Below are 54,499 nucleotides of genomic sequence, written 5' to 3'. Positions count from 1 at the left end.
GACTGGCTCTCCAGGCCCGCCGTCGTGGTCCGCGCCTCGTCCGAGGCGCCCGCGACCCGTGTCCGCCGCCAGATCGGCCGCGGCTCATGGATCTGCTCGCCGGCGGGCTTCGGCCGCGGCTCGACCTGCTACGCGAACTGAGGCCCGACCCGCGCCGGGCGCGAAATGACGTAGCGTCCCGCTCGCTTTACAGTCCCGCGGCGGCTGCTCTAACCTCGCCGCCGGGACAGGAGGGGAGGCAGCATGGATTTCGCGCTGAGCGAGGAGCAACAGGCGATCTTCGACATGGCGCGCGAGTTCGGCGCGGCAGAGATCGCGCCCAACGCGCGGGCCTGGGAGGAGGCGGGAACCATCCCGCGGGCGCTCTGGCCAAAGGTGGCCGAGCTTGGGCTCGGCGGGATCTATGTCTCGGAAGAGCATGGCGGATCGGGCCTCGGCCGGCTCGATGCGACGCTCGTCTTCGAGGCGCTGGCGATGGCCTGCCCGTCGGTGGCGGCCTTCCTGTCGATCCACAACATGTGCGGCGGCATGATCGACCGCTACGGCTCGGACGCGCTCAAGGCGCGCTGGCTGCCGGGGATGTGCAACTTGACGACGCTCGTCTCCTACTGCCTGACCGAACCCGGCGCAGGGTCGGACGCCGCCGCCCTGCGCACGCGGGCGGTGGCAGGCCCCGAGGCTTACCGGCTTACAGGGACCAAGGCCTTCATCTCGGGCGGCGGCTATTCGGATGCCTACCTCACCATGTGCCGCACCGGCGCCGACGGGCCCAAGGGCATCTCGACGCTGCTCGTTCCGGCCGGGACACCGGGCCTGAGCTTTGGTGGGCTCGAGGACAAGATGGGCTGGCGCGCGCAGGAGACGCGGCAGGTCCAGTTCGACGACTGCGCCGTGCCGGCGGAAAATCTGGTGGGCGAGGAGGGGCGCGGCTTCAGCTATGCGATGGCCGGCCTCGATGGTGGGCGGCTCAACATCGCGGCCACCGCGCTGGGGGGCGCGCAGGCGGCCTTTGACGCAACCCTCTCCTACATGGGCGAGCGGCGTGCCTTCGGCCGGCGCCTCGACGAGTTCCAGGCGCTGCAGTTCCGCCTCGCCGAGATGGAAGTCAGGCTGCAGCAGGCGCGCATCTTCCTGCGGCAAGCGGCGTGGAAGCTCGATCAGGGCGCGCCGGACGCTACCCGGTTCTGCGCGATGGCGAAGCTGTCGGTGACCGACGCCGCCTTCGAGGTGGCAAACCAGTGCCTCCAGTTGCACGGCGGCTACGGGTACCTCGCCGATTACGGGATCGAGAAGATCGTGCGTGACCTGCGGGTGCACCAGATCCTCGAGGGCACCAACGAGATCATGCGGGTGATCATCGCCCGGTCCCTGGGGGCGGCATGAGCGATGTGCTGATCCGCAAGGCCGGACGGGCGGGCCGCATCACGCTGAACCGTCCGGCGGCGCTGAACGCGCTGAGCTACGACATGTGTCTCGGGATCGACGCGGCGCTGCGCGACTGGGCGCAGGACCCGGAGATCGACCTGGTGGTGATGGACGCCAGCGGTCCGCGCGCCTTCTGCGCGGGGGGCGACATCGCCGAGCTTCACGCCCGTGGCACCGCGGGGGATCATGCCTTCGGGCAGGGCTTCTGGCGCGACGAATACCGGATGAACGCGCGGATTGCGGACTATCCGAAGCCCGTGGTGAGCCTGATGCAGGGCTTCACCATGGGCGGCGGCGTGGGGCTCGGTTGCCATGCAAGCCATCGCATCGTGGGCGAGAGCAGCCAGATCGCGATGCCGGAATGCGCCATCGGCCTCGTGCCGGACGTGGGCGGCACGCATCTTCTGGCCCATGCGCCCGGCCGTGTCGGGGCGTGGCTCGGTCTCACCGGCAGCCGCATGGGGCCGGGCGACGCGATCCGCGCGGGCTTTGCCGACCATTTCGTGCCCGAGGCTGACTGGCCGGCGCTGATCGCCCGTCTCGAAGCCGGAACGGTCGCGATCCCCGCGCAGGAGCCGCCCGCCGGTCGCCTGCCGGAGGCGCAGGAAGAGATCGACCGTCTGTTCGAGGGCTTTGCGCTCACAGATATCATCGGCCGTCTGGAGCAGGCCGGAACCGGCCTTGCGGAGGAGGCGCTGAAGGCGATCCGGCGAAGCTCGCCCTTGGCCATGGCCGCCACGCTCGAGATCCTGCGGCGGTTGGGGCCGCACCCCGAGATCCGGCAGGCGCTGGATCTGGAATATCGTTTCACCTGGCGCGCGCAGGGGCAGGCGGACTTTCTGGAGGGGATCCGCGCGGCGATCATCGACAAGGACCGCTCGCCGCGCTGGCGTCATGACCAAGCGGCGGCCGTGCGCCCGGACGAGGTGGCGGCCCTGCTCGAGCCGCTCGGCCCGCACGCCCTGACCTTCGAGGAGGAGAGAACATGAAAATCGCATTCATCGGGTTGGGCAACATGGGCGCGCCGATGGCCTGCAACCTGGCGGCGGCCGGGCACGAGGTCACGGGATTCGATACGGCGGCGCCTGCGCCCGAGGGCGTGACGATGGCCCCCTCGGCCGCCGAAGCGGCGGCTGGCGCGGAGGTGGTCTTCACCATGCTGCCGAACGGCCAGATCCTGCGCGCCGTCGCCGATGAGCTGGTGCCGGCAATGGCCGCGGGCGCCGTTCTCTGCGACTGCTCGACCGTCGATGTCGAAAGCGCGCGCGCCGTGGCGGCGCAGGCCGAGGCGGCGGGGCTGGGCGCGCTCGATGCGCCGGTCTCGGGCGGCGTCGGCGGGGCTGCGGCGGGCACGCTGACCTTCATGGTGGGCGGCGGCGACGCGGCCTTCGCCACCGTGCGGCCGCTGTTCGAGATCATGGGCCAGAAGGCCGTCCATTGCGGGGGGCCGGGCGCGGGGCAGGCGGCCAAGATCTGCAACAACATGATCCTCGGCGTGACCATGATCGCCACCTGCGAGGCCTTCGCGCTGGCCGACAAGCTGGGGCTCGACCGGCAGAAGATGTTCGATGTGGTCTCGACCTCGTCGGGCTACAGCTGGTCGATGAACGCCTACTGCCCGGCGCCGGGCGTCGGCCCGCAGAGCCCCGCGGACAACGGCTACAAGCCCGGTTTCGCGGCCGAGCTGATGCTGAAGGACCTGCGGCTGTCGCAGCAGGCCGCCGAGGGCGCCGATGCCGACACGCCGATGGGCCACCTCGCGGCCGACCTCTATGCCCGCTTCGTCGAGGAGGAGGACGGGCGAGGGCGGGACTTCTCGGCCATGCTGCCCCGGTTCGAGGGCCGCGGGCGGAGCTGACGCCCGAGCGACCGCAGCCGTCGGGGGCGCGCCGTCGCCCCTGACGGGATCCGGTCACGGGCGCGTGCGCCCGCGCGCGACCGATGATCCAACGTCTGCCGATGCCGTATCAGTGACAGGCTCATCCGACCGCGGCCGGGAACCGCGGGGCCCTGTCAGCATTGAGGGTCAAAGGCAGGTGACACACATGATTTTCGTTCTCGCTCCTTCCACCACCTTCAATCGCAAGACCCTCAAGGCGCGCCGCTTTCCGGGTCGTTTCGCCGAGCCGCAGCGGCCTCTGCCGCGCCGCCTGATGCTCTCGACCGCGTTCTGGCGGATGGCGGCCGAGTCGGCCATGCTGCGCAACGGCGCCGTCGTCGCGCCCATTCCGGCGGCGGTGCTGGTTGCGCCCGATCTCGTCACGGCGTCGCTCGCCCTGTCGCCGATCCTGCTCTTCCTTCTGCTCTTTGCCGAGGGTCATCTCGTGCCTGTCCGCCCCCGGAGCGGCGACGAGGACGAGGTGGCGCGCGTGCTCGATCTGTTGCGGCTCCGGGGCCGTAGCGTGCTTACCCGGATCGCGGCCGAGCGCGGCATCCTGAAGGGCCGGCTCACGCTTGTGATCGAGCAATCCTCGCTCGCCCGTCTTCCGCCGATCACGCTGGTCTCGATCCAGAACTCGGCCGACGGGCGCGTGCTGGATCTGAGCGACGAAGAGCAGCGCATGGTGCGTGAAACGCTTTTCACCGACGGGCTGCGCGAGTCGGCGCTTCTGCGGGTCAACCTGGTCGAAAAGAAGCCCATGCGCGAGGTGTCGCTCGAAGCGCACAGCATCTCGGCCCATGCCCGGCTTGCGGCGATGGCCCGGACGGTCGCCAAAGCCTGACCTTGGCACCACCTGCCTGAACGGCGCCCGATGAACGGGCGCCTTTTTCATGAAAGCATCCAGGACCGGCAAGGGCCGGTCCTGGCATGGGTTGATCGGGGTTGGAGACTGTCAGCGGGCCAGGCTGATCACCCGGCCGAAGGGCGGTCTGGGCGCATCGTCCTGCGGCACGGCCCAGATCACCGGCACCTTCGGGGCGGGCCCGCAGGGGCCGTCGAGGTCCGTCAGCATCACGATCACCGATGGGTCGAGCTCCAGCGCGCTCTGGATCACGGGGCGGAAATCCGTGCCACCCCCACGCGCGAAACTCACCCGCTGGATCTCGCTCTCCCAGGCCATGCCCTGCATCTTCGTGTGGCCGCTCACCACGGTGTCGAAGGCCAGGACATGAACCTCGGCCCCGGTGCGGCGTCCGATCCCGGCCACCTGCGCGGCAAAGAGCGAGAGGCGGGCGTCGTCGATCGAGGTGGAGGTGTCCACGCCGATCGCCACGCGGATGCGGTTGCGGTCGGGGCGGCGCGAGGGCTGGAACGGCGGCTGATACCGGCCCTCGGTGCGGGCGACGCTGTCGGCGGCAAGCCAGCGGCGGGCGGGCACGCCCCAGTCGGGCCGCGGCACCTGCGTCACCGCCTTCGAGATCAGCCGGCGCAGCAGCCGCTCCCAGTGGGGCAGGCCCACCTGCGGCAGGTCGAGCAGCTTGTGGGACAGGGTGCCGATGCCGCGGCCGGCCGAGCGGCCCGCCTCCATCGCGCGCGTGATGCGGTCCTGCCAGTCCGAGGCATCGGGGCATTCGTCCTCGTCGCCCTCGACCGGGCCGGGACAGGGCTCCAGATCGGCGTCGAAGCCCTTCTGGCGGGCAAACTCCTTCGCCGCCTCGGCGGCGTCGGGGCGGGAGGTCTCGCTGTCGTCCGATCCCTTGCCCTTGCCGTCGCCCCCCCCCTTGCCCTTGCCGGCGCGCGAGGAGTCGGACTGCAACCGGATGTAGAGCCCCTCGGCATCCCACTGGCAGGTCCGTGTCTCTTCGGGCAGGGCCGCCTTCAGCAGATCCGGGAGCAGGATGGCCGGACGGGGGATGCAATGGCCAGCCTCGACCAGCGTCTGGTTCAGGATCGCGTCGCAGGCGATGTTGAACAGCTCGTCGTCATAACGATCGCCGAAGCGCGAGCGCATCTCCTGCGCGCGCGGGCCGTGGCGCAGCGCCAGATGCAGCACCTGATGCCCGGCGAGCCCCACCTGTTCGTGCGGCGCCAGATCCTCGAACGCGCGTCCGTAGAAGATCGACCGGCCGTCGGTCCAGGCCGCCTGCGCACGTTCGTCGCTGTCGCGGTGGGGGCACCACAGCGCCAGCGCCCCCAGGGCCGGATCCTCTTCCGACAGCCGTCGCAGCGCCGCCCAGGCGCGCCGGGAATGGCGCGCGCTCATTCCAGACCCATGGCCTGGCGTTCGCTGGCGTAGGCGGCATAGGCCGGATGCCCGAGGAAGTCCTCGGCCAGACCCTGCTCGAGCCCGCGGCGGATCGCCATCTCGAACCCGTGGGTGCACAGTTCGGCCAGCGGCATCCGCGCAAAGCTGCTGTCGGTGCGGTGAACGTCGAGGGTGCGGATGCCGGCCATCACGTCGATCACCGGAGCCGCCGTCTGCGGGCCAAGCGCCCCCACGAGGCCATAGATCAGCGCGTGAAGCCCGTGCATGGAATCGGGATAGAGCATGATCCGCTCGCTCGGCGCGGCGTTCAGCAGCCGTTCGACCGAAACCGAGGCCTCGATGTCGTCGGCCACGAGCATGAACTCGGCCGACACCGCCTCGCCCACGGTGCCCGCCACCATGATGCGGCGAAGCTCGCGGTCGCGCACGGCGGCCATGATCCGGCTCACCCTCTCCCAGCTGCGCGGCGTCGTCGAGATCATCAGCCCGCGATCGAGCGCCTCGGCGGTGGTCTCGAGCAGATCGGGGCGCATGCGGATGAAGGCCAGCACCGCGGGATGGAGCGTGCGGGGAATGGCATAGTTTTCCAGCCAGTCCTTCGCGGTCGCCCGGACCTGCAGATGCACCAGCCGGTCGGAGAGCGCGGTGCCCATCTCGTAGGCCACGGCGCCGTCCTCGATCATGTTGCCGGCCGCCACCACGAAAACGTTGTCGGGCAGGTGATGCGGTCCCACACGCCGTTCCAGCAGCAGGCCATAGACGGCGGGATGAAGGTGCGGCGGCGCCGCCGTCAGCTCGTCGAGAAACAGAAGCGAGGGGCGATTCGGATCATCGGGCAGATCCTCGGGCCGATACCACTGGGTCTTTCGCGTCTCGTGGTCGTAGTAGGGCAGGCCGCGCAGGTCCTGGCTCTCGATGGTGGTGAGTCGCAGGTCGTAGAAATGCGCGTCCTGTTCGGCGGCAAGCTGGCGGACGATCTCGGTCTTCCCCACGCCGGGGCGGCCATGCAGCATCCAGGAGGTGGTGAGGGCGCCGGCCCGCTGGGCGGCCCACCCCTCGCGCAGCACCTGCTGTGCCTGACCTGCCGAGACTTCCATGGTATTGACGGTCATTACTATTCCTTTCACTTCCGAAGCACAGAGACCGCCACGGCAATGCCGGGGGAGCGCGACCCGGCCGTCGGAGCCCTAGGGTCATTCAGATCCACAAGATCAGATGGTGCAAAAGGTTCCCTTGTCATGTGCGCTTTTGACGCATTGACAAGATGTCAGGTTTGTGAGCGGAAAATGGGCCATCGGAGGGCGGGCCGCGCAGAGGACAGGCGCTTCCTGAACGGGATGCATCATCTTCTGCTTCCCCATTGGCAGGACGCGGTTCGGCGCTAGCCTCCTTGCGAACTAGAACAGGGACAGGACCTTTCAATTGACCGCAAGGACAGGACGCGACGGCACCACAACCTGGCTCTTCCTGCTTGGGGCGGTGCTGATCGCGATTTTGGCATCCACGGCCACCTTCATCAGCACCCGCGCCGAGCAGACCTTTCAGAACATCGTCGATGAGCGCGCCATGCGCCGGCATGCGGCGGATCTGCTGTCCGTCCTCCAGGATGTCGAGATCGGCCAGCGCGGCTATCTCATCACGCTCGACCCGACCTTCCTGCAGCCCTACGAGGATGCGCTGGCCCGCGTGCCGGTCGAACTCGAGGCGCTGGCCGAGGATCTTCCGCGCGTCGCCGGAGAGCTGGGCGACGAGCTTCGCACGCTGATCGGCCGCCGCCTCGAGATCGCGGCCGGCACCGTTGCCGCTGCCCGTGCCGGCGACCCCGAGGCGGGGTGGGCCGTGGTTGCGGAGGGCGAAGGTCGCGCGACGATGGACAGGATCCGCGCCATCCTCAGCGAAATGATCCAAGCCTCGGATGCGCGCAACGCCGCGGCCATCGCGGCGCAGCATCGGCTGAACGTGATCCTCCAGATCCTGTCGGTGGCCGGCGGTGTTGCGGCGATCGTGGTGATCGGGGCGGCGGTGCTCGTGCTGCGGCGCCAGATCGCCGCGCTTCGCCGGGCCGACGAGGACATGCGCCGCCTGAACGCCAGCCTCGAGGAACGTGTGCAGCAGCGCACCATCGACCTGATCGCCGCCAACCAGGAGGTGCAACGCTTCGCCTACATCGTCACGCACGACCTGCGCGCGCCGCTCGTGAACATCATGGGCTTCACGAGCGAACTGGAGGCCGCACTCAAGCCGTTGCAGGCCTATGTGCTGGCCGACGGCACCCCCGTCAGCGAAAGCGACATCCGCGATGCGCGCACCGCCGCGGCCGAGGATCTGCCCGAGGCGCTGGAGTTCATCCGCTCGTCCACGCGCAAGATGGACGGGCTGATCAACGCGATCCTGAAGATCTCGCGCGATGGCCGGCGCGAGCTGCGCCCGGTGCCGGTCGATCTCGAGGAGCTGATCCGTCAGTCGCTTGACAGCGTGCAGCACCAGATCGCCGAGACCGGGGGCGAGGCCTCCATGTCGGTGCGCGTGCCCGGCATCGTCTCGGACCGTCTCGCGCTTGAACAGGCGCTCGGCAATCTTTTCGACAATGCCGTGAAATACGCAAGGCCCGCCCAGCCGCTGCGTCTGTCGGTGCGCGTGAGGTCCGAAGGACCCCGGATGATCGCCATCGAGGTCGAGGACAACGGTCGCGGCATCCGGGCCGACGATCATGACCGCGTGTTCGACCTCTTTCGCCGGTCGGGCGCCCAGGACAAGCCCGGAGAGGGAATTGGCCTTGCGCATGTCCGCACACTGATGCGAAATATCGGCGGCGAGATCACGTTGCGGTCGGTCGAGGGTCAGGGAGCGACCTTCACCCTGCATGTTCCCACGGATCTGCGCCGGGTTCTGGATGAGGTGAAGGCATGAAGGCGCTCGGTCGCGAAGTGACCATCGTGATGGTCGAGGATGACGAGGGCCACGCCCGACTGATCGAGAAGAACATCCGCAGGGCGGGGGTGCACAACGAAATCGTGCCGTTCGTCTATGGCGGTGCGGCGCTCGACTACATTCTCGGCCCGGACCACACTGGCGAAGGCATGAGCGACCGCTACCTTCTGGTCCTGCTCGACCTGAACCTGCCGGACATGACCGGCATCGACATCCTCGAGAAGATCAAGACCAACCCGAACGTCAAGCACCTGCCGGTCGTGATCCTCACCACAACCGACGACGAGCGCGAGATCAAGCGATGCTACGATCTGGGAGCCAACGTCTATATCACGAAGCCCGTGGAATACGAGAGCTTCGCCAATGCGATCCGCCAGCTCGGCCTGTTCTTCTCGGTGATCCAGGTCCCATGAACGACGCGCCGGAACGGCCGCGGATCCTCTATATCGACGATGACCCGGTCCTTGCGCGCCTGATCCAGAAGGCGCTGGCCCGTGCGGACATGGAGGTGATCCATGCGCCCGACGCGGACGAGGCCGACCGGCTTCTCGCGGGCGAACCCTTTCAGGCGGTGGTGCTCGACCACTACCTGCCGAGCGGCACGGGCCTCGACATCCTCGGGCGGATGCGCGCGGCGGGAAGCCGGGTTCCCGCGATCTATGTGACGGGCTCGAGCGAGGCCACGATCGCGGTTGCGGCGCTGAAGGCCGGTGCGGACGACTATGTCATCAAGAGCGCGACGGACGAGTTCCTGCCGCTGCTGCAACGCTCGATCCGCCAGGCCATTGCCAAGGTCGAACTGGAGCAGGCCAAGGCGCGCGCCGATGCCGAGACCCGCGCCGCGCGGGCCCGGGCCGAGATGCTGCTCTCGGAGGTGCATCACCGCGTGGCCAACAGCCTCGCCATGGTGCAGTCGCTTCTGCGCCTGCAGGCCCAGGCGTCGGGGTCGGACGAGGTGAAGACCGCACTGGCCGAGGCCCAGGGCCGCATCGGCGCGGTCGCGGCCGTGCACCGCAGCCTCTATCTCGGCCACGAGGGGCGACAGGTCGAGCTGGGCACCTATCTGCGCACGATGCTCGACGACTTCACCGCCACACTGCCGCCGGGCGTGCAGCTCGATGTCTCGACCGAGCCCGTGCATGTCGGCGCGGATCGCGCGGTCTGCCTGGGCGTCGTGGTGTCCGAGCTTGTGACCAACGCGGCCAAATACGCCTGGCCGTCGGGAAGTGGGGGCCGCCTGTCCGTGCGGCTGACGGTTGCCGAGCCGGGCCGCGGGAGGCTCGAGGTTTCCGACGATGGCATCGGATCCTCCCCCCTGACCGAGAGCCGGGGGACGGGCCTCGGCCGGCGCCTGATGCGCGCGATGGTGGAGCAGCTGGGCGGCACGGTGGAGCAGCCGGAAACGGCCGCAGGCACCTGTGTCGTGATCGGGTTCGAGGCCGAATGCGAGACGGCGGACTGACACGCGGTCCGCCGCCCGGGCACCGCATGGACAGCGTCGTTCGCCCGGGTACCGCATGAACAGCGTCGCTGCATGAAAAAGGGCGCCCGGAGGCGCCCTTCCTGTCCCTCGCCGCCTTGATCAGCAGCTGTAGTACATCTGATATTCCACCGGGTGCGGCGTGTGCTCGTAGGCGTAGACCTCTTCCCACTTGAGCGCCATGTAGCCCTCGAGCTGGTCCTTGGTGAAGACGTCGCCGGCGAGCAGGAAGTCGTGGTCCTTCTCCAGTTCCTCGAGCGCCTCGCGGAGCGAGCCGCAGACGGTCGGGATGGCGGCCAGTTCTTCCGGCGGCAGGTCGTAGAGGTCCTTGTCCGAAGCCGGGCCCGGGTCGATCTTGTTCTTGATCCCGTCGAGGCCGGCCATCAGCAGCGCGGCAAAGGCCAGATACGGGTTCGCCGACGGATCGGGGAAGCGGGCTTCGACGCGCTTGGCCTTGGGCGACTCGGTCCACGGAATACGGACGCAGCCCGAGCGGTTGCGGGCCGAGTAGGCGCGCAGAACCGGGGCTTCGAAGCCGGGGATCAGGCGCTTGTAGCTGTTGGTCGCCGGGTTCGTCAGCGCGTTCAGCGCCTTGGCGTGCTTCAGGATGCCGCCGATGAACCACAGGGCTTCCTGCGAGAGGTCGGCGTACTTGTCGCCGGCGAAGAGCGGCTTGCCGTCCTTCCAGATCGACATGTTGACGTGCATCCCCGAGCCGTTGTCGCCCTTCATGGGCTTCGGCATGAAGGTCACGGTCTTGCCATAGGCGGCCGCGACGTTCTGGATGACGTACTTGTATTTCAGGATGTTGTCGGCCTGCTCGGTCAGCCCGCCGAAGATCAGCCCAAGCTCGTGCTGGCAGGTCGCCACTTCGTGGTGGTGCTTGTCGACCTTCATGCCCATGCGCTTCATGGTCGAGAGCATCTCGCCGCGCAGGTCCTGGGCCTCGTCGATCGGGTTCACCGGGAAGTAGCCGCCCTTGTGGCCGGCGCGGTGGGCGAGGTTGCCCATCTCGTATTCCGAGTCGGTGTTCCAGGCCGCCGCGTCGGCGTCGATCTGGTAGGCCACCTTCGCCGGCGTCACCGAGTAGCGCACGTCGTCGAAGATGAAGAATTCGGCTTCCGGCCCGAAGTAGGCCACGTCACCGATGCCCGACGCCTTCAGGTAGGCCTCGGCCTTGACGGCGGTCCCGCGCGGGTCGCGGCTGTAGGCTTCGCCCGTGTCCGGCTCGACGACGTTGCAATGCACGCACATCGTCTTTTCCGCATAGAACGGGTCGATATAGACCGAGCCCGCGTCCGGGATCAGCTTCATGTCCGACTGGTCGATCGACTTCCAGCCGGCGATGGACGAGCCGTCGAACATGAAGCCTTCCTCGAAGAAGTCCTCATCGACGAGGTCGGCCACCAGCGTCACATGCTGGAGCTTGCCGCGCGGATCGGTGAAGCGGATGTCGACATATTCGACCTCCTCGTCTTTCATCAGTTTGAGAGCATCAGCTACTTTGCTCATAGTCTTCCCTTTGCTGAAGGATCGCTGTCGATGGGCCGGTTCTGCCGTGCCGGCCGCTGTTCCTTGGGGCCCCGTTCGGGGTCAGACCGCGTCCTCGCCGGTCTCGCCGGTGCGGATGCGGATGGCCTGCTCGACGGGGCTGATGAAGATCTTGCCGTCACCGATCTTGTCGGTGCGGGCGGCCGAGACGATCGCCTCGACGGCGGTCTCGACCATGTCGTCGGCGAGGACGACCTCGATCTTCACCTTCGGCAGGAAATCGACGACATACTCCGCTCCGCGATAGAGCTCGGTGTGGCCCTTCTGCCGTCCGAAGCCCTTCACCTCGGTGACGGAAAGCCCCTGCACGCCGGCGGCCTGCAGCGCCTCTTTCACTTCGTCGAGCTTGAACGGCTTGATGATCGCCTCGATCTTCTTCACGGCTCGACTCCCCCTTTGCCTAGTCCGAGAGCCACTGACCACTTCTCGCCGACAGGAACAATTGGCTAGGGTCGGGCAGCGACGTGAAGGCCGGGGAATCTGGCGGCAACGCACAAAAATGCAGCAAGGCGATCAGGCGATATGCAGGATAAGAACGCGGCGGAGCGCAAAACGGTTCAAACTGTCACATCTGCCCAAATGCGCGCCATCGAAGCGGCTGCAATGGAGGCAGGGACGGTCACGGGACTGCAACTGATGGAGAGGGCGGGCGAGGGCGTCGTGCAGGCCGTTCTTGCGCAATGGCCGCAACTTGACCGTGCGGCCGAGGCCCTCGTGCTCTGCGGCCCCGGCAACAACGGGGGCGACGGCTTTGTCGTGGCGCGGCTGCTTTGGGCGCGCGGCTGGAAGGTCACCGTCTTTGCCCACGGGTGGGAGGCGCTCTTTCCGCCCGATGGCGTGGCGCGCGAACCGGGGTCCCGCTCCGGCGGCGATGCCTGGACCAACGCGCGGCGCTGGCGCGACCTCGGGGGGGCCTGCCACCCGCTCGGGACGTTGCCCGAATTGGGGCGCGACCCGCCCGAACGGCTTCTGGTCGTCGATGCCCTCCTTGGGATCGGGCAGACCCGCCCGGCGGACGAGCTGCTGCGCCCGTTCTGGACGGCGTGGGATCGATGGAGCGAGAGCGGGCTCGAGATCCGCAAGGTCAGCGTGGATGTGCCGACGGGCTGTGATTGCGACACCGGCGAGCCGCTGGGCCAGCGTCCGTTCGAGCCCGATCTTGTCGTGACGTTCCATGCGGAAAAGCCCGTTCACGCCCGGCTCCGGGCCGAGGGCGTGCGCGTCGTCGTGGCCGACATCGGGCTGCCGGCATGATCCCGCGCGAGATCGGCCCCCCCGATCCGCAGCGCCTCGCCAAGCACGAGGGGCAGCACAAGTATGACCACGGCCATGCGCTGGTGCTGTCCGGCCCGCCCGGTCATGGCGGTGCGGCGCGGCTGGCGGCGCGGGCGGCGCTTCGGGTGGGGGCAGGGCTCGTCACGCTCGGCTGTCCCCGTGCGGCGGTGGCCGAGAATGCGGCGCGGCTCGATGCGGTGATGCTGCGCGCGGTCGATGCGGCCGAGGATCTCGAGCGGCTGCTCGAGGACCGGCGCCTGAACGCGATCTGCCTCGGGCCGGGGCTGGGGCTGGGGCCGATGCGGGCCGAACTGGTGTCGGCAAATCTGGTCTCGGGGCGCCCGACGGTGCTCGATGCCGATGCGCTGACGCTTCTGGCGCGCGACCCGTGTCTTGCCGCCCGCCTTCACCCCGCCTGCGTCCTGACTCCGCACGGGGGCGAGTTTCAGAGGCTCTACCCCGACCTCGTGTCGGTGCCGCGCCCCGATGCCGTGACGGCCGCCGCGGCGCGGTCGGGCTGCGTGGTCCTGCTGAAGGGGGCCGAGACACTGATCGCGGGGCCGGACGGGCTGGCGCTGCACGCAGCCACGGGGGCGGCCTCCGCCCCGTGGCTTGCAACCGCCGGCGCGGGCGACGTGCTCGCGGGCCTCATCGCCGGGTTACTCGCCCGGGGCCTGCCACCGCAGGAGGCGGCCGAGACAGGCGCCTGGCTTCATGCCGAGGCTGCGCGCCGCTTCGGTCCGGGCCTGATCGCAGAGGATCTGCCCGAGGCGCTGCCTGCCGTCTTCCGAAGTCTCGGGCTCTGAGGCGGCGCCGACAGGTCAGCCGTTCGCGGGGGCGACCTCGGGACAGGTCACCGGCTCGAGGGCGCCCGCCTGGATCGCGGCCGGCGCGGCGAAGGCTAGCGTCACCAGCCGCAGATCCGGCACGCGGAGGAGCCGCGTCAGCCGCCCGTCCACGATCCGCCGGGCGGGCACCGTCACCGGGCTGCGGCCATAGACGAGATCCGCCCGCTCGCCCCGCAGAAGCAGCGGCTGGTCCGCCGGTATCCGTTGCGCCCCCTCGGGCCGGCCATGCGCCATCGTGCCGGCGCCCACATGCACCACCTCGACATCCCGAAGCGTCTCCTGCCACACGCGCTCCAGCCGGATGGCGCCCGAGCGCGCGATCACCCGGTCTCCCTCGCGCAGCGTCTCGACCGGCAGGGTGCCGCGCAGCGTGTGCACGGCTGTTCCGGCCGCAAGCCGCACAAGATGCAGAAGCGCGGTCTCGCCTCGAGGAGTGGCGCCCATGGTCGTTCCTTTCCACCGTTTCGGTCGCGTCGGCGATGAATCACGGGGGATGGAGCATTTCTAAGGCAGGGAGGCGGAAGTTTGGGGCGAAGAGAGGGCACCTCGGCCCGCCGACGCTCGCTTTTCCTCTCGCATCGGCGCGGCCCCTTTGCTAGAAGGGCGCGGATTTTCGGGGCGTGCCTCTGGCGCGGCCCCCGAAGGCGGGTGTGGCGAAACTGGTAGACGCACCAGATTTAGGTTCTGGCGCCGAGAGGCGTGGGGGTTCAAATCCCTTCACCCGCACCAGAGGAACAAAGAGGACGGAAAGACATGCAGGTCACCGAGACCCTGAAGGAAGGTCTGAAGCGCGCGTACACCATCACGGTGACCGCCGCCGAACTGGACGCGAAGGTCCAGGAAAAGCTCGTCGAGGCGCAGCCCGACATCGAGATGAAGGGCTTCCGCAAGGGTAAGGTTCCGCTCGCGATGCTCAGGAAGCAGTTCGGGCCGCGCCTTCTCGGCGATGCCATGCAGGACGCGATCGACGGCGCCATGCGCGACCATCTCGAGACCTCGGGCGACCGTCCGGCGATGCAGCCGGAAGTGCGCATGGTCGATGGCGAGACCTGGAAGGAAGGCACCGACGTCGTCGTCGAGATGAAATACGAGGCGCTGCCCGAGATCCCCGAGATCGAGACCTCGAAGGTCACGCTCGAGCGTCTGGTGGTGAAGGCCGACGAGGCCGCCGTTGACGAGGCGCTGAAGAACCTGGCCGAGTCGGCCCAGAACTTCGAGGACCGCCGCAAGGGCTCCAAGGCCAAGGACGGCGACCAGATCGTGATCGACTTCAAGGGCTCGGTCGATGGCGAGCTGTTCGAGGGCGGCTCGGCCGAGGATTATCCGCTGGTGCTGGGCTCGGGCTCGTTCATTCCCGGCTTCGAGGAGCAGCTCGTCGGCGCCAAGGTCGAGGACGAGGTGACGGTGAAGGTGACCTTCCCGACCGAATACGGCGCGAAGCACCTCGCCGGCAAGGAAGCGGAGTTTGCCTGCACCGTGAAGGCGGTCAAGGCGCCGAAGCCCGCCGAGATCGACGACGAGCTGGCGAAGAAATACGGTGCCGAGGATCTCGCCGCGCTCAAGTCGCAGATCTCCGAGCGGCTCGAGGCCGAATACAAGGGCGCCTCGCGCGCCGTGCTCAAGCGCGCGCTGCTTGACCAGCTCGACACGATGGTCAGCTTCGAGCTGCCCTCGAAACTCGTCGAGGCCGAGGCGCATCAGATCGCGCACCAGCTCTGGCACGAGGAGCACCCCGAAGAGCACGGCCACAACCACGGCACCATCGAGCCCACCGACGAGCACAAGGCCCTGGCCGAGCGTCGCGTGCGCCTCGGGCTGCTGCTGGCCGAGATCGGCCGCAAGGCCGAAGTGACCGTGACGGACGCCGAGATGACCCAGGCGGTCCTCGCGCAGGCCCGCCAGTATCCGGGGCAGGAGCGTGCCTATTTCGAGTTCGTCCAGAAGAACCCGCAGATCCAGCAGCAGCTCCGTGCGCCGATCTTCGAGGACAAGGTCGTGGACCTGATCCTCGAGGGTGCAACGGTGACGGAGAAGGAGGTCGGCAAGGACGACCTGCAGAAGGCCATCGAGGCGCTCGACGAGATGTGATCCATTCGCGCTTCGCGAATGACAGGGCCGCCCCTCGGGGCGGCCCTTTGCATTGGAGCGTCCGGTCGCGGCACCGGCCCGCTTCACCCGCGCGGGGGGCCCTGCCCATGAAAAAGCCGCGCCGGAGGTCCGGCGCGGCTTCTCAAGGTGCTGTCGGGGAAGATTACTCTTCGTCCTGGGCGGCCCCGATCTCGTCGAACAGCTCGGCGATCTCGAAGTCGGCGGCGGCTTCCGCCTCGGCCGCCAGCTCCTGGATCGACTTGCCCGAAGCCTGCAGTTCGGCTTCTTCCGGCGAACGCGCCACGTTCAGCGTGATCTTGACCGCGACTTCCGGGTGCAGCGTCACGGTGACGGTGTGCAGGCCCAGTTCCTTGATCGGACGGTCGAGCACGACCTGGCCGCGGTCGACGGTGAAGCCGGCCTCGGTGGCGGCATCGGCCGCGTCACGGGTGGTGACCGAGCCGTAGAGCGCACCGGCGTCCGACGCCGAGCGGATCACGACGAAGCTCTGGCCGTCGAGCTTTTCGGCGACGGCGGCGGCCTCTTTCTTGGTCTCGAGGTTCTGCGCTTCGAGCTGGGCCTTGCGGGCCTCGAACGACTTGATGTTCGACTCGTTGGCGCGCAGCGCCTTGCCCTGCGGCAGCAGGTAGTTGCGGGCGTAACCGTCCTTGACGTTCACGACCTCGCCCATCTGGCCAAGCTTGGCCACGCGCTGGAGAAGGATGACTTGCATGTTCAGCTCCTCACTTCACGGCGTAGGGGAGCAGGGCGAGGAAACGCGCGCGCTTGATGGCGGCGGCGAGTTCACGCTGCTTCTTGGCCGAGACGGCGGTGATGCGCGAGGGCACGATCTTGCCGCGCTCGGAAATGTAGCGCTGCAGCAGACGGGTGTCCTTGTAGTCGATCGCGGGAGCATTGTCGCCCGAGAAGGGGCAGACCTTGCGGCGACGGAAGAAGGGTTTGTTGGCCATGTGATCTCTCCTCTGCCCGATCAGCGACGGAAGCCGCCGCGCTCGCCGCGGTCACCGCGGTCGGGACGGTCGCCCCGGTCGCCGCGCTCGCGCTCGTCGCGCTTCTGCATCTGGATCGAGGGGCCCTCGGCGTGCTTGTCGACCTTGATGGTCAGGACGCGCATCACGTCGTCATGGAGGCGCATCAGGCGCTCCATCTCCTGCACGGCCGCCGAGGGGGCGTCCGACTTCAGGAAGGCATAGTGGCCCTTGCGGTTCTTGTTGATCTTGTAGGCCATCGTCTTGACGCCCCAGTATTCGCGATCCACGACCTTGCCGCCGTTGTCCGCGAGGACCGTCGAGAAATGTTCGATGAGGCCTTCGGCCTGCGCGTTGGAAAGATCCTGACGCGAGATGAAGACATGCTCGTAGAGAGGCATGCGGTCTCCAGTTCTGTGGGGCGCATTTCATAGGTCGGGCCTTGCCTTCCGCGGCCCGTCCACGAGAGTCTGCGCCGGTTCGCATGAGTGCGGAAGGATGCGGCCTTATAGCGGTCTGGGCGCCGGACGCAAGCGCCAAGGCTGCGCAGAGCCCCCTTGACGACCCTCGCGCAAGCCACTACACGATACGCGCTCCGGCGGGTTGGCGGAGAGGTTACGCAGCGGATTGCAAATCCGTGAAGACCGGTTCGATTCCGGTACCCGCCTCCAGCATCTTCCTTGCCTTGAAGTCGTGCGTTTCCAACCGGGTGCATGTGCCGCCCCTCCTTCCGATTCGCGGCCGCCGCCGGGATCGGGCGACAGGGCGGCGCAAACGGGCATACGCGGCCGGAGGTGGTTTCCGGCGGGAATGGGATGCTCGGCCGTCTCTTGCCCACGGTTTCGGGCGGCGCAGCTATCGGCTCAGCGTGGCCTGCGTGAGGCGGGCGAGGGCAGCAAGGATCGGTTCGGGATCGGCCGAGCGTGGCAGGCGGCGGGCGGCCGCGGTCAGGGCCTCCTGCCGCTCCGGCCCCAGGTTTGCGAGCGCCGCTGCAAGCTCGGCCGGACCGGCGACGGGGAGGGCCGCGCCCATCCTGTCGAGGGCCGCGAAGATCTCGGTAAAATTGTGGACGGAGGGGCCGTGGATGAGGGCGGAGCCAGCCTCCATCGGCTCGAAGGGCGTGTGGCCGCCCCGCGGGGCCAGTGTGCCGCCGATGAAGGTCGTCCCACAGAGCCGATACCAGAGCGCCATCTCGCCCAGCGTGTCGGCGACATAGACCGGCGCATCCGGGGTCTCGCCGCGCGAGCGGAGGCTGGCCCGCAAGCCGCGGGCGGAGGCGAGCGCGGCGATCTCGGGGCCTCTCCGGGGGTGCCGGGGCGCGATCACGAGCAGATCGAAGCGGTGGCGGGCGGCAAGAAAGGCGTCGAGCACCGGCTCGTCCTCGCCTTCGTGGGTCGAGGCGGCCAGCAGGCAACGCGCGCGCGGCGGCGCGGCAAAGGGGGGCTCGACCGCGGCAGGCCGCACGCCCGCCTTGAGCACGAGCCGCGGCCCGAGCCGCTCGCGGGGCAGGCCCGCCGCGACGAACCGTCGCTCCGACTCCTCGTCCTGCGCCGAGAGCCAGTCGATCCGGGCGAGCGTCCGCCGCAGGAGGGCAGGGGCCACGCGCCGCCAGTTGCGCGCCGAGCCCTCCGACAGACGCGCCCCGATGGCCAGCACCGGGATGCCACCGGCGGCGCAGCCTGCGATCCGCTCGGGCCAGAGTTCGTTCTCGAGCACGAGGAGCGCGCGTGGCCGCCACCGCGCAAGGAAGCGCCGGGTGGCCCCCGCCGTGTCCCAGGGCGCAAGAACGGCCTCGGTGCGCGGGATGCCCCAGCCCCGGACCATCTGCCGGGCTGTCGGATTGTTGCAGGAAATCAGGATCCTGAGCGACGGGTCGCGCGCCAGGAACGCCTCGATCAGCCAGCGTGCCGAGGTGATCTCGCCATTGCTGGCCCCGTGCAGCCAGAGCGGCCGATCCCGGCTGCCGCCGCGAAGCGCGAGCCGTTCGGCGATCTCGCCCTCGGCGGCCCTTCCGCGCAGCCGCCGCCAGCCCGCGCCCATCAGCAGGAACGGCAGCAGCAGCATCAGGATGAGACGATAGAAGGTCACTCGTCGGGCCTTTCCCTTGTCGCGCCTTGTGACCCCGGACCCATCCGGAAGCAAGCGGCACATCCGAAATCGCGCCAGGCTGGCATATTAGAATTGATCTAAGTCAAGGAAAGCATCCCTGCGCAGGTTAGCCTCCGGTCAGCGCGTAAACGATTGCACAGGAGACCCCCATGCGCCTGATCCTCACCGCACTGATCGCGACCACGGCGCTTGCCGGCGCGGCACAGGCCGATGTCCTCCGGGACAAGGCGCTGGAATATTTCGCCCCGCTGCCCTCGACGGTGCCCGCCGTGAAGGGCAACCGGATCACCCCCGAGAAGATCGAACTTGGCAAGGCGCTCTTCTTCGATCCGCGGCTGTCGGCCTCGGGCGTGTTCTCGTGCTACTCCTGCCACAACCTGACCACGGGCGGCGACGACAACATGGAAACCTCGGTCGGCCACGGCTGGCAGAAGGGACCGCGGAACTCGCCCACCGTGCTCAACGCGGTGCTGAACGAGGCCCAGTTCTGGGACGGCCGCGCCGAGGACCTGAAGGCGCAGGCCAAGGGCCCCGTGCAGGCGGGTGTCGAGATGGCCAACACGCCGGCGCAGGTGGAACTGACGCTCCGCTCGATGCCGCAATATGTCGAGTGGTTCAGCGGCGCCTTCCCGGACGAAGCCGAGCCCACCAACTTCGACAACATGGCCAAGGCGATCGAGGCCTTTGAAGCGACGCTGATCACCCCCGCTCCGTTCGATGCCTTCCTGAACGGCGACGACGAGGCCCTGACGGCCGAGCAACGCGCGGGGCTCGAGCTGTTCATCGACAAGGGCTGCTCGAGCTGCCACTCGGGCGTGAACGTGGGCGGGCATGGCTACTATCCGTTCGGCCTGATCGAAAAGCCCGGCGCCGACATTCTGCCCGAGGGCGACAAGGGCCGGTTTGCCGTCACGGCGACGGTGGATGACGAATATGTCTTCCGTGCCGCTCCGCTGCGCAACGTGGGGGTGACGGCGCCCTACTTCCACTCGGGCAAGGTCTGGGATCTGAAGACGGCGGTGATGATCATGGCCGAGAGCCAGCTTGGCGAGACCATGACGGACGAGGAAGTCGGTCATGTCGTGGCCTTCCTCGACAGCCTGACCGGCACCATGCCGACGGTGACGACGCCCGTGCTGCCGCCGGAAACGGCCAGCACGCCGCGCCCGACCTCGGAAGTGAAGGTCGAGTGACGGCCACCGGGCCGGCCGGGCGGCTGTCCAGCCGGTCATGCGAAACGGGGGCGGCCTTCGGGCCGCCCTCTCTTGTGTCCGCGATGCCAGCGCCGCGACTGCGCGGGCCTATTTCTGAAGCTCGGTCCAGATCGCGGTGATGTATTCCTGCGCCTTCGGCCCGCAGGCCGGCAGGAACACGCCCTTGTCGGCGAACTCGGCCGGGATCACCACTTCGGGCGCCGTCTTCATGTCCTCGGGCAGGAACTCCTCGGCCCCGCTGACACCGGGCGAATAGCGCGCGAAGGCCGAGATCAGCGCCGCATTCTCCGGCTCGAGGATGAAGTTCAGGAACTGGTAGGCCTCTTCGACATTGCGGGCATCGCGCAGCAGCGCCACCGAATCCATGAAGGTGATGAAGCCTTCCCGGGGATAGCCATAGGCCACGTCGGGATTGGCGAGCCGCGCCCGCATCGAGGAGCCGGACCAGTTCACCGAGGCCGCCCAGTCGTTGTTCGAGAGCTTTTCGGTCGCGCCGTAATCCATCGAGATCCAGTGCGGCTTGGCGGCAAGCAGCAGGTCGCGCGCCTTCTTCAGCACCTCCAGATCCTCGGTGCAGGGCTCGCCGCCGGCATACATCGTGGCCAGCGCCACCACGTCGTTCATCTCGGGCACGACATTGACCTTGCCCTTCAGCTCGTCCGGCACCTCGAGCCAGACCGCCGAGGTGTTGATGTCGCCCGTGTAAACGGCGGTGTTGACCGAGATCGCGGTCGTGCCCCACTGCCACGGCACCGAATGGGCGCGGCCCGGATCCCACTCCACATCCTTCCATTCGGGGGCGATGTTGGCGTGGTTCGGGATCTTCGACAGGTCAAGCTCGGTCAGGAGGCCCTTGTCGCGGAAGATGCCCACATAGTTGGCCGAGGGCACCACGAGGTCGAAGCCGTGCCCGCCCGCCTCGATCTTGGCCAGCGCCGTGTCGTTGCTGTCGTAATCGGTGACCGTGACCTTGATCCCGGTCTCCTGCTCGAACTTCGCCAGAAGCTCGGCGCTCGTGTAGTTGCCCCAGTTGTAGAGGTTCAGCTCGGCCGCCCCCGCGAGGCCGGTCGAGGCGAGGAGCAGGGCTGTGGCTGCGATATGTTTCATCGGTCTCTCCTTGTTGGGTCGGCGGGTTCACTCCCGCTTTCGGGTGAGCAGGAAGAAGACGGTCAGCAGCGCCACGGTCAGCCCGAGAAGCGCGGTCGAGATCGCGTTGACCTCGGGTGTGATGGCCCGGCGCATCTGGCCCAGCATGTAGGTGGGCAGCGTGTCCTGCCCCGCCGATTTCACGAACTCGGTGATGACGACATCATCGAGCGAGATGACGAAGGCGAGCATCGCGCCCGCCGCGATCCCCGGCGCCATCAGGGGCAGGGTGACATGGCGGAAGGTCTGCCAGGGGTTGGCATAGAGATCCGCCGCCGCCGTCTCGAGGCTGAGATCCATCCCCTCGAGCCGGGCCCGGATCGGCAGATAGGCGAAGGGGATGCAGAAGGCGGAATGGGCGAGAATCAGGTAGCCGAGCCCGGAATAGCCGGTCGCCACCTTCACGCTCGCAAAGACGATCAGCAGCGCAACGGCGGTGACGATCTCGGGGACCATCAGCGGCTGGTTGATCGCCACATAGATGAAGGTCTGCCCGCGGAAGGCGGCCCTTCGGGTGGTGCCGAGGGCCGCCATCGTGGCGACCGACGTCGCGATGACCGAAGCCGCCGAGGCGATCACCAGCGAACGGGCGGTCGCCGCCTGCACCTCGCGGTTGGCCCAGGCCGCCTCGTACCAGCGCAGCGAGAAGCCGCCCCAGATCGAGATCGCGTTCGCGTCGTTGAAGGAATAGGCCACCAGCGTGAAGATCGGCGCGTAGAGCGCGAGGAAGGCGAGCCCGGCGACGAAGGTCACGCCCGGCAGGCTGGTGACGTCGAAGCTTCTACCCATGGCCGCTCTCCCGGCTTGCGGCGCGGACATAGACCAGAAGCGCCACCATCACGATCGCCAGAAGCAGCATCGAGAGCGCGGCCCCCAGCGGCCAGTTCCGGCCCTGCCCGAACTGAAGCTCGATGAAGTTGCCGATCATCATGTTCTTGCCGCCGCCCAGCACCCGCGGCGTGACATAGGCGCCGAGCGAGGGCACGAAGACGAGGATCGAGCCCGCGACGATGCCGGGCCTGACCAGCGGCAGGATGATCCGGCGCAGCACCTGCCAGCGGCTGGCATAGAGGTCGTAGGCCGCCTCGAGGAGCCGCATGTCAAACCGGTCGATCGCGGCGAAAAGCGGCAGCACCATCAGCGGCAGATAGACGTAGGTCATGCCGATCAGCACCGCCGTGTCGGTGTAGAGGATCTGGATCGGCCGCCCGATCAGCCCGGCCCGGATCAGAAGCGTGTTCAGGATGCCCTCGTTGCGGATCACCTCGTTGATGGCGAAGGTGCGGATCAGCAGGTTGGTCCAGAACGGAATGGTGATGAGGAAAAGCCAGAGCGCCCGCCGGTTTGGCGGGCGCGTCGCGATGAACCAGGCGGTCGGAAAGCCCACGGCGAAGGTGATGGCCGTCGTCATCAGGGACAGCTTGACCGAGCGCCAGAAGATCGCAAGATGCGCATCGGCAAGGCTGACCTCATCCGAGAAGATGTCGCGGGTGAAGAACACCTCGAACCAGGCCTCGGACGAGAACTCCCAGATCACGCCGCCATACTGGCCCTTCTCGAGAAAGCTGTAGATCAGCACCACCAGAAGAGGCCCCGAGGCCGCGAGGAAGAGGATCGCAAGCGCGGGCGCCGAAAGGAGCCAGCCGCTGCGCGCGCTGTCGCGGCGGGCCATCTCAGTCCCCCAGGAGCTGCACGGCGCCCGGCGCAAAGCGCAGCCCCGCGGGCTGGCCGGGCTCCAGCCCCGGATCGCCCGAGGCGCTGCTCTGCAGCCGTGCCACCACCTCCGTCCCGTCGGCCAGCGCAAGATGGCAATGGGTGTCGGTGCCGAAATAGACCAGATTGCGGATCGTGGCGGGCAGGGCGCCCGGCTCGTCCGGCGGCACGAGGCGCACCTGTTCGGGGCGCACCGCGACCGTCACCCGCCCTTCGGGCCCGCCCTCGACCGCGAGTTCGCCCCCCGCCTCGAGCGTGACGCGCCCGCCCGCGTGACGCGCGGGCAGGAAGTTCGTCTCGCCGATGAAGCTGGCCACGAAGCGGTTGGCGGGCCGCGTGTAGATCTCGCGCGGGGGGCCGATCTGGAGGATGCGGCCCGCGCTCATCACCCCGATCCGGTCCGACATGGTCAGCGCCTCCTCCTGGTCGTGCGTCACGAAGACGAAGGTGATCCCGGTCTCGTTCTGAAGGCGCTTCAGTTCGATCTGCATCTCCTTGCGCAGCTTGAGATCGAGCGCCGAGAGCGGCTCGTCCAGCAGCAGCACCCGCGGCTGCGGCGCCAGCGCGCGTGCCAGCGCCACGCGCTGCTGCTGCCCGCCCGACAGCTGCGCCACCCTCCGCCCCGCCAGCGCCTCGAGACGCACGAGCGCCAGCATCCGCGCGGTGACATTCTCGATCTCGACCCGCGGCTTGCCCTGCATCCTGAGCCCGAAGCCCACGTTCTCGGCCACCGTCAGATGCGGAAAGAGCGCGTAGCTCTGGAAGACGGTGTTGATCGGGCGGCGGTTCGGCGGATCGGCCGTGATGTCGCGCCCGTCGAGCAGGATCGCCCCCGAGGTCGGCGCCTCGAATCCCGCGATCAGCCGCAAGAGCGTGGTCTTGCCGCAGCCCGAGGGCCCGAGCAGGGTGAAGAACTCGCCCCTGCGGATGCCGACCGACACATCGTCCAATGCGCGAACGGCCACCTCTCCCTGCCCGAAGGCCTTGACGACATTGCGCGCTTCGACGGCTGTGGGTGCGGTCAAGGAGGGCCTCCGTGCAGGTCTTGTCACGAGGTTAGGCGGCGGCGCGGCGCGAAAGCAACCGTCGTGCTCGCAAATCGACCAAAGGGGCAGGGTGCTGCCTCGGGCCGCCACGACGCGCACGGTTTCTGCGCAGCGTCTGATCGACGCCTGGTGTCCTGCCGGGGCGCACCCGGACGCAGCCGGAAGTGTGTCGATCATGTGCCGGATCCGCTCGGCCGGGCCGCGCTGCGAGGCGTTCAACTGGGCCCGTCCCGAACCGGAGCGGCAGGGATCGACCCTTGGCCGCTGCACATGGCGCGCTTGACAGCGACGACACTTGTCCTATTGAGAAACGGCTTCGGTTCCGGCGTCATGGCCGGATGAAAAGGGAACGCGGTGAGGGGGGGTGTCTTCCGAATCCGCGGCTGCCCCCGCAACTGTAGGCGGCGAGCGACGACCGATCACGCCACTGGGTTTTCCCGGGAAGGCCGGTCCGAGCGAAGACCCGCGAGTCAGGAGACCTGCCGGAGCGATCACCCTTTCCCGCACGCGGGGCGCGTGCGGGAGGCGGTCCATCCGCTTCAGGTGACGCTTTCACCGTCGGCGGAGGGGCCTCCCTTTCCAAGGACATCGACAGACGAACCCGGGGATGACACCCCGGACGGAGAGGGACAGATGAAGAAGACAGCCGTTTCCCTTCTGGCACTGCTGGCCGCCGGCCCGCTGCCGCTTCAGGCGCAGGACATCGCATTGGACGAGATCGTGGTGTCCGCGAACCTCAGCGAGACCGAGGCGAGCCGCACGGGCGCGACGGTCGAGGTCGTGACGGCAGACGACCTGCGTTCAACCGGCGACCTGCGCTTTTCCGACGTGCTGCGCCGCCTGCCCGGGGTCAGCGTGAACACCCGCGGCGGGATGGGCAGCCAGACCGGCATCGCGATCCGCGGCGCCTCGCAGAACTATGTCGGCGTCCTCGTGGACGGGATCGACGTCACAGATCCGACCGCTACGCAGGTCGCCTTCGACTTTGGCCAGTTGACCACTGTCGACGTATCGCGCCTGGAGGTGCTCAAAGGCAGCCAGTCGGCGCTCTATGGCTCGGGGGCGGTGGGCGGCGTCGTCACGATCACCACGCTGCGTCCGACCGAGGAGGGCACGCACCAGTCCGTCGCGGCCGAGATCGGCAGCCAGAACACCGTGGCGCTTTCCTACGGCATCACCCATCTTTCGGACGATTGGGAAGCCGCGCTGACCCTGTCGCATGTCCAGTCCGACGGCTTCTCGAACGCGAGCGAAAGCGATGGCAACACCGAGGCCGACGGCTACGAGCTCGACCGCCTGTCGTTCCATGTCGCCCGCACGCTGCAGAACGGGGTGCGGATCGGCCTCAACGGTTTCACCGAGAAAAGCGAGAGCGAGTACGACCCGGGTTATTATCTGCCGTCGTCGTTCCTTGGTCGGCGTCTGACCTTTGACGAGATCCTCGCGTCCGAGGTGCGGCTGGGCGATGGCGAAAGCTACGACGAACGCCTCGAACGAAGCTCGACCGGCCTTCGTGCCTTCGCGGAGTTTGACACCGGGCCGGTGAGCCACTCGGTCAGCGTCACCGATTTCCGCACCGAACGCACCTATTTTGAGAACGAGGTCGGGCCCGATTACCTCGACTATGACATCGCGACAGGCACCTATGGCACCAGGATCGTCCAGACAGAGAACACCTACAAGGGCCGGCGGACCGGCGTGAACTGGCAAGGCGGCTTCGATCTTGCCGGCGGGCGGATGATCCTTGGCGCCGACTGGAAGAACGAGGACTTCGATCAGCGTTTCGACTGGGATGATCTCTCAGCTGACAGCTCGACAACCGGGGTTCTCGGCGAATTCACCCGCAGCCTTGGCGACCTCGACCTGACGCTGTCGCTTCGGCATGAGGATCACTCGACCTTTGGCGGCTTCGACTCGGGCCGCTTCGCGCTGGCCTACCGACTGGATGAGGCGACGATCCTGCGGGCTCAGGCCGGCACCGGCTACCGCGCGCCATCGAACTACGAGTTGTTCAGCGACTTTGGGTCGGCCGATCTCGACCCCGAGCAAAGCCGGAACGTTGATCTTGGCATCGAGCATGCGTTTGCCGAAGGGACATCGCTTCGCGCCACCGCCTTCTTCCTCGAGGTCGAAGAACTGATCGACTTTAATCCGAACGCCATGGGCTGCGCCGTCGGTCGGGGCTGCTACAGCCAAGTTCCGGGCACGTCGCGGCGCAGTGGTCTGGAACTGTCGGGCACACTGGCGCTGACCGAGACGCTGGGCTTGGCCGCAGCTTATACCTACACCGACAGCGCAACCAACGCCGCGACCACATGGGCCAGCGTGCCGCGGCATCTGGTGGCGGTCGAGCTGACGTCGGATCTGACGCCGACGCTGCATGGCCGGATCGGCCTGACCACGGCGATGGACCGTCCTGACGACTTCGGCACTCCGGTCGAGAACTACAGCCTCGTCGATGCCACGCTGACCAAGGATCTCGGCGCGGGACGCGAGGCCTATCTGCGGGTGGAAAACCTGTTTGACGAAGAGTATGAACAGGTTCCGGGCTACGGAACCTCGGGGAGGGCTGTCTTTGCGGGGCTGCGTGCGCGCTTCTAGGCGGCTTGCGCTGGCGGTGGTGGCGGGGATGGCCGCCGCCGCTCCCGCCGTGGCCGAGGGGCCGCGGCGGGTGGTTTCGATCAATCTCTGCACCGATCAGCTCGCCATGCTGCTGGCGGCGCCCGGACAGCTCCTGTCGGTTTCGCATCTTGCGAGCGAGCCTCAGACGTCGGCCATGGTCGAGGAGGCGCGGGCCTATCCGGCCAACCGGGGACAGGCCGAGCAGGTGTTCCTCATGCAGCCCGACCTCGTGCTGGCCGGCACCTTCACCGCCCGTTCGAGCGTCGATCTCCTCCGGCGGCTCGGGGTCGAGGTGGTCGAACTGCCGCCAGCCAACGGGCTGGCCGACGTCAGCGAGCATCTGCGTATCGTGGGCCGCGCACTCGGCCGCGAGGCGCAGGCGGAAGGGATGGTGCGCGACTATGAGGCGGGGCTCGAGCGGTTGCGGTCGGACCTGCCGCCTGCGCGGGCCGCGATGTATTACCCGTCGGGCTACACGACAGGCTCGGGCACCCTGGCCGATGCGATCCTGCGGCACGCGGGCTTTTCCAACGTGGCGGCGGAACTGGGGCTCGACGGGGGCGGGAACCTGCCTCTCGAGCGGCTGGTGATGGCCGAGCCGGACATGATCGTGACCTCGACCGCCTATCCCGGCGCCTCGCGGGCCGAGGAGCTTCTGGTCCATCCCGCCCTGCGCGCGGTGCAGAGCGACGCGGGCGCGGCCGAGGTTTCGGACGCCGACTGGATCTGCGGCACGCCGGCGATCCTGCCCGCGCTGCGCTCCATGGTCGAGGCGCGCCGGGGGCTCGAGAGCGAGCGCCTGACCCAGTGGGACGGAGCCCGGTGAGATATCCCCTTCTTCTCGGCGCGCTGGCCCTTGCGGTGGCGCTTCTTTTCACGGTGTCGCTGCTGGTCGGGCCTGCGGCGCTTGGCCTGGGCGAGTCGCTGCAGGCCTTGCTGGCCGGGCGCGGCGAGGCCGTCGTCCTCGTGATGCGCGAGATCCGGCTGCCGCGGGCGATCCTTGGGCTGGCGGTGGGCGCGGTGCTGGGCCTCTCGGGCGCGGCGCTGCAGGGGTTCCTGCGAAATCCCTTGGCAGAACCTGGGCTTGTGGGCGTTTCCTCATCCGCCGCGCTTGGGGCGGTGATCGCGCTTCAGACCGGGATCGCGGCGGCCTTCACGTTGGCGCTGCCGCTGTCGGCGCTGGCGGGGGCGGCGCTGTCGGTGCTGCTCATCCTGGGGCTGGCCGGACCGCGCGGCGGCGCGCTGGCGCTGATCCTTGCGGGGGTTGCGATCTCGGCCCTGGCGGCGGCGGGTGTGGCGCTGGTCCTCAATCTCTCGCCCAATCCGTTCGCCGCGATGGAGATCGTGTTCTGGATGATGGGCTCGCTCGCGGACCGATCCATGAGCCACGTCGCGCTGGCCCTGCCGTTCATGATCGCGGGGACCGTGCTGCTGCTCACGCTCGGGCGCGGGCTTGACGCGCTGACGCTGGGCGAGGATGCGGCCGAGGCGCTGGGAGTGCGGCTCGGGCGGCTGCGGCTGACGCTGATCCTCGGCACGGCGCTGTCGGTCGGCGCGGCGGTTGCCGTGGCGGGGGCGGTCGGCTTCGTGGGCCTTGTGGTGCCGCACATCCTGCGGCCGCTCGTGGGGGCGCGGCCCTCGCGGCTGCTGCCGGCTGCGGCCCTGGGTGGGGCGGCCATGCTTCTGGCCGCCGACATCGCCGTTCGGGTGATCGCGCCGGACCGGGATCTCAAGCTGGGGGTGCTGACGGCGATCGTGGGTTCCCCGTTCTTCCTGCATCTGATCTGGCGGATGCGGAGGGTCGAGGCATGAGCCTGCTTACCCTCTCGGACCTGACGGTGCGGCGCGGCGAATGTCCGGTGGTGGATCATGTGTCGCTGCGGGTCGCGCCGGGTGAGTTCGTGGGACTCATCGGCCCGAACGGCGCCGGCAAGACCACGCTTCTGCGCTCGGCGATGGGGCTTCTGCCGGCCTCGGGCGAAAGCAGCCTTGCGGCCCTGTCGCCGCGGGCGCGGGCGCGGGCGGCGGCCTTCCTGCCGCAGGCGCGCGAGATCGCCTGGCCCGTTGACGTCGAGACGCTGGTGACGCTGGGCCGCGTGCCTCACATGGGGCGCCAGCTGACCCCGGCCGACCGCGAGGCGGTGACGCGCGCGCTGGGGCGGATGGGGCTGTCGGGCTACCGCGAGCGCATAGCCACCGCCCTGTCGGGAGGGGAGCAGGCGCGGGTGCTGATCGCCCGTGCGCTGGCGCAGGAGGCGCCGCTGCTCCTGGCGGACGAGCCGGTGGCGGGCCTCGATCCCGAGAGCCAGATCCGCGCCATGCAGGTCTTCGGCGACCTGGCCTCCGAGGGGCGGGCGGTGGTGGCCTCGATCCATGATCTGGGGCTTGCGGCGCGGCATTGCACGCGGCTTCTGCTGATGGCGCGGGGGCGCATCGTGGCGGACGGCTCTCCGGGGCTTGTGCTGACGGCGGCCAATCTCTCGGACGTGTTCGGGGTCCGCGCCTTCTTCGCCGATACGCCGGATGGGCCGGTGTTCCAGCCGCTGGGCGTCACGCGGTGATCGAGGTCGCGCTCGATCGGCCCTGGTTGATCGCCCGACTGCCCGCGCCGATGCGCCTGCTGAGCTGGGCGCCCCACCGTCCGGGCTGGGTCACGGCCGATCGGGTGATCTGGCGGGAGGTGCGCGACCGGGATCTGGGCCCGGGGCTCGACGCCGAGGCTTGGCTCGGCGAGCAGATGTCGGCGCGGGGACTGGGCCTTGCGGTGGGGATGCTGACCTCGCGCGATGTCCGCCGTCATCATCTTGCGTCGTCCGCGGTCGAGGGGGTGCGCGCCGCCTGCCTGGCCACCGTCGGGCTTGGCAATGCCGAGGCGGTTGGCCGGCGACTTGTGTCCGAGCGGGTGGCGGGAACCATCAACCTGCTGGTCGTGGCCGAGACCGGCCTGACCGAAGCGGCACAGCTCGAGGCGCTGTCGATCGCGGTCGAGGCCCGCACGGCCGCGGTGCTTGAGGCGGGTCTGGTCCTGCCGACGGGGCTTGCCACCGGCACCGGGACCGACTGTCTGGTCATGGCCTGCCGGCCGGGCGAGGGGCGGTATGCCGGGCTTCACACCGCCGTGGGCGAAGCCGTGGGGGCGGCGGTGCGCGAGGCGGTTCTCGGCGGCGCGCGCCAGTGGCTCGCCGAGCGCAACGGCGGCTGAGGCCGCCTCTTGCGCAAAGCAAAGGGCCGGCCCGAAGGCCGGCCCCGACAGGCGATCCCGCCCGGTTCAGATCAGCTTGCCCATCGCCACGGCGGTGTCCGCCATGCGGTTCGAGAAGCCCCACTCGTTGTCATACCAGGTCAGGATGCGCACCATGTTGCCTTCCATGACCTTGGTCTGGTCGAGGTGGAAGATCGACGAATGCGGATCGTGGTTGAAGTCCATCGACACGTTGGGCTGGTCGGTGTAGCCGAGGATGCCCTTCAGCTTGCCGTCGGCGGCCTCGCGGATGGCGGCGTTCACTTCCTCGACGCTGGTCGCGCGCGAGGCTTCGAACACGAGGTCCACCACCGAGACGTTCGGCGTCGGCACGCGGATCGCCACGCCGTCGAGCTTGCCCTTCAGTTCCGGCAGCACAAGGCCCACGGCCTTGGCCGCGCCCGTCGAGGTCGGGATCATCGACAACGCCGCGGCGCGGGCGCGGTAGAGATCCTTGTGCATCGTGTCGAGCGTCGGCTGGTCGCCGGTGTAGGAGTGGATCGTGGTCATGAAGCCCTTGGTGATGCCGATGGCATCGTTGAGGACCTTGGCGACCGGCGACAGGCAGTTCGTGGTGCAGGACGCGTTCGAGACGACGAGATCCTCCCCGGTCAGCGTCTCGTGGTTCACGCCATAGACGATGGTCTTGTCGGCGCCCGTCGAGGGGGCCGAGACCAGCACGCGCTTGGCGCCGTTCTCGAGGTGGATCTTCGCCTTCTCCTTGTCGGTGAAGATGCCGGTGCATTCCATGACGATGTCGACATGGCCCCAGGGCAGTTCCGCCGGGTTGCGGATCGCGGTGACCTGCATCGGGCCGCGGCCCACGTCGATCGAGTCCGCGGTCGTGGTGACGGTGGCAGGGAAGCGGCCATGCACGCTGTCAAAGCGCAGCAGGTGCGCGTTCGTCTCGACCGGGCCGAGGTCGTTGATCGCCACCACCTCGATGTCGGTCCGGCCCGATTCGATGATGGCGCGAAGCACGTTGCGCCCGATGCGGCCGAAGCCGTTGATTGCCACTTTCACGGTCATAGAGCTCTCCCAGCAATTGGCGGGCGCGGGCGACGAGTCGCGCGCACGCGGATGGTCTTCAGGCTAACGACCCCAGATCCGAACGCAATTCAACCTAAGAAACGAGGAAACCAGCGCCAGAAGACGCGAAGATTTACCAGACGGAAGAGTTTGCGCGGCAGAACCAGGGTCGCGGCGGCCCCGTTGAGCCAGAGGTCGGGGGGGAGCGCAAGCGGGATCGTCGGGCAGAAGGGGATGCGGCTGGTCCCATGGAGGGGGGCAGGTTGCCGGCGCAAGCCCGCCCGCCATAGGGCGGCCGCAGCCACGGCCCTTCCGGCGGCCTGCGGCTTCTGCCACAACGGTCCTGCGTGAACAGCCAGAGGGATGACCATGAGCGGCTTGCTGGCCTTGCTGGACGATGTGGCCTCGATCGCCAAGGTCGCCGCGGCATCGGTGGACGATGTGATCGGGCAGGCCGCCAAGGCGGGTGCCAAGGCCGCGGGCGCCGTCATCGACGACGCGGCCGTGACGCCGAAATATGTGCAGGGCTTTGACGCCTCACGCGAAATCCCGATCGTGTGGCGCATCGCCAAGGGCTCGTTCTTCAACAAGCTGGTGATCCTGTTGCCCGCGGCGCTGCTGCTGTCGGCCTTCGCGCCCTGGGCGATCGCGCCGCTGCTGATGCTCGGCGGGGCCTACCTCTGCTTCGAAGGGGCCGAGAAGGTGGCCCATCTGTTCGGCGGCCACCACGAGGCGGACGCGGCGGCCTCGGGCGATCCCACCCATCTCGAGGAGCAGAAAGTTGCGGGGGCGATCAAGACCGACTTCATCCTCTCGGCCGAGATCATGACCATCGTGCTGGCGGCCCTGCCACCCGGCGGGATCGCCATGAAGGCGGCCTCGCTGGCTGCGGCGGGCTCCGGCATTACGGTGCTGGTCTATGGCGGGGTCGCGGCCATCGTGAAGGCCGATGACCTGGGCGTGCTGATGAGCCTGCGCGGCCGGCTTGCCGTGACGCGTGCCCTCGGGCGCGGGATCGTGCACGGGATGCCGCGCTTCCTGAAGCTTCTCGCCGGGGTCGGCACGGCCGCGATGATCTGGGTCGGCGGGGCCATCGTGATCCACGGGCTCTACGAGCTTGGCTGGGGCTGGCTGCACCACCACATCCACGACATTGCGGTGGCCGCGGCCGCGCTGGTTCCACAGGCGCCGGGCCTGGCGGAATGGCTGGTCACGGCCTTCTTCGACGGACTTTTCGGGCTGGCCCTCGGCCTCGCGCTGATCCCGGTGGCGACCCGGATCATCGCCCCCGCCTGGGGGCTCGTCGCCCGGCTCCGGCCTGGAAACGCGCCGCACCAGTAGGGGCTTCATGTCCGTCGCACGGCCTCGACCTGCGCTCACCTGTCCGGCGAGGTCCAGCTTCGGCCGGATCAAGGGTATTGCCAAAGACGTTGGGTGTTCAGTTCCGGCATCTGGTGGATCGGGCCAAGGATGGATCGATCCGGCTCTGAGGTTCAGACCTTGCAGATGTATTCGTAGGCACTCTGACCCGCGCCGGATTTGCCGGCAAGTGTGTTCAGGATGGCTGAGTTTCTCGAAAGCAGGCTCCGTCCGCGATCATGCTGTTGAGCACGCTGAGCAGCTTCCTGGCCGTCGCAGTCAAAGCGGCTTTCACCGGTTTTCCTGCATCCTGCAGCTTCTTTCGGAATGCTCTGAACGTCGCCGAATGACGTGACGCGTGCAGTGCAGCGAGAGTGAGGGCGGTCCTGACGGTGGCCCTTCCGCCACCGATGACCCGTTTCCCGTTGCGTTGGCCGCGTTCCCGGCCAATCGGTGCCCGCCTCTGTTGAGGCGATGGCGGGTTATCTTGCCGCTGGAGGCCGGGATAGGGCAGACGCCGCACTGCTTGGCGAAGGCCGCCTCGGGCCGGATCCTGTCCAGGTTGTCGCCGAGGGCGAGCAGCAGTTCGGCGACCGTGCCGGTGGAGATGCCCGGCGTCGCCATCAGGGTTGGCGTGCGCTGGCGGACCGGCGCCTCGAGAGCGGCATCATGCCTTCTGATCTCGCCGTCACGCGCCAACCACCGGCGGGCGAGCGCGCGCAGCGTGGTCTTCGCCGACGCAGTCGTCGAAGTCAGGGGCCGGGTCGCAGCGCCGCCAGTCCCCGGATCAGGGTCATGCGGCCGGTGACGGCGATGAACTGCTCGCGCAGCGGCTGGGGCGCGTTCACGAGCAGGGTTTTCAGCGCGATCATCGCCTGCGTTCGCGATTCAGAGACAGAGGGGCCCGCCGGGGCCCGCGATCGCAAAGACAGCCTCCGGTGACGGGCTCGGGGTGGCGATCACAAGGCCCCGGTGCCAGAGGTCGAGAAGATGTGCCAGAAGGTTGCGGCTCGCCTGCGGGTGAAGCGCGGGCGGCGTGTCGCGATAGACCCGAGCCGTCAACTCCGACAGATGCGCCGCCTCGGCCGACAACTCCCGCAGGACCGCGGCCTCGCGTTCCCGCCGATGCGCGGCCAGCCAGGCGATGCGGTCCGCAGGCCGTGTCACGGGAGCGCCGTGGCCGGGATGGAAGATCCGCCAGGAACGCGCGCCCAGGCGGTCGAGAGACGACAGATACGCCCCCATGTCGCCGTCGGGAGGCGAGACCAGCGACGTTGCCCAACCCATGACGTGATCTCCCGAAAAGCACCGGTCCCCCCACGCAAGGCAGAGGTGATTGCCGAAATGGCCCGGTGTGTGGATCGCCTCGATCTCCCAGCCCGGGCCCGCAGTCCGCTCGCCGTCGCCCAGGCACCGATCCGGGGCGAATCCCTCGTCCACCCCTTCGCCGCCGCCCAGATCCCCGGCAAAGGCGCTCATGAGCGGGCTGCGCCCCGCGTCCGCCGGACCGAACGCCAGGATCTCGGCCCCGGTCAGGGCCGCGAGCGGACGGGCGAGGGGAGAGTGGTCGCGGTGGGCGTGGGTGACGAAGATCGTCCTGATCCGCTCACCGGGGGCGAGGGCGGCGAGCAGAGCCTCGCAATGGGCCGCATGATCCGGGCCCGGGTCAATCAGCGCCACCTCTCCCTCGCCCAGGATGTAGCTGTTGGTCCCCCAATGCGTCATGGGCGACGGGTTCGGCGCCAGCACGCGCCGGAGGCCCGGCTCCAGCGTCACGCAGCGACCGGCTTCGGGCCTCTCCATCGCTCTTTCCTCTCCTCCGGTGCGCGGCTAGGCTCGGACCATGTTCGCGCCGCTCAAGTCCGTCGTTCCGCGCAGCCTCTATGGCCGCGCCGCCCTCATCCTGATCGTGCCCATCGTCACGATCCAGCTGGTCATTTCCATATCCTTCATCCAGCGCCATTACGAGGGCGTCACCCGGCAGATGGCGCGCGGTCTGATGATCGAGCTTCGCCATCTGATCGACGAGGTCAACCGCGCGCCCGGTCCGGCCGAGGCCGAGGCGCGCGCCGCGGCCGTGGCGCAGGCGCTCGAGTTCCGCGTGGCCTTGCCGGCCGAGTGGGGCGAGGTGCAGGACCGGCGGGACTTCTGGGACCTGTCGGGCCGCCAGCTCATCCCGGCCCTGCACGGCGGTCTGCCGGAACTCGCCGCCGTCGATCTCGTGAACGCGGACAACGAGGTGCGCCTTCTGTTTGATACGGCGGCCGGGCCCTTGTCGGTTGCGGTGGAGCGTCGGCGCCTGTCGGCCTCCAATCCCCACCAGCTGCTCGTCCTGATGATCGTGACCTCGATCCTGATGACGGTGATCGCCTACCTGTTCCTGTCCAACCAGCTTCGGCCGATCAAGCGTCTGGCGGACGCGGCCGAGGCGTTCGGCAAGGGCCAGCACACCGCCTATCGGCCGCGCGGGGCACTCGAGGTGCGGGCGGCGGGGCAGGCCTTCCTCGAGATGCGCGCCCGGATCGAGCGGCAGATCGAGCAGCGGACGCTGATGCTGTCGGGCGTGAGCCACGACCTGCGCACCCCGCTGACGCGGCTGCGGCTGGGGCTGTCGATGCTGTCCGACCCCGAGGAAGCCGAAGAGCTTCTGCGCGACGTGGCCGACATGGAGCGGCTGGTGGACGAGTTCCTCTCCTTCGTGCGCGGCGATGCGCTCGAAGAGGCCGAGCAGGTCGATCCGCTGGCCCTCGTGGCGCGTGTGGTCGAGAATGCGCAGCGCGCAGGGCAGAAGGTGACGCTCGTGCGGGCCGACGGCGAAGGCACGGTGGCGCTGCGTCCGGCTGCGGTCGGGCGGGCGCTCGAGAATCTGGTCGGCAATGCCGTGCGCTACGGCAGCCGGGCCGAGGTCTCGGTTGCGCTTGGCGAGCGGGCGCTGCGCATCACGGTCGAGGACGACGGGCCGGGCATCCCGCGGGACCGGCGTGACGAGGCGCTGCGCCCCTTCACCCGGCTCGACAAGGCGCGCAACCAGAACCGCGGCGGGGGCGTCGGCCTCGGCCTCACGATCGCGATGGACATCGCGCGCAGCCACGGCGGCACGCTGCGTCTGGGCGAAAGCCCGACCCTCGGCGGCCTCCGGGCCGAGCTGACGCTCGCCCGCTGAAATCAGGGCACCGCCCGGTCAGGCCCCTCGCCCCTTCATTCTCGCTTAAATATCCCGGGGTGCGGGGCAGAGCCCCGCGTCTCCCGTCACCTCCGGGCGCCGAGCACCAGCGACCACTGGGCCCGCCCGTCCGAGCCCGGCGCGATCCCCACGCCCGCCTCGCGCACTCCCTGCATCAGGATGTTCTTCCGATGCCCCGAGGAGTTCATCCAGAGTTCCACCACCCGCTGCGCGCTGGAGGGGCCGCGGGCGATGTTCTCGGCGGCGGTCCGGTAGCGGTAGCCCTCCGAGCGCAGGCGCTCCGTCAGGCCAGCCCCATTGGGCAGTTCGTGCGACAGGACCGAACGGCGGGCGTTGCTGCAGGCCTGCACCTGCGCCGCACGCTGAAGCTTGGCCGAGAAATCGAGCGGTGGCAGGCCCTTCTGGCGCCGTTCCGCGCTCACGAGGCGGATCACCTCGCTCCGGGCCTGATCGGCCCCCTGCGGGGCGGCGCAGGGCTGAGCGTGAAGCGGGGCCGCGATCAGCAGCAGGAGGCTTGCGAGGATTGTGCGCATGGGACTCATCTGTTCGTTGTGGTCGGGATGTAATGCACGTTCCGGTTGCAATCTTCGAGGCGCAATCATGTTCCTTCCGCGGCCGATCCGCGGCCTTCCGCCGGCGCGACCACGCGGCCACCGGCCGCCGAGGCATCCTCGGGATCGTGCGACACGAGGATCACCGGCAGCCCCTTCTGCCGTGCGCGCTCCAGCACGAAGCTGCGGATCTGGGCGCGCAGGGTCGCGTCCAGCCGCGAGAAGGGCTCGTCCAGAAGCAGCGCCGCAGGCTCGGCCAGCAGCGTCCGCAGCAGCGCCACCCGCGCCCGCTGGCCGCCCGAAAGGGTCGCCGGATCGCGGTCGGCAAAGCCGGCGAGATCGGCCTGCTCCAGCGCCGCCTCGATCCGCGCACGCCGCTCGGCGCCGCGCACGCCGGCGGGCAGGCCGAAGCCAAGGTTGCCCGCCACGGAAAGATGCGGAAACAGCACGTCATCCTGAAACAGCAGGCCGATCCGCCGCTCGCGCGTGGGCAGCCCGGTCACGTCGTGCCCGTCCAGCCAGATCCGCCCGCTCTGCCGGACCCAGGGCCCGAGCGTGCCCATGATGGCGGCGAGGGCCGTGGATTTGCCCGAGCCAGACGGGCCCATGATGGTCAGCACCTCGCCCGGAGCCACATCGAGATCGAGATCGACCAGCAGCGTGCCGCCCCGCATCACCCTCAGCCTGTCCAGACGCAGCCCCCTCATGCGGCCCTCATCCCGCGGCGGCGACGAAAGACCAGCGCCGGCAGCACGAGGGCTGCGGCGAAACCGGCGGCGGGCAGCAGCATCTGAAGCAGCGCGTAGGCCCCCACCACCCGCCGGTTTCCCCCCGAGGACAGCGCCACCGCCTCGGTGGTGAGGGTCGTCACCCGTCCGCCCCCGATCAGGAGCGTCGGCAGATATTGTCCGACCGACACCGCGAGCCCCACCGCAAAGGAGGTCAGCACCGGACGCAGCAGCATGGGCAGACGAAGGCGCCAGAAGATCCGGCCGGGCGACGCGCCAAGGGCCGCGCCCACCGTGCCGATCCGCGCGTCCCAGGCCCGCCAGGGCGCCGAGAGCGACAGGAACACATAGGGCAGCACGAAGATCAGATGGGCCGCGGCCACCGCCAGCGCCGTGCCGTCGAGCCCGAGACCCAGCGCCGCCACCTGCAGTCCCGGCAGGAAGGCCACCTGCGGCACGATCAGCGGCAGATAGAGCACGGCCATCGCGCGGGACGAGGGGTGGAGCGCGTGGCGCTGCTCGGCCTCGAGACAGGCGAGGGCGAGGACCAGCGCCACTCCGGCCACCGCGGCCCCGAGGCCGAGCGTCAGGGCCGCGTGCCGGGCCAGATCGGGGGCCGCCTCGCGCCAGATGCGCAGGCTCATGGTTTGGGGCAGGCTGTCGGGAAAGCTCCAGAGCCCCGCGACCGACCAGAGCGCCAGCCCGGCGAGCCCCGCGCCCACGGCCGCCAGCACCAGTGCCGTGGCCGCCAGCGTGAGCGGGCGAAGCAGCCGGTCGAGCCGCGCGCCCCGCCAGCCCCGCGCGGCCGCGCCGAGAAGAACCCTGCGCGCCGCCAGCTCTCCCATCCGCCACAGGGCCAGCGCGCCCAGCACCAGCGTCAGCTGCAGCAGGGCTGCGGCGGCGGCGCGGCCGCGCTCTGCCAGCGAGGGATCGGCCATCCAGAGGGCGATCTGCACCGCCAGCGTCGGCGGGCGCGTCGGGCCGAGGATCATCGCCATCTCGACCGCCGTCATGGAATAGGCGAGCACGGCGTAGCTGGGCAGGCGGATCTGGGTATAGAGCGCGGGCAGCACCGCAAAGGCCCAGCCGGCCGCGCGTCCGTATCCCAGCGTCTGCGCCAGCATGGTGCGCCGCGGCGCGTCGGTCTGGGGCAGGGCGGCCAGCGACATGAGCAGGAGGAAGGGCACCTCCTTGGCGACCAGCCCCGCGATCAGCGCGAGCCCCGCAGGATCGTTCAGCGTGAGCAGGTCGGGGGGCGCATCCCAGCCGGTGGCCCAGGGCGAGAGGGCCCGCACGATCCAGCCCGAGGGCGCGATCAGGAAGGCAAGCCCCAGCGCCACGGCCGCATGGGGCACCGCCAGGAGCGGAGAGAGCAGTCTCAGCACCGCCCCGAAGATCCGTCCGCCTGGCAGCAGCGCCAGGATGAGCAGCGTGAGCGCGAGCGAAAGACCCGTCGCGGCAATCCCCGTCACCAGCGACAGCCGCACCGCCGCCCCGAGGCCCGGCCAGTCGGCCAACGCCCGGAAGGAGTGCAGCCCTGGCGTCCCGCCCAGCCCGAAGGCCGGCGCAATGGTGCCCGCAAGCCCCGCCGCCACCGGCACCAGCATGAGCGCGAGCGTCAGCCTCGGCGCCTGCCGCAGAAGCCCGCCCGCGCCCTGCCTCAAGGTGCGGTTCCGTAGCGGCGGACCCAGTCCTCGGCGATGCGCTCCATCCAGCTTGCGTGCGGCTCGAGAAGGGCGGGGCCGAGATCCTCCGGCGCGAGCGTCGCCACCCCCAGATCGAGCGCCTCGAACCGCGCCCGGTCCTCATCGGGCAGTCGGTCCAGATCGAGCACCGTCTGAAAGCCCAGCACGGCCGGATCCTGCGCCCGCGCCTGAACCGCCGGATCGAGAAGGAGATTCGCGATCACCCGTGCCCCGGCCGCATGGGCCGCATTGAACGGGATCGCCACGAAGCTCGCATTGCCGATGGTGCCGCCCTCGAGGGTGAAGGTGCGCACCGTCTCGGGCAGTTCGCCCGCCGCGATGGCGGCCGAGGCGCGGCCCGGATTGAAGGCGAAGGAGATCGCGATCTCGCCGTCGGCAAGAAGCTGGCCCATCGCGGGCTCATTGGCCGGATAGGCGCGCCCCTCGCGCCACAGATGCGGCTCGGCCCGGTCGAGCCAGGCCCAGAGCGGCGCCGTCGCCGCCTCGTAGCTTGCGGGATCCACCGGCCGCTGAAGCTGGACCGGATCCTCGATCACGCCGTGCAGGACCTGCTTGAGGAAGGTCGTGCCCAGATAGTCCGGCGGCTGCGGGAAGGTGAACCGTCCGGGGTTGGCCTCGATCCAGTCGAGCAGCCCCGCCAGCGTGCGCGGCGGCGAGGGCAGGCGGGCGCTGTCATGCTCGAACACGAGCTGCGCCATCGCCCAGGGGCTTTCGAGCCCGTCGGTCGGCTCGGTGAAGTCGGTGACGGTCGCGGGCTTGCCCGCCACATCGACGTAGCGCCAGTTGGGCAGGCTTTCGGCGAAGGGCCCCGACAGAAGGCCCTGCGCCTTCATCGCCGCAAAGTTCTCGCCGTTGATCCAGATGAGATCGACCGCGCCGCCCGTCGTGCGACCGGCCTGCTTCTCGGCCAGCACCCGCGCCACCGCGTCGGTCGTGTCGGCAAGCTTCACCTGCTCGAGCCGCACGCCATGACGGGCCTGCGCCTCCTCGCCCACCCAGGTGATGAAGGCGTTGATCTTCGGGTCGCCGCCCCAGGCGTGCCAATAGACCGTCTGGCCCTCGGCCTCGGCCAGCACGCGATCCCAGGCCTCACCCGCGCCCGCTGCCGGCGCCAGTGCCGCAAGACAGGCCAGCGCCGTCCCCATGATCCGTCCGAACATCCGACCCTCCCATCCGTGACCTCTTCCGCTTAGCGTGAGGCGTGGCCCCGCCGCAATCGCCGGCGTTGCAGAGCGCCGCCGCTTGCGCCACACAGCGCGCAAGGAGACCTCCATGCTTGACGGCCTGATGCGACGCCTCATCGACCCGCCGCTCGACAGGGCCGGCCGCGCGCTCGCCCGGCGCGGCTGGAGTGCGGATATGGTGACGCTGGCCGGGCTGGGGCTCGGGCTTCTCGCGGCGGGGATCGTGGCGCTCGGCCTGCCCCCCGTCTGGGCGATCGTGCCGCTTCTGGCGGGCCGCATCGCGGACGGCCTCGACGGGGCCATCGCGCGCGCCACCCGCAGGACGGACTTCGGCGGCTATCTCGACATCACCTGCGATTTCCTCTTTTACGCGGCCTTTCCGCTTGCCTTCGTGCTGCGCGATCCCGAAGTCGGCGCGGCCGGGGCGTTCCTGCTGGCCTCCTTCTATGTGAATGGCGCCACCTTCCTCGGCTTTGCGGTGCTTGCCGCCCGGCGCGGGATGGAGACGCGCGCACGCGGCGAGAAGTCGCTCTATTTCACCGCCGGATTGCTCGAGGGCAGCGAAACCATCCTGTTCTTCCTGTTTCTCTGCCTCTTTCCGCAGCTTTTCGCGCCGGCCGCCTGGATTTTCGGCACGCTCTGCTTCGTGACGGCCGCAAGCCGGGTGCTGCTGGCGCTGCGCCTTTTCCGCGAGTGACTGCCCGGCCGGCCCATCGCTCACGCCGGGTCATCCCGCCGCGCATTTTTTCTGCTGCCCTTGCGGGGGGCGGGGCGCGCCACTAAGACTCGGGTAACAGCTGGACGATAATCCTTGCAAATGTGACGGGACAGCAGGCGCACATGAAAGACCCTATCGATCTCTACATGAACACGCTCGTGCCGATGGTGGTCGAACAGACCAGCCGGGGTGAACGGGCTTATGACATCTTCAGCCGCATGCTGAAGGAGCGGATCATCTTCCTCTCCGGTCCCGTGCATGACGGGATGTCGTCGCTGATCTGCGCGCAGCTGCTGTTCCTCGAGGCGGAAAACCCCTCGAAGGAAATCGCGATGTACATCAACTCGCCCGGCGGCGTCGTGACCAGCGGTCTGTCGATCTACGACACGATGCAGTACATCCGGCCCAAGGTCTCGACCCTCGTGATCGGGCAGGCGGCCTCGATGGGCTCGCTCCTGCTGACGGCGGGCGAGAAGGGAATGCGCTTCTCGCTGCCCAACAGCCGCGTGATGGTGCACCAGCCCTCGGGCGGCTATCAGGGCCAGGCGACCGACATCATGATCCACGCGCGCGAGACGGAAAAGCTCAAGCGCCGGCTGAACGAGATCTATGTCAAGCACACCGGCCAGGATCTCGACACGGTCGAGGCGGCGCTCGAGCGGGACAATTTCATGTCCGCCGAGGATGCCAAGGCCTGGGGTCTGATCGACGAGATTCTGGAAAGCCGCGGCAAGACCGACGATACGGCGAAGTGAGAACGGGACCCTCGCCGGGCGGACCGGCGAGGGGCGATTTGGCGTTGTGAAGGTCGGGGGCTTGGCCTAGACTTTCGCTTCAGGCCGGCAGGGCAGGCCCAAAGGCGCACGGCAGAGGACGACGATGGCGAACAATTCTGGCAGCGACAGCAAGAACACGCTCTACTGCTCTTTCTGCGGCAAGAGCCAGCATGAGGTGCGCAAGCTGATCGCAGGGCCGACCGTGTTCATCTGCGATGAGTGCGTCGAGCTCTGCATGGACATCATCCGCGAGGAAACCAAGTCCACCGGCCTCAAGTCGGCCGATGGTGTGCCCACCCCGCGCGAGATCTGCAAGGTTCTCGATGATTACGTGATCGGGCAGATGCATGCCAAGCGCGTGCTCTCGGTGGCGGTGCACAACCACTACAAGCGGCTCAACCACAGTTCGAAGAATGACATCGAGCTGTCGAAGTCGAACATCCTGCTGATCGGCCCCACCGGCTGCGGCAAGACGCTGCTCGCGCAGACGCTGGCCCGCATCCTCGACGTGCCCTTCACCATGGCGGATGCGACGACGCTGACCGAGGCGGGCTATGTCGGCGAGGACGTCGAAAACATCATCCTCAAGCTGCTGCAGGCGTCGGAGTACAATGTGGAACGGGCGCAGCGCGGCATCGTCTATATTGACGAGGTCGACAAGATCACCCGCAAGTCGGACAACCCCTCGATCACCCGCGACGTCTCGGGCGAGGGGGTGCAGCAGGCGCTCTTGAAGATCATGGAGGGCACCGTGGCGAGCGTGCCCCCGCAGGGCGGGCGCAAGCATCCGCAGCAGGAATTCCTGCAGGTGGACACCACGAACATCCTCTTCATCTGCGGCGGCGCCTTCGCGGGTCTGGAAAAGATCATCGCGCAGCGCGGCAAGGGCTCGGGCATCGGCTTCGGCGCCGAGGTCAAGGACCCGGACTCGCGGGGCGTGGGCGAGCTGTTCAAGGAACTCGAGCCCGAGGATCTGCTGAAGTTCGGCCTGATCCCCGAGTTCGTCGGCCGTCTGCCGGTGATCGCCACGCTGACCGATCTCGACGAGACGGCCCTGGTCACGATCCTGACCGAGCCCAAGAACGCGCTCGTCAAGCAGTACCAGCGCCTGTTCGAGATCGAGGGGGTCAAGCTCACCTTCACCGCCGACGCGCTGACCGCCATCGCAAAGCGGGCGATCAAGCGCAAGACCGGCGCGCGGGGCCTGCGTTCGATCATGGAAGACATCCTGCTCGACACGATGTTCGAGCTTCCGGGCCTCGAGGGTGTGGAAGAGGTCGTCGTGAACGAGGAGGCGGTCAATTCCGGCGCCAAGCCGCTTCTGATCTACACCGAGGTCACGAAGAAGAAGGACGCGACGGCAAGCTGAAGCCGGCCGCGGACGAGGATGTGAAGGCGGGCCCGGTGCCCGCCTTTCGCTTTTCCGCCGATCCCGCTGGACCTCGGCTGCGGCATTTGCCATATCGGGGCAACAGCTTTCGGAGGCTTGCGGATGTCGATACTCAAGCGCGCGGTGACCTGGTGGAACGGCCAGACCCTCGGCACCCAGCTCTTCACCTGGCGGCAAGGCGTCAAGGTGGGCGAGGATGAGCAGGGCAACACCTTCTACACCTCGAAGGACGGCAAGCGGCGCTGGGTGATCTACAACGGCGAGATCGAGGCGAGCCGCATCAGCCCGGACTGGCACGGCTGGCTGCACAGAACCTGGGAAGATCCGCCGACGGCCCGGCCGCTCGCGCACAAGCCTTGGGAGAAGCCCCATGTCGAGAACCTGACGGGGACCGAGGGCGCCTATGTGCCGCCCGGCTCGATCCGGCGCGCCGAGCCGATCGCCCGGCGCGACTACGAGGCATGGCAGCCCGAATAATGGCCGAGAATCGTTCGGAAATCCTGGCCGGAGCGGCGGTGCTGGCGGCCGCCATCGGCTTCCTCGTCTATGCCGGGCAAACCGCCGGCATCACCCGTGACAGCGGCGCCTACCCGCTGAAGGCCAGCTTCCGCTCGGCCGAGGGGATCTCGGTCGGCACCGACGTGCGCCTTGCAGGCGTCAAGGTCGGCACGGTGACCGCTCTCGCGCTCAACCCGCAGACCTTCTTCGCCGATGCCACGATCTCGGTGAAACAGGGGATCGAGCTGCCGACCGACTCGGCGATCCTGATCTCGTCCGAGGGTCTCCTCGGGGGCAACTACGTCGAGCTGATGCCCGGCGGCGCGCTGGAGAACCTCGCTCCGGGCGAAGAGATCGAGGACACGCAGGGCTCGGTCAGCCTGATCTCGCTGCTGATGAAGTTCGTGGGCTCGGGCGCCGAGAGCGCCATGCAGGGCGAGGAAGGATGAGGGTCCTGGCGGCGCTTCTGCTGATGGCGGCGCCGGCCCTCGCGCAGGATGTCCGCACGGCCGAGGGCAGCGGGGCGCTGCTGCGCTGGCTGGACAAGATGTCGGGCGAAACCGCGGATGCCGAGCTGATGCGCGGCCAGTCGGCGGTCAGTGGGCACCTCACCATCGAGCTGGACGAGTGCCGCTATCCGGCCGGCGACCCGGCTTCGGACGCCTTCGCCCACCTGACGATCCGCGACACGCGTGCGGCGGAACCCGTCTTCGATGGCTGGATGATCGCGTCGAGCCCGGCGCTGTCGTCGCTCGATCACCCGCGTTACGATGTCTGGCTGCTGCGCTGCACGACCGAGGCCGGATCCGGCGAATAGCCGGGGGGAGCAAACTCGGCCCGGCCGGCAAGCGCCTCGCCGAGCCTGCGGTGATAGTCCGCGCGCGGGATCTCGATCGCGCCGAGCGAGGCGAGATGCGGGGTCAGGAACTGCGTGTCAAAGAGCGTGAACCCGCCCGCGCGCAGCCTATGGATCAGGAAGGCGAGGGCGACTTTCGAGGCGTCGGTGCGCCGCGAGAACATGCTCTCGCCGAAGAAGGCCCGGCCGAGCGTCACCCCATAGACCCCCCCCACCAGAGCATCGCCCTCGCGCACTTCCAGCGAATGGGCGTGTCCGAGGGCGTGCAGACCGACATAGAGCCGGAAGATGGTCGGGTTGATCCAGGTGTCCTCGCGGTCGGCGCAGGCCCGGACGGTGCCGGGGAAATCCTCGTTGACTGCGATGGTCCAGTCCATCCGGCGGATCCGCCGCGCGAGGCTGCGCGAGACATGGAAGCGGTCGAGGGGGAAGATGCCCCGCCGCCTCGGATCGACCCAGTGGATCTCGGGATCGTCGCGCGATTCGGCCATCGGAAAGATGCCGAGCGCATAGGCGCGGAGCAGGAGCCGGGGTGTCAGGGCGGGCGGCGTCATGGGCCGCCCGCTCCGGGTATCAGCCAAACTGGGCGGCGAGCCATTTTTCCAGCCAGTGGATGTTGTAATCGCCGTGCTGGATGTCGGGCTCGGCCAGCAGCGCGTGGAACAGCGGCACGGTCGTGTCGATCCCGTCCACGATCAGTTCGCCCAGCGCGCGATGGAGGCGAGCCAGCGCCTCGGGCCGGTCGCGCCCGTGCACGATCAGCTTGCCGATCAGGCTGTCGTAATAGGGCGGGATCGAATAGCCGCCATAGAGCGCCGAATCCATCCGCACGCCGAGGCCGCCGGGCGCGTGAAAGACTCGGACCTTGCCGGGGCAGGGCGAGAAGTTCGGCAGCTTCTCGGCGTTGATCCGCACCTCGATCGCGTGGCCGTTGATCTCGAGCGCGTCCTGGTCGAAGGACATCGGCAGGCCGGCCGCCACCCGGATCTGCTCGCGCACCAGATCGACGCCGAAGATCGCCTCGGTCACCGGATGTTCGACCTGAAGCCGGGTGTTCATCTCGATGAAGTAGAACTCGCCATCCTCGTAGAGGAATTCGATCGTGCCCGCGCCGATATAGTTGATCCGGCCCACGGCCTCGGCGCAGATCTTGCCGATCCGGGCGCGCATCTCGGGGGTGATGACCGGGCCGGGGGCTTCCTCGAACACCTTCTGGTGGCGGCGCTGCAGCGAGCAGTCGCGCTCGCCCAGATGGACCGCGCGGCCCTTGCCGTCGCCGAAGACCTGGATCTCGATGTGCCGCGGCCGCTGGAGATACTTCTCCATGTAGACTTCGTCGTTGCCGAAGGCGGCCTTGGCCTCGGAGCGGGCGGTGCGGAAGGCGACCTCCAGCTCTTCCTCGTTGCGCGCCACCTTCATGCCGCGCCCGCCGCCGCCGGCGGTGGCCTTGATGATGACCGGGAAGCCGATCGCACGGGCCGTGGCAATCGCCGTCTCGTAGTCGGGCACGCCGCCGTCCGAACCGGGCACGCAGGGCACGCCGAGCGCCTTCATCGTGTCCTTGGCGGTGATCTTGTCGCCCATGATGCGGATATGGTCCGCGGTGGGGCCGATGAACTCGATCCCGTGGTCCTGCAGGGCCTGGGCGAAGGCCGCGTTTTCCGACAGGAAGCCGTAGCCGGGATGGACCGCCTCGGCGCCGGTGATCTCGCAGGCCGAGATGATCGAGGCCTTGTTGAGGTAGCTTTCCGCGGACGAGGCCGGGCCGATGCAGACGCTTTCATCGGCCATGCGGACGTGCATGGCGTCGGCATCCGCGGTGGAATGGACGGCGACCGACTTGATCCCCATCTCCTGGCAGGCGCGGATCACGCGCAAGGCGATCTCGCCGCGGTTGGCGATCAGGATCTTTTCGAACATCGCCGCCTCACTCGATGATCATGAGGGGCGCGCCGTATTCGACGGCCGTGCCATCCGACACGAGAACGCGCTTGACCGTGCCCGCCCGCGGCGCCGGGATGTGGTTCATGGTCTTCATCGCCTCGATGATCAGGACCGTCTGGCCCTCGGCCACGGTGGCGCCCACGGTGACGAAGGGCGTGGCGCCCGGCTCGGGGGCGAGATAGGCGGTGCCCACCATCGGCGAGGTGACGGCGCCCGGATGCTGGGCCGGATCCTCGATGGCGGCGGCAGCGGCCGGCGCCGAGGACATGACCGGGGCGGCCATGGGGGCCGCCGCCATCATCGGAGCCGCCACCTGCGTCGTCACGATGTTGGCCTGCTTGACCACCCGAACCTCGAGGCTGTCATCCTCGCCATATTCGCGCTTCACCGAGAGTTCCGTCAGCTCGTTGCTGTTCAGCAGCTCGGCAAGGGCCTGGATGAAGGCGACATCGGCCTCGGTATTGTTCTTGCTCATGACGTCCTCGGATTGGCTTGCTGCCGGATGGGGAAGGGCCCGCGGCCCATACCCGGCGCGCGGTTTCGCAGGCTTATACGCAATGGGCGCGGGGGAGAAAAGCGCCAGTTCGTCGCGAGAAGGCGAGCCCGTGCCGCTTTTTCGGGCGCCCGCGGCGGTTCCCCGCGCGGCAGGGCCGTCGGGCGGCGCCCCGGATTATTTATCGTTTGGTAAAAAATCAGACCCGTGTCAGCCTTGCTCCACAAACAACAACCCAGGGAGGGTGCGACCTTGACCATGAGCCAGCTTACGCCCGGCGTCGTGCCGGGGCGTCTGCCAGCGGAAGCCTACTGTCGGAACTTCGCCGATGTGGAGCCGCCGCTCGACCGCCATGAGGCGAAGGTGGCGGCGGACCGATGCTACTTCTGCCACGACGCGCCCTGCGTCACCGCCTGCCCGACGGCGATAGACATTCCGCTCTTCATCCGCCAGATCGCGACCGGCACGCCCGAGGCCGCGGCGCGGACGATCTTCAACCAGAACATCCTGGGCGGCATGTGCGCCCGCGTCTGCCCGACCGAGCAGCTCTGCGAGGAGGTCTGCGTGCGCGAGGTGGCCGAGGGCAAGCCGGTCGAGATCGCCCGTCTCCAGCGCCACGCCACCGACACGCTGATGGCGAAGAACGTCCATCCCTTCCAGCGCGCCGCGCCCACGGGCAAGAGGGTTGCGGTGGTGGGCGCGGGGCCGGCAGGTCTTGCCGCCGCGCACCGGCTGGCGATGCTGGGCCACGAGGTCACGATCTTCGACGCCCGCCCCAAGCCCGGCGGCCTGAATGAATATGGCATCGCCAGCTACAAGACGCCGGGCAACTTCGCGCAGGCCGAGGTGGACTGGCTGCTGATGATCGGGGGGATCACGCTCCGAACCGGGCAGGCGCTCGGGCGCGACATCACCCTCGAGGGGCTGCGGACCGAATTCGACGCGGTGTTCCTCGGGATGGGGCTCTCGGGCGTCAATGCGCTCCGGGCCGAGGGCGAGGAGCGCGACAATGTCCATCCGGCCGTGGATTTCATCGCCGCCCTGCGCCAGGCCGAGGATCTGTCGGCCCTGCCCATCGGGCGTGATGTGGTGGTGATCGGCGGCGGCATGACCGCCATTGACGCGGCGGTGCAGTCGAAGCTGCTGGGTGCCGAAACTGTGACCATCGTCTATCGCCGCGGGCAGGAGCGGATGAGCGCCTCGCGCCACGAACAGGACCATGCCACCTCGCACGGGGTCCGCATCATCTGCAACGCGGCGCCGGTGAAGGTGCATGGCAACGGCGCCGTGCGCGAGGTGGAGTTCGCCTATACCGAGGACGGGCCCGGCGGGCTGAAGCTTCTGTCCGAGACCTTCCGGCTCAAGGCGGACCAGCTTTTCAAGGCGATCGGCCAGACGCTGGGCGAGGTGCCCGAGGGGATCGCGCTTCAGGGCGGCAAGATCGCGGTGGATGCCGCGGGGCGCACCAGCCTTGGGGGCGTCTGGGCCGGCGGCGACTGCGCCACCGGCGGCGAGGATCTGACCGTGACCGCGGTGGCCCAAGGCCGGGACGCGGCCATGGACATCCATGCCGAGCTGGTCGGATCATGAGCGCGCCTTGCAAGCGTCAGGGCTTCGGGCTAGGCCTTCGGCCGGTCAGAAGCGGAGAGGCGGATGGACGGCATCGTCGAGACGATCGTGGACTTCATCCGCGACAACAGCGCCTGGGCGCTCTGGATCGCGATGATCTTCGCGGCGGCCGAGACGACGGCCTTCCTGTCGATCCTCATCCCCTCCACCGCGATCCTGTTCGGGGTGGGCGCCCTGGTCGCGACCGGAGGGCTCGACTTCACGCCGATCTGGATCGGGGCGAGCATCGGCGCCATGATGGGGTCGTTCTTCTCCTTCTGGCTCGGCTGGCGCTTCGGGCCCCGGGCGCTCGAGATGCGGCCGATGCGCGACCATCGCGCGCTGATCCATCGCGGGACCGACGCGTTCTCGCGGTGGGGCACGCTGGCGGTGCTCATCGGCCATTTCTTCGGTCCGCTGCGGGCGGTGGTCTTCGTGCTGGCCGGTGTCTCGCGCCTGAGCTTCTGGAAATTCGCGCCGGTCAACGTCGTGGGCTGCATCGCCTGGGCCTGGGCCACGCCCAAGTCCGGCGAGATCGGCGGCAACGTCCTGGGCTATCTCTGGAACCTCGTCACGGGCGGCTGACCCTTTCCGCCCGTTCCATGGCACCCGTTCAGGCCGCACCGCGGCCCGTTCCCCGTTTCTGAGGAGCATCCCATGGCCAATCTTCAATCCGACTTCATCGGAATCCGGTCGCCCAACCCGTTCTGGCTGGCCTCGGCGCCGCCCACCGACAAGGAATACAACGTCCGCCGCGCCTTCGAGGCCGGCTGGGGCGGTGTGGTCTGGAAGACGCTGGGCAGCGAAGGCCCGCCCGTCGTCAACGTGAACGGCCCCCGCTACGGCGCGATCTGGGGCGCCGACCGCCGGCTTCTGGGCCTGAACAACATCGAACTCATCACCGACCGCCCGCTCGAGGTGAACCTGCGCGAGATCAAGTCGGTCAAGCGCGACTACCCGGACCGGGCGCTGGTCATCTCGCTGATGGTGCCCTGCGACGAGGACTCGTGGAAGGACATCCTCGCCCGGATCGAGGATACCGAGGCCGACGGGGTGGAGCTGAACTTCGGCTGCCCGCATGGCATGGCCGAACGCGGCATGGGCTCGGCCGTGGGGCAGGTGCCGGAGTATATCGAGATGGTCACGCGCTGGGTGAAGAAGCACAGCCGCATGCCCTGCATCGTGAAGCTGACGCCCAACGTCACCGACATCCGCAAGCCCGCGGAGGCCGCGAAGCGGGGCGGGGCGGATGCGGTGAGCCTGATCAACACGATCAACTCGATCACCGGCGTGGATATCGACGCCTTCGCGCCGATGCCCATGATCGACGGCAAGGGCACCCACGGCGGCTATTGCGGCCCCGCCGTGAAACCCATCGCGCTGAACATGGTGGCCGAGATCACCCGCAACCCCGAGACTCACGGCCTGCCGATCTCGGGCATCGGCGGCGTCACCACCTGGCGCGACGCGGTGGAGTTCATGCTGCTTGGCGCGGGCAACGTGCAGGTCTGCACCGCGGTGATGACCTACGGCTTCCGCATCGTGGAGGAGATGATCTCGGGCCTCTCGGACTACATGGACGCCAAGGGGTTTGAGACGACCGCGGATCTGGTGGGACGCGCGGTGCCCAACGTCACCGACTGGCAGTATCTGAACCTCAACTACGTTACCAAGGCACAGATCGACCAGGATCTCTGCATCAAGTGCGGCCGCTGCTACGCCGCCTGCGAGGACACGAGCCACCAGGCCATCGCCATGTCGCCCGACCGCATCTTCAGCGTGAAGGACGAGGAATGCGTGGCCTGCAACCTCTGCGTGGATGTCTGCCCGGTCGAGAACTGCATCACCATGCGCGAACTGCCGAAGGGCGAGGTCGATCCGCGCACGGGTCGGACGGTGGGCGACTATGCCAACTGGCTCAGTCACCCCAACAACCCCTCGGTGCGCGAAGCGGCCGAATGACGGGCGCCGGCCTCAGACGGCCAGAAGGCGCCTGAACAAGGTCTCGAGATAGAGCCCGGCCTCGGGGAAGGGGTCGGGCTCGCCCTCTCCCAGCACCGTCCGCACCTGCATCTCGAAATCGGCGTAATGCTGGGTCATGGCCCAGATCGAGAAGATCAGATGCACCGGATGCAGGCGCGCGATCCGCCCCTCGTCCATCCAGCGGGTCAGGACGGCGGCCTTGTCCGCCACCAAGTCCTTGAGGTCGGTCTCGATCACAGCACGCATCCGGGGCGCGCCCTGCAGGATCTCGTTGGCAAACAGCCGGCTCTCGCGCGGAAAATCGCGCGACAGTTCCAGCTTGCGCCGGACATAGCCGAGGATCTCGGCCACCGGGTCGCCCGCGGGGTTCATCGCCTTCAGCGGATCGAGCCAGGTCTCGAGCAGCCGCGACAGCAGGGCCACATGGATCGCCTCTTTCGACGGAAAGTAATAAAGCAGGTTCGGCTTCGACAGGCCGGCGGCCTCGGCGATCTGGTCGAGCGTGGCCCCGCGGAACCCGTGGGCCGAAAAGACCTCGAGCGCGGCCTCGAAGATCGCCTCGGAGTTGCGCCGCTGGATGCGCGTCTGCCGCGGGCTGGTCATGAACGGGGGACTTGGCGGGCAGGGGACATGGGGCGGCACTCCTTCTCGCAGGGATCCTAGTCCGGCCTTGACCGTTTGGTCAAATCTCTGCGCCCGGCCGGAAGATCCGCAGGACAGCTGTGGCATGATGGTGACCCCCCACGGCGCGGGCGGCGCCCCGAGGCCGTCAGATCGCGCCGATGCCGCGCAGGATGATCTCCTTGACGCTTTCGGTGGCGGCGGCCCACTCCTCGTCCGAGAGCGGACGCCCGTCGTTCAGGGTCTGGATCTGATGCCCGAAGTCCGCGTAATGCTGGGTGGTCGCCCAGACCATGTAAAGCAGGTGGCGGGGATCGACCGGCCGCATCCGCCCGTCCGCGATCCAGCGGCGGATCGCCAGTGCGCGGCCTTCGGTCCATTCGCGCAACGTGGTCTCGAGGTAGTCCTGGATCACCGGCGCGCCGTGCATCACCTCGGAGGCCCAGACCTTCGAGCCGAACGGGTGGCGGCGCGAGATTTCCATCTTGGCGTCGATATAGGCACCGATGCCCCGCACAGGGCAATCCGCCGTATCAAGCGCCTCGGCCGCCCGAAGCCAGATCCCGAAGATATCCTCGACGACGCGGCGGTAGAGCGCCTCCTTGGTGGGGAAGTAATAGTGCAGATTGGCTTTCGGCAGCCCCGCCATATCGGCGATGAGCTGCATGGTCGCGCCTCCAAACCCGGCCTCGGCAAAGACTTTTTCAGCGGCGATCAGGATCGCCCTCTCGGTCTCGCGGCGGGTTTCCTCGCGTTTCGAGGGACGGGCGGTTTCGGGCATGGCTCCGAGATATTCATTGACCGGTTGGTCAGGTTATGGTGCGCTTCGATCTGACCGGATGGTCGAAGAAAGAGCAACAGAAGAGTCGGGGCGCGCGCGCCGGAGTTCCTGCCGCGACCCCGGACAGGGAGAACAGCATGGCCGACACGGTGGCCGCGGGTGAGAACCTGCGCATCAATGGTGAGCGTCTGTGGGACAGCCTGATGGAGATGGCGAAGATCGGCCCCGGCATCGCCGGCGGCAACAATCGCCAGACGCTGACCGACGCCGATGCCGAGGGGCGCGCGCTCTTCGCCCGCTGGTGCGAGGAGGCGGGCTGCACCCTGGGCGTGGACGAGATGGGCACGATGTTCGCCACCCGCGCCGGCACCGACCCCGAGGCGCTGCCGGTCTATGTCGGAAGCCACCTCGACACCCAGCCCACGGGCGGCAAGTATGACGGCGTTCTGGGGGTTCTGGGCGCGCTCGAGGTGGTGCGGTCGATGAACGACCTCGGCATCCGCACCAAACATCCGATCGTCGTGACCAACTGGACCAACGAGGAGGGTGCGCGGTTCGCCCCGGCGATGCTGGCCTCGGGCGTCTTTGCGGGGGTCCATACGCTCGACTACGCCTATGCGCGCCGCGATCTCGAGGGGCGCAGCTTCGGCGAGGAACTGGCGCGGATCGGCTGGAAGGGCGAGGAGCCGGTGGGTGCGCGAAAGATGCACGCCTATTACGAGTTGCACATCGAGCAGGGCCCGATCCTCGAGGCCGAGGGCAAGCAGATTGGCGTGGTGACCCATTGCCAGGGCCTCTGGTGGCTTGAATTCACCCTGACGGGGCGCGAGGCGCATACCGGCTCGACCCCGATGGGGATGCGCACCAACGCGGGCCTCGCCATGGCCCGGATCTTCGAGATGGTGCAGGAGGTGGCGATGGCCGCCCAGCCGGGCGCCGTGGGCGGCGTGGGGCAGGTGACCTTCTCGCCCAACTCGCGCAACGTGCTGCCGGGCAAGGTGGTCTTCACCGTGGACATCCGCTCGCCCGACCAGGCCAAGCTCGACGGGATGCGGGCCGAGATCGAGGCCCGCGCGGCCGACATCTGCGCCGAGCTGGGCGTGGGCTGCTCGGTCGAGCCGGTGGGGCACTTCGACCCCGTGACCTTCGCGCCCGAGCTGGTAGCGCATGTCCGGGCCGCGGCCGAGAAGCTCGGGCTGAGTCACATGGACCTGATCTCGGGCGCGGGCCACGATGCCTGCTGGGCAGCCAAGGTCGCGCCTGCCACGATGGTCATGTGCCCCTGCGTGGGCGGCCTCTCGCACAACGAGGCCGAAGAGATCTCGCCGGAATGGGCCACCGCCGGGACGAACGTGCTGTTTCACGCCGTGCTGGAAACGGCGGGTGTGGTGGGCTGACGCCGGGGGGCTGTCTGCCCCCCGGACCCCCCGAGGATATTTGGGCAGAGTGAAAGGGCGATCGGCGGGAGGTGGCGCCGATTGCCGGAGGCCGGAGCCGACGGCCGCGGGCCAAGGAGAGGGATCATGAGCACAGTCATCAAGAACGGAACGATCGTCACGGCGGACCTGACCTATCAGGCGGATGTGCTGATCGAAGGCGGCGTCATCACCGCCATCGGGCCGGACCTGAAGGGCGACGAGGTGCTGGATGCGACCGGCTGCTACGTCATGCCGGGCGGGATCGATCCGCATACCCATCTCGAGATGCCCTTCATGGGCACCTATTCCTCGGACGATTTCGAAAGCGGCACGCGAGCGGCGCTGGCGGGCGGCACGACGATGGTGGTGGATTTCGCGCTGCCCGCGCCCGGTCAGGGGCTGCTCGATGCGCTGGCGATGTGGCACAACAAGTCGGGCCGGGCGAACTGCGACTATTCCTACCACATGGCGATCACCTGGTGGGGCGAGCAGGTCTTCGACGAGATGAAGGCCGTGGTCGATCAGGGCATCACCTCGTTCAAGCACTTCATGGCCTACAAGGGCGCGCTGATGGTGAACGACGACGAGCTGTTCGCCAGCTTCCGCCGCTGCGCCGATCTGGGCGCGCTGGCGATGGTCCATGCCGAGAACGGCGACGTGGTGGCCGAGCTGTCGGCGCGGCTGCTGGCCGAGGGCAACCGCGGACCGGAGGCGCATGCCTATTCCCGTCCCCCGCAGGTCGAGGGCGAGGCCACGAACCGCGCCATCATGATTGCCGACATGGCGGGTGTGCCGCTCTATGTCGTCCATACCTCCTGCGAGGAGGCGCACGAGGCGATCCGGCGGGCCCGGATGCTGGGCAAGCGCGTCTGGGGCGAACCGCTGATCCAGCACCTGACGCTGGACGAGAGCGAGTATTTCCATCCCGACTGGGACCATGCCGCGCGCCGGGTGATGAGCCCGCCCTTCCGCAGCAAGAGCCATCAGGACAGCCTGTGGGCGGGGCTTCAGTCGGGCTCGCTGTCGGTCGTGGCGACCGATCACTGCGCCTTCACGACGGAGCAGAAGCGCTTCGGCCTGAACGATTTCACGAAGATCCCGAACGGCACCGGCGGGCTCGAGGACCGGATGCCGATGCTCTGGACGCATGGGGTGAACACCGGGCGTCTCACGCCGAACGAATTTGTCGCCGTAACCTCCACGAATATCGCGAAGATCCTGAACTGCTACCCGAAGAAGGGAGCGGTTCTGGTGGGGGCGGATGCCGATCTGGTGGTCTGGGACCCCGCGAAGACCAAGGTGATTTCGGCCGGATCGCAGCAGTCGGCGATCGACTACAACGTGTTCGAGGGGAAAGAGGTCAAGGGCCTGCCGCGCTACACGCTGAGCCGCGGGCACGTGGCTGTCGCGGATGGGGACATCCGCACGCAGGAAGGCCACGGCCAGTTCGTCGCGCGCGAGCCGCGGCCGGCGGTGAACCGTGCGCTTTCGGCCTGGAAGGAACTGACGGCGCCGCGGCCGGTCGAGCGGTCGGGCATCCCGGCGACGGGGGTGTGATGTCGGACGCTGCGACCGGCCGGCCCGTGATCGACGCGCGGAAGGTGGGCCTGACCTTCGAGACGGCGGACGGCCCGGTCCATGCGCTGAAGGACGTGAACCTGTCCGTGATGAAGGGCGACTTCGTGTCCTTCATCGGCCCCTCGGGCTGCGGCAAGACCACCCTCCTGCGCGCCATCGCGGCGCTGGAACATCCCACCGAGGGCGATCTGCGCGTCAATGGCATGACGCCGGATGAGGCAAGGAAGAGAAGGGCTTACGGCTATGTCTTCCAGGCTGCGGGGCTTTA

The 54,499-nt window shown here is 68.5% G+C and carries 56 protein-coding genes, 2 tRNA genes and 1 riboswitch (2 of these 59 only partly in view); of the genes, 33 read left to right on the top strand and 25 right to left on the bottom strand.

Going from position 1 to position 54,499, the window contains the following annotated elements:
- The 5 genes from FG154_RS08000 to FG154_RS07980 all read left to right on the top strand — a co-directional run.
- A protein-coding gene (locus FG154_RS08000) for a hypothetical protein (RefSeq protein ID WP_145106364.1) crosses the window boundary here: on the top strand, positions 1-141 show its final stretch. 144 nt of this gene lie to the left of the window's left edge; only the last 141 of its 285 coding nucleotides appear in the window; its start codon lies beyond the left edge, outside the window; the stop codon is at positions 139-141.
- A 102-nt stretch (positions 142-243) separates the two neighbouring features.
- A complete protein-coding gene (locus FG154_RS07995) occupies positions 244-1,383 on the top strand; it encodes an acyl-CoA dehydrogenase family protein (RefSeq protein WP_145106361.1) in 1,140 nt (379 codons plus the stop codon).
- Positions 1,380-2,414 carry an enoyl-CoA hydratase/isomerase family protein gene (locus FG154_RS07990; RefSeq protein WP_145106359.1) on the top strand — a complete coding sequence of 345 codons (1,035 nt, stop codon included), beginning with the start codon at positions 1,380-1,382 and terminating at the stop codon, positions 2,412-2,414. Before FG154_RS07995 ends, FG154_RS07990 begins: the two co-directional genes overlap by 4 nt.
- Positions 2,411-3,283 (top strand): 3-hydroxyisobutyrate dehydrogenase, encoded by an 873-nt coding sequence (mmsB, locus tag FG154_RS07985; protein WP_145106356.1) that lies wholly within the window; start codon positions 2,411-2,413, stop codon positions 3,281-3,283. Before FG154_RS07990 ends, mmsB begins: the two co-directional genes overlap by 4 nt.
- Positions 3,284-3,470: 187 nt before the next feature.
- Positions 3,471-4,148 carry a hypothetical protein gene (locus tag FG154_RS07980; RefSeq protein WP_145106354.1) on the top strand — a complete coding sequence of 226 codons (678 nt, stop codon included), beginning with the start codon at positions 3,471-3,473 and terminating at the stop codon, positions 4,146-4,148.
- A 111-nt stretch (positions 4,149-4,259) separates the two neighbouring features.
- Here the strand turns inward: FG154_RS07980 and FG154_RS07975 are convergent, their stop codons facing one another.
- Together FG154_RS07975 and FG154_RS07970 are read right to left on the bottom strand one after the other, a co-directional pair.
- The gene (locus tag FG154_RS07975; RefSeq protein WP_145106352.1) at positions 4,260-5,570 is read right to left on the bottom strand and encodes a vWA domain-containing protein; all 1,311 of its coding nucleotides are present in this window, start codon (positions 5,568-5,570) and stop codon (positions 4,260-4,262) included.
- Positions 5,567-6,685, bottom strand: a complete 1,119-nt coding sequence (locus FG154_RS07970) for an ATP-binding protein (protein ID WP_145106350.1) — start codon at positions 6,683-6,685, stop codon at positions 5,567-5,569. Before FG154_RS07970 ends, FG154_RS07975 begins: the two co-directional genes overlap by 4 nt.
- A gap of 310 nt (positions 6,686-6,995) precedes the next feature.
- Here FG154_RS07970 and FG154_RS07965 point away from each other — a divergent pair, with 310 nt between their 5' ends.
- The 3 genes from FG154_RS07965 to FG154_RS07955 are packed head-to-tail and all read left to right on the top strand — an operon-like array spanning position 6,996 to position 9,966.
- Positions 6,996-8,483: a sensor histidine kinase gene (locus FG154_RS07965; RefSeq protein WP_145106347.1), complete on the top strand. Its 1,488-nt coding sequence runs from the start codon at positions 6,996-6,998 to the stop codon at positions 8,481-8,483.
- Positions 8,480-8,917: a response regulator gene (locus FG154_RS07960; RefSeq protein WP_145106345.1), complete on the top strand. Its 438-nt coding sequence runs from the start codon at positions 8,480-8,482 to the stop codon at positions 8,915-8,917. The genes FG154_RS07965 and FG154_RS07960 overlap by 4 nt, the downstream gene beginning before the upstream one ends.
- Positions 8,914-9,966 carry a sensor histidine kinase gene (locus FG154_RS07955; RefSeq protein WP_145106342.1) on the top strand — a complete coding sequence of 351 codons (1,053 nt, stop codon included), beginning with the start codon at positions 8,914-8,916 and terminating at the stop codon, positions 9,964-9,966. Before FG154_RS07960 ends, FG154_RS07955 begins: the two co-directional genes overlap by 4 nt.
- 120 nt (positions 9,967-10,086) lie before the next feature.
- Here the strand turns inward: FG154_RS07955 and glnA are convergent, their stop codons facing one another.
- A complete protein-coding gene (glnA, locus tag FG154_RS07950) occupies positions 10,087-11,496 on the bottom strand; it encodes a type I glutamate--ammonia ligase (protein WP_145106339.1) in 1,410 nt (469 codons plus the stop codon).
- Between the two features lie 81 nt (positions 11,497-11,577).
- Entirely contained in the window at positions 11,578-11,916 is a 339-nt protein-coding gene (locus tag FG154_RS07945) for a P-II family nitrogen regulator (protein WP_011908380.1), read from the bottom strand.
- 198 nt (positions 11,917-12,114) lie between these two features.
- On the opposite strand from FG154_RS07945, the gene FG154_RS07940 reads away from it, so the two are divergent.
- Together FG154_RS07940 and FG154_RS07935 are read left to right on the top strand one after the other, a co-directional pair.
- Entirely contained in the window at positions 12,115-12,789 is a 675-nt protein-coding gene (locus FG154_RS07940; protein WP_145106337.1) for an NAD(P)H-hydrate epimerase, read from the top strand.
- Positions 12,786-13,616 carry an NAD(P)H-hydrate dehydratase gene (locus FG154_RS07935; protein WP_145106335.1) on the top strand — a complete coding sequence of 277 codons (831 nt, stop codon included), beginning with the start codon at positions 12,786-12,788 and terminating at the stop codon, positions 13,614-13,616. The genes FG154_RS07940 and FG154_RS07935 overlap by 4 nt, the downstream gene beginning before the upstream one ends.
- A gap of 15 nt (positions 13,617-13,631) precedes the next feature.
- Here FG154_RS07935 and FG154_RS07930 read toward each other — a convergent pair whose 3' ends face one another.
- Positions 13,632-14,102, bottom strand: a complete 471-nt coding sequence (locus FG154_RS07930) for a Hint domain-containing protein (RefSeq protein WP_145106333.1) — start codon at positions 14,100-14,102, stop codon at positions 13,632-13,634.
- A 200-nt stretch (positions 14,103-14,302) separates the two neighbouring features.
- Here FG154_RS07930 and FG154_RS07925 point away from each other — a divergent pair.
- Positions 14,303-14,387 (top strand) — tRNA-Leu (locus FG154_RS07925).
- A gap of 24 nt (positions 14,388-14,411) precedes the next feature.
- Positions 14,412-15,746, top strand: coding sequence for a trigger factor (gene tig, locus FG154_RS07920; RefSeq protein WP_145106330.1), 1,335 nt, complete (start codon positions 14,412-14,414; stop codon positions 15,744-15,746).
- 163 nt (positions 15,747-15,909) lie between these two features.
- On the opposite strand, the gene rplI is transcribed toward tig, so the two are convergent.
- From rplI to rpsF, 3 genes are read right to left on the bottom strand one after another with little or no spacing between them, the layout of a single operon-like run.
- Positions 15,910-16,479, bottom strand: coding sequence for a 50S ribosomal protein L9 (rplI, locus tag FG154_RS07915; protein WP_145106328.1), 570 nt, complete (start codon positions 16,477-16,479; stop codon positions 15,910-15,912).
- Positions 16,480-16,489: 10 nt separating this feature from the next.
- Positions 16,490-16,717 (bottom strand): 30S ribosomal protein S18, encoded by a 228-nt coding sequence (gene rpsR / locus FG154_RS07910; protein WP_002720283.1) that lies wholly within the window; start codon positions 16,715-16,717, stop codon positions 16,490-16,492.
- 20 nt (positions 16,718-16,737) lie between these two features.
- On the bottom strand, positions 16,738-17,136 hold the full coding sequence (rpsF, locus tag FG154_RS07905) for a 30S ribosomal protein S6 (protein ID WP_011908384.1): 399 nt from the start codon (positions 17,134-17,136) through the stop codon (positions 16,738-16,740).
- Between the two features lie 196 nt (positions 17,137-17,332).
- Between rpsF and FG154_RS07900 the strand changes: the two genes are divergently transcribed.
- Positions 17,333-17,406, top strand: a tRNA-Cys gene (locus FG154_RS07900).
- A gap of 184 nt (positions 17,407-17,590) precedes the next feature.
- On the opposite strand, the gene FG154_RS07895 is transcribed toward FG154_RS07900, so the two are convergent.
- Positions 17,591-18,823, bottom strand: coding sequence for a 3-deoxy-D-manno-octulosonic acid transferase (locus tag FG154_RS07895; protein WP_145106326.1), 1,233 nt, complete (start codon positions 18,821-18,823; stop codon positions 17,591-17,593).
- Positions 18,824-18,993: 170 nt separating this feature from the next.
- On the opposite strand from FG154_RS07895, the gene FG154_RS07890 reads away from it, so the two are divergent.
- Entirely contained in the window at positions 18,994-20,037 is a 1,044-nt protein-coding gene (locus tag FG154_RS07890) for a cytochrome-c peroxidase (protein WP_145106324.1), read from the top strand.
- Between the two features lie 108 nt (positions 20,038-20,145).
- On the opposite strand, the gene FG154_RS07885 is transcribed toward FG154_RS07890, so the two are convergent.
- The 4 genes from FG154_RS07885 to FG154_RS07870 are packed head-to-tail and all read right to left on the bottom strand — an operon-like array spanning position 20,146 to position 23,942.
- The gene (locus tag FG154_RS07885) at positions 20,146-21,165 is read right to left on the bottom strand and encodes an extracellular solute-binding protein (protein ID WP_145106321.1); all 1,020 of its coding nucleotides are present in this window, start codon (positions 21,163-21,165) and stop codon (positions 20,146-20,148) included.
- 27 nt (positions 21,166-21,192) lie between these two features.
- On the bottom strand, positions 21,193-21,993 hold the full coding sequence (locus FG154_RS07880; protein ID WP_145106319.1) for an ABC transporter permease: 801 nt from the start codon (positions 21,991-21,993) through the stop codon (positions 21,193-21,195).
- Positions 21,986-22,876 carry an ABC transporter permease gene (locus tag FG154_RS07875; RefSeq protein ID WP_145106317.1) on the bottom strand — a complete coding sequence of 297 codons (891 nt, stop codon included), beginning with the start codon at positions 22,874-22,876 and terminating at the stop codon, positions 21,986-21,988. The genes FG154_RS07880 and FG154_RS07875 overlap by 8 nt, the downstream gene beginning before the upstream one ends.
- Position 22,877: 1 nt before the next feature.
- Positions 22,878-23,942, bottom strand: a complete 1,065-nt coding sequence (locus FG154_RS07870) for an ABC transporter ATP-binding protein (protein ID WP_145106315.1) — start codon at positions 23,940-23,942, stop codon at positions 22,878-22,880.
- A gap of 321 nt (positions 23,943-24,263) precedes the next feature.
- Positions 24,264-24,464, top strand: a riboswitch (cobalamin riboswitch).
- A gap of 132 nt (positions 24,465-24,596) precedes the next feature.
- Between FG154_RS07870 and FG154_RS07865 the strand changes: the two genes are divergently transcribed.
- The 5 genes from FG154_RS07865 to FG154_RS07845 are packed head-to-tail and all read left to right on the top strand — an operon-like array spanning position 24,597 to position 29,787.
- Entirely contained in the window at positions 24,597-26,564 is a 1,968-nt protein-coding gene (locus FG154_RS07865) for a TonB-dependent receptor plug domain-containing protein (protein ID WP_145106313.1), read from the top strand.
- Positions 26,551-27,411 (top strand): ABC transporter substrate-binding protein, encoded by an 861-nt coding sequence (locus FG154_RS07860; protein ID WP_145106310.1) that lies wholly within the window; start codon positions 26,551-26,553, stop codon positions 27,409-27,411. Before FG154_RS07865 ends, FG154_RS07860 begins: the two co-directional genes overlap by 14 nt.
- Positions 27,408-28,397, top strand: coding sequence for a FecCD family ABC transporter permease (locus FG154_RS07855; protein ID WP_145106308.1), 990 nt, complete (start codon positions 27,408-27,410; stop codon positions 28,395-28,397). The genes FG154_RS07860 and FG154_RS07855 overlap by 4 nt, the downstream gene beginning before the upstream one ends.
- Complete coding sequence (locus tag FG154_RS07850; protein WP_145106306.1) at positions 28,394-29,146, top strand: ABC transporter ATP-binding protein; 753 nt, start codon at positions 28,394-28,396, stop codon at positions 29,144-29,146. The genes FG154_RS07855 and FG154_RS07850 overlap by 4 nt, the downstream gene beginning before the upstream one ends.
- Positions 29,143-29,787 (top strand): adenosylcobinamide amidohydrolase, encoded by a 645-nt coding sequence (locus FG154_RS07845; protein ID WP_145106303.1) that lies wholly within the window; start codon positions 29,143-29,145, stop codon positions 29,785-29,787. Before FG154_RS07850 ends, FG154_RS07845 begins: the two co-directional genes overlap by 4 nt.
- Positions 29,788-29,853: 66 nt before the next feature.
- Here FG154_RS07845 and gap read toward each other — a convergent pair whose 3' ends face one another.
- Positions 29,854-30,855: a type I glyceraldehyde-3-phosphate dehydrogenase gene (gene gap / locus FG154_RS07840; protein ID WP_145106301.1), complete on the bottom strand. Its 1,002-nt coding sequence runs from the start codon at positions 30,853-30,855 to the stop codon at positions 29,854-29,856.
- Between the two features lie 369 nt (positions 30,856-31,224).
- On the opposite strand from gap, the gene FG154_RS07835 reads away from it, so the two are divergent.
- On the top strand, positions 31,225-32,196 hold the full coding sequence (locus FG154_RS07835; protein ID WP_145106299.1) for a DUF808 domain-containing protein: 972 nt from the start codon (positions 31,225-31,227) through the stop codon (positions 32,194-32,196).
- Between the two features lie 309 nt (positions 32,197-32,505).
- Here the strand turns inward: FG154_RS07835 and FG154_RS21860 are convergent, their stop codons facing one another.
- Positions 32,506-32,838, bottom strand: coding sequence for a transposase (locus FG154_RS21860; RefSeq protein WP_145106297.1), 333 nt, complete (start codon positions 32,836-32,838; stop codon positions 32,506-32,508).
- Between the two features lie 264 nt (positions 32,839-33,102).
- Positions 33,103-34,017: an MBL fold metallo-hydrolase gene (locus tag FG154_RS07825; RefSeq protein ID WP_145106294.1), complete on the bottom strand. Its 915-nt coding sequence runs from the start codon at positions 34,015-34,017 to the stop codon at positions 33,103-33,105.
- 40 nt (positions 34,018-34,057) lie between these two features.
- Here FG154_RS07825 and FG154_RS07820 point away from each other — a divergent pair, with 40 nt between their 5' ends.
- Positions 34,058-35,377, top strand: coding sequence for an ATP-binding protein (locus tag FG154_RS07820; protein ID WP_145106292.1), 1,320 nt, complete (start codon positions 34,058-34,060; stop codon positions 35,375-35,377).
- An 86-nt stretch (positions 35,378-35,463) separates the two neighbouring features.
- Here FG154_RS07820 and FG154_RS07815 read toward each other — a convergent pair whose 3' ends face one another.
- The 4 genes from FG154_RS07815 to FG154_RS07800 form a co-directional block, all read right to left on the bottom strand.
- Positions 35,464-35,931: a CAP domain-containing protein gene (locus FG154_RS07815; RefSeq protein WP_145106289.1), complete on the bottom strand. Its 468-nt coding sequence runs from the start codon at positions 35,929-35,931 to the stop codon at positions 35,464-35,466.
- 65 nt (positions 35,932-35,996) lie between these two features.
- Positions 35,997-36,656, bottom strand: a complete 660-nt coding sequence (locus FG154_RS07810) for an ATP-binding cassette domain-containing protein (RefSeq protein ID WP_145106287.1) — start codon at positions 36,654-36,656, stop codon at positions 35,997-35,999.
- Entirely contained in the window at positions 36,653-38,341 is a 1,689-nt protein-coding gene (locus FG154_RS07805; RefSeq protein WP_145106285.1) for an ABC transporter permease, read from the bottom strand. The genes FG154_RS07810 and FG154_RS07805 overlap by 4 nt, the downstream gene beginning before the upstream one ends.
- The gene (locus FG154_RS07800) at positions 38,338-39,543 is read right to left on the bottom strand and encodes an ABC transporter substrate-binding protein (RefSeq protein WP_145106282.1); all 1,206 of its coding nucleotides are present in this window, start codon (positions 39,541-39,543) and stop codon (positions 38,338-38,340) included. The genes FG154_RS07805 and FG154_RS07800 overlap by 4 nt, the downstream gene beginning before the upstream one ends.
- A 112-nt stretch (positions 39,544-39,655) precedes the next feature.
- Here FG154_RS07800 and FG154_RS07795 point away from each other — a divergent pair, with 112 nt between their 5' ends.
- From FG154_RS07795 to FG154_RS07770, 6 genes are all read left to right on the top strand, one after another.
- Positions 39,656-40,264 carry a CDP-alcohol phosphatidyltransferase family protein gene (locus tag FG154_RS07795; protein WP_145106280.1) on the top strand — a complete coding sequence of 203 codons (609 nt, stop codon included), beginning with the start codon at positions 39,656-39,658 and terminating at the stop codon, positions 40,262-40,264.
- A gap of 143 nt (positions 40,265-40,407) precedes the next feature.
- Complete coding sequence (locus FG154_RS07790; protein WP_011908473.1) at positions 40,408-41,040, top strand: ATP-dependent Clp protease proteolytic subunit; 633 nt, start codon at positions 40,408-40,410, stop codon at positions 41,038-41,040.
- A 124-nt stretch (positions 41,041-41,164) separates the two neighbouring features.
- Positions 41,165-42,430, top strand: a complete 1,266-nt coding sequence (gene clpX / locus FG154_RS07785; RefSeq protein ID WP_145106278.1) for an ATP-dependent Clp protease ATP-binding subunit ClpX — start codon at positions 41,165-41,167, stop codon at positions 42,428-42,430.
- Between the two features lie 123 nt (positions 42,431-42,553).
- Positions 42,554-42,928: an NADH:ubiquinone oxidoreductase subunit NDUFA12 gene (locus tag FG154_RS07780; RefSeq protein ID WP_145106275.1), complete on the top strand. Its 375-nt coding sequence runs from the start codon at positions 42,554-42,556 to the stop codon at positions 42,926-42,928.
- Positions 42,928-43,398 (top strand): outer membrane lipid asymmetry maintenance protein MlaD, encoded by a 471-nt coding sequence (gene mlaD, locus FG154_RS07775; protein WP_145106273.1) that lies wholly within the window; start codon positions 42,928-42,930, stop codon positions 43,396-43,398. The genes FG154_RS07780 and mlaD overlap by 1 nt, the downstream gene beginning before the upstream one ends.
- On the top strand, positions 43,395-43,766 hold the full coding sequence (locus FG154_RS07770) for a DUF2155 domain-containing protein (protein WP_145106271.1): 372 nt from the start codon (positions 43,395-43,397) through the stop codon (positions 43,764-43,766). Before mlaD ends, FG154_RS07770 begins: the two co-directional genes overlap by 4 nt.
- Here the strand turns inward: FG154_RS07770 and aat are convergent.
- Genes aat through accB form a run of 3 tightly spaced genes read right to left on the bottom strand, consistent with a single transcriptional unit; the run spans position 43,715 to position 46,224 of the window.
- Positions 43,715-44,359 (bottom strand): leucyl/phenylalanyl-tRNA--protein transferase, encoded by a 645-nt coding sequence (gene aat / locus FG154_RS07765; protein ID WP_145106269.1) that lies wholly within the window; start codon positions 44,357-44,359, stop codon positions 43,715-43,717. The two genes, FG154_RS07770 and aat, sit on opposite strands and share 52 nt — an antisense overlap.
- Positions 44,360-44,378: 19 nt before the next feature.
- Entirely contained in the window at positions 44,379-45,725 is a 1,347-nt protein-coding gene (gene accC, locus FG154_RS07760) for an acetyl-CoA carboxylase biotin carboxylase subunit (RefSeq protein ID WP_145106267.1), read from the bottom strand.
- A 7-nt stretch (positions 45,726-45,732) separates the two neighbouring features.
- Positions 45,733-46,224, bottom strand: coding sequence for an acetyl-CoA carboxylase biotin carboxyl carrier protein (gene accB, locus FG154_RS07755; RefSeq protein WP_145106265.1), 492 nt, complete (start codon positions 46,222-46,224; stop codon positions 45,733-45,735).
- Between the two features lie 276 nt (positions 46,225-46,500).
- On the opposite strand from accB, the gene FG154_RS07750 reads away from it, so the two are divergent.
- The 3 genes from FG154_RS07750 (at position 46,501) to preA (ending at position 49,812) form a co-directional block, all read left to right on the top strand.
- The gene (locus tag FG154_RS07750; RefSeq protein ID WP_186312312.1) at positions 46,501-47,832 is read left to right on the top strand and encodes an NAD(P)-dependent oxidoreductase; all 1,332 of its coding nucleotides are present in this window, start codon (positions 46,501-46,503) and stop codon (positions 47,830-47,832) included.
- 63 nt (positions 47,833-47,895) lie between these two features.
- Positions 47,896-48,435, top strand: a complete 540-nt coding sequence (locus FG154_RS07745; protein ID WP_145106260.1) for a DedA family protein — start codon at positions 47,896-47,898, stop codon at positions 48,433-48,435.
- 72 nt (positions 48,436-48,507) lie between these two features.
- Positions 48,508-49,812, top strand: coding sequence for an NAD-dependent dihydropyrimidine dehydrogenase subunit PreA (gene preA / locus FG154_RS07740; RefSeq protein ID WP_145106257.1), 1,305 nt, complete (start codon positions 48,508-48,510; stop codon positions 49,810-49,812).
- Between the two features lie 12 nt (positions 49,813-49,824).
- Here the strand turns inward: preA and FG154_RS07735 are convergent, their stop codons facing one another.
- Positions 49,825-50,436 carry a TetR family transcriptional regulator C-terminal domain-containing protein gene (locus tag FG154_RS07735; protein ID WP_145106255.1) on the bottom strand — a complete coding sequence of 204 codons (612 nt, stop codon included), beginning with the start codon at positions 50,434-50,436 and terminating at the stop codon, positions 49,825-49,827.
- A 166-nt stretch (positions 50,437-50,602) separates the two neighbouring features.
- Positions 50,603-51,235, bottom strand: coding sequence for a TetR/AcrR family transcriptional regulator (locus FG154_RS07730; RefSeq protein WP_145106252.1), 633 nt, complete (start codon positions 51,233-51,235; stop codon positions 50,603-50,605).
- A 137-nt stretch (positions 51,236-51,372) separates the two neighbouring features.
- Here FG154_RS07730 and FG154_RS07725 point away from each other — a divergent pair, with 137 nt between their 5' ends.
- The 3 genes from FG154_RS07725 to FG154_RS07715 all read left to right on the top strand — a co-directional run.
- Positions 51,373-52,632: a Zn-dependent hydrolase gene (locus tag FG154_RS07725; protein WP_145106250.1), complete on the top strand. Its 1,260-nt coding sequence runs from the start codon at positions 51,373-51,375 to the stop codon at positions 52,630-52,632.
- A 126-nt stretch (positions 52,633-52,758) separates the two neighbouring features.
- Positions 52,759-54,210: a dihydropyrimidinase gene (gene hydA / locus FG154_RS07720; RefSeq protein ID WP_145106248.1), complete on the top strand. Its 1,452-nt coding sequence runs from the start codon at positions 52,759-52,761 to the stop codon at positions 54,208-54,210.
- Positions 54,210-54,499 carry the 5' portion of an ABC transporter ATP-binding protein gene (locus tag FG154_RS07715; RefSeq protein WP_145106245.1) on the top strand. 508 nt of this gene lie beyond the right edge of the window, so 290 of the gene's 798 nt are visible here — the first part of the coding sequence; its start codon is at positions 54,210-54,212; its stop codon lies off the right edge, out of view. Before hydA ends, FG154_RS07715 begins: the two co-directional genes overlap by 1 nt.

Origin of the sequence: Cereibacter sediminicola, from assembly GCF_007668225.1 — a bacterium.
Taxonomy (GTDB): Bacteria; Pseudomonadota; Alphaproteobacteria; order Rhodobacterales; family Rhodobacteraceae; genus Cereibacter_A; species Cereibacter_A azotoformans.
This window is presented reverse-complemented; position numbering and strand designations above follow the sequence as displayed.

Coding starts and splice junctions, on each gene's coding strand:
- FG154_RS07955 (WP_145106342.1), top strand. CDS start 8,914: ATGAACGACGCGCCGGAACGGCCGCGGATCCTCTATATCGACGATGAC.
- FG154_RS07745 (WP_145106260.1), top strand. CDS start 47,896: ATGGACGGCATCGTCGAGACGATCGTGGACTTCATCCGCGACAACAGC.
- FG154_RS21860 (WP_145106297.1), bottom strand. CDS start 32,838: ATGGCGACGCCGGGCATCTCCACCGGCACGGTCGCCGAACTGCTGCTC.
- FG154_RS07935 (WP_145106335.1), top strand. CDS start 12,786: ATGATCCCGCGCGAGATCGGCCCCCCCGATCCGCAGCGCCTCGCCAAG.
- FG154_RS07875 (WP_145106317.1), bottom strand. CDS start 22,876: ATGGCCCGCCGCGACAGCGCGCGCAGCGGCTGGCTCCTTTCGGCGCCC.
- FG154_RS07960 (WP_145106345.1), top strand. CDS start 8,480: ATGAAGGCGCTCGGTCGCGAAGTGACCATCGTGATGGTCGAGGATGAC.
- FG154_RS07780 (WP_145106275.1), top strand. CDS start 42,554: ATGTCGATACTCAAGCGCGCGGTGACCTGGTGGAACGGCCAGACCCTC.
- aat (WP_145106269.1), bottom strand. CDS start 44,359: ATGACGCCGCCCGCCCTGACACCCCGGCTCCTGCTCCGCGCCTATGCG.
- FG154_RS07825 (WP_145106294.1), bottom strand. CDS start 34,017: ATGGAGAGGCCCGAAGCCGGTCGCTGCGTGACGCTGGAGCCGGGCCTC.
- mmsB (WP_145106356.1), top strand. CDS start 2,411: ATGAAAATCGCATTCATCGGGTTGGGCAACATGGGCGCGCCGATGGCC.
- FG154_RS07820 (WP_145106292.1), top strand. CDS start 34,058: ATGTTCGCGCCGCTCAAGTCCGTCGTTCCGCGCAGCCTCTATGGCCGC.
- FG154_RS07850 (WP_145106306.1), top strand. CDS start 28,394: ATGAGCCTGCTTACCCTCTCGGACCTGACGGTGCGGCGCGGCGAATGT.
- FG154_RS07980 (WP_145106354.1), top strand. CDS start 3,471: ATGATTTTCGTTCTCGCTCCTTCCACCACCTTCAATCGCAAGACCCTC.
- FG154_RS07810 (WP_145106287.1), bottom strand. CDS start 36,656: ATGAGGGGGCTGCGTCTGGACAGGCTGAGGGTGATGCGGGGCGGCACG.
- rpsR (WP_002720283.1), bottom strand. CDS start 16,717: ATGGCCAACAAACCCTTCTTCCGTCGCCGCAAGGTCTGCCCCTTCTCG.
- FG154_RS07890 (WP_145106324.1), top strand. CDS start 18,994: ATGCGCCTGATCCTCACCGCACTGATCGCGACCACGGCGCTTGCCGGC.
- rplI (WP_145106328.1), bottom strand. CDS start 16,479: ATGCAAGTCATCCTTCTCCAGCGCGTGGCCAAGCTTGGCCAGATGGGC.
- rpsF (WP_011908384.1), bottom strand. CDS start 17,136: ATGCCTCTCTACGAGCATGTCTTCATCTCGCGTCAGGATCTTTCCAAC.
- glnA (WP_145106339.1), bottom strand. CDS start 11,496: ATGAGCAAAGTAGCTGATGCTCTCAAACTGATGAAAGACGAGGAGGTC.
- preA (WP_145106257.1), top strand. CDS start 48,508: ATGGCCAATCTTCAATCCGACTTCATCGGAATCCGGTCGCCCAACCCG.
- FG154_RS07835 (WP_145106299.1), top strand. CDS start 31,225: ATGAGCGGCTTGCTGGCCTTGCTGGACGATGTGGCCTCGATCGCCAAG.
- FG154_RS07940 (WP_145106337.1), top strand. CDS start 12,115: ATGCGCGCCATCGAAGCGGCTGCAATGGAGGCAGGGACGGTCACGGGA.
- FG154_RS07730 (WP_145106252.1), bottom strand. CDS start 51,235: ATGCCCGAAACCGCCCGTCCCTCGAAACGCGAGGAAACCCGCCGCGAG.
- FG154_RS07880 (WP_145106319.1), bottom strand. CDS start 21,993: ATGGGTAGAAGCTTCGACGTCACCAGCCTGCCGGGCGTGACCTTCGTC.
- gap (WP_145106301.1), bottom strand. CDS start 30,855: ATGACCGTGAAAGTGGCAATCAACGGCTTCGGCCGCATCGGGCGCAAC.
- accB (WP_145106265.1), bottom strand. CDS start 46,224: ATGAGCAAGAACAATACCGAGGCCGATGTCGCCTTCATCCAGGCCCTT.
- hydA (WP_145106248.1), top strand. CDS start 52,759: ATGAGCACAGTCATCAAGAACGGAACGATCGTCACGGCGGACCTGACC.
- FG154_RS07930 (WP_145106333.1), bottom strand. CDS start 14,102: ATGGGCGCCACTCCTCGAGGCGAGACCGCGCTTCTGCATCTTGTGCGG.
- clpX (WP_145106278.1), top strand. CDS start 41,165: ATGGCGAACAATTCTGGCAGCGACAGCAAGAACACGCTCTACTGCTCT.
- FG154_RS07800 (WP_145106282.1), bottom strand. CDS start 39,543: ATGTTCGGACGGATCATGGGGACGGCGCTGGCCTGTCTTGCGGCACTG.
- FG154_RS07885 (WP_145106321.1), bottom strand. CDS start 21,165: ATGAAACATATCGCAGCCACAGCCCTGCTCCTCGCCTCGACCGGCCTC.
- FG154_RS07865 (WP_145106313.1), top strand. CDS start 24,597: ATGAAGAAGACAGCCGTTTCCCTTCTGGCACTGCTGGCCGCCGGCCCG.
- FG154_RS07815 (WP_145106289.1), bottom strand. CDS start 35,931: ATGCGCACAATCCTCGCAAGCCTCCTGCTGCTGATCGCGGCCCCGCTT.
- FG154_RS07970 (WP_145106350.1), bottom strand. CDS start 6,685: ATGACCGTCAATACCATGGAAGTCTCGGCAGGTCAGGCACAGCAGGTG.
- mlaD (WP_145106273.1), top strand. CDS start 42,928: ATGGCCGAGAATCGTTCGGAAATCCTGGCCGGAGCGGCGGTGCTGGCG.
- FG154_RS07770 (WP_145106271.1), top strand. CDS start 43,395: ATGAGGGTCCTGGCGGCGCTTCTGCTGATGGCGGCGCCGGCCCTCGCG.
- FG154_RS07725 (WP_145106250.1), top strand. CDS start 51,373: ATGGCCGACACGGTGGCCGCGGGTGAGAACCTGCGCATCAATGGTGAG.
- FG154_RS07975 (WP_145106352.1), bottom strand. CDS start 5,570: ATGAGCGCGCGCCATTCCCGGCGCGCCTGGGCGGCGCTGCGACGGCTG.
- FG154_RS07795 (WP_145106280.1), top strand. CDS start 39,656: ATGCTTGACGGCCTGATGCGACGCCTCATCGACCCGCCGCTCGACAGG.
- FG154_RS07790 (WP_011908473.1), top strand. CDS start 40,408: ATGAAAGACCCTATCGATCTCTACATGAACACGCTCGTGCCGATGGTG.
- accC (WP_145106267.1), bottom strand. CDS start 45,725: ATGTTCGAAAAGATCCTGATCGCCAACCGCGGCGAGATCGCCTTGCGC.
- FG154_RS07990 (WP_145106359.1), top strand. CDS start 1,380: ATGAGCGATGTGCTGATCCGCAAGGCCGGACGGGCGGGCCGCATCACG.
- FG154_RS07995 (WP_145106361.1), top strand. CDS start 244: ATGGATTTCGCGCTGAGCGAGGAGCAACAGGCGATCTTCGACATGGCG.
- FG154_RS07750 (WP_186312312.1), top strand. CDS start 46,501: ATGAGCCAGCTTACGCCCGGCGTCGTGCCGGGGCGTCTGCCAGCGGAA.
- tig (WP_145106330.1), top strand. CDS start 14,412: ATGCAGGTCACCGAGACCCTGAAGGAAGGTCTGAAGCGCGCGTACACC.
- FG154_RS07735 (WP_145106255.1), bottom strand. CDS start 50,436: ATGACCAGCCCGCGGCAGACGCGCATCCAGCGGCGCAACTCCGAGGCG.